The organism is Bacteroidales bacterium (assembly GCA_013141385.1).
In the GTDB taxonomy this organism is placed as follows: domain Bacteria; phylum Bacteroidota; class Bacteroidia; order Bacteroidales; family Tenuifilaceae; genus UBA8529.
Genome location: JABFRB010000026.1, coordinates 1 through 57,671, shown reverse-complemented (window position 1 = coordinate 57,671; position 57,671 = coordinate 1). Strand labels below are relative to the sequence as shown.

The window sequence follows — 57,671 nt, the reverse complement described above, 5'->3', positions numbered from 1 at the left end:
GTAGGAATAGGAACAACAAGAACCAATCAACTAGTTGATATTACTTGGAAATATAAGATTTTACAGCAAACTAAATCTAATAGTATGCCTATTACCCTAACATACTTTGGAAATTTATCTGCAAATTTAAGAGATTCAAGTTCAGGTGCATTTGGTCCAACCAACAGGTTTAAAGAGATGCATAGATTTTCATATCTACACCAACTTATTATTGCTCGAAAATTCAGCGATAAATTCTCATTCCAATTAGCCCCAACTTTCTTTTATTTTAATTCTGTTCCAACTGGGTATAAGAATATGAATTTATCTATCTCTGCTGGTGGTCGTTACAAAGTATTCGGATCGCATTCAGTTATATTTGAATATGATCAATTGATTACTAAACAAGACTCTGTTCAAGTAAATGGCAGTTATACAACCAAACAACCTTTACCAAATGTTACCCTTGGTTGGGAAATTGGAACTGCAACCCACTGTTTTCAGGTATTTGTAGCTAATTTCGACAGAATTAATGGTCAGTATGATTTGCTCTACAACACCAACGATTTCAAAAAGAGAAAATACCTTTTTGGATTTAATATTACTGTAAGGTTCTAATCATAATAATTCGAAGGAATGTATTTTAAGATATTCAGAACAACAATATTAATGGTACTGGTGAGTTTTATGCTCGCCAGTATTTCTTTTGCCTTTAAACCAAAAAAGGAAGAGTGGAGACCAGCCGACACAACAAACTTTGTTTCGAAGTTTTACAAGGAAAACGAGGGTTGTTTTAAATGTCATGGTGAAAAATTTTACGAGTACATCAATGAAGCCCAAGGAACTACAATAAGGCATAATATGTATATAGAAAGGTTTATTAATCGTGATCTTTTCTATAAATCAAACCATAAAAATTTTAAGTGCACAGATTGCCATTCAGAAGAATATATGAAGTTTCCACATGCTGGAGAACTAAGAATGGAATCAATGTACGGATGTTTAGACTGTCATGGGAATGATGAAAAATATGCTAAATATCATTTTGAGGAGATTGATGCAGAATATCAGCAAAGTACTCACTTTCAAATGGAGAAGGAGGGTTTTACTTGCTGGAAATGTCATAATCCTCATACCTACCAAATCTCAATAAGAAATACCGAAAATCTCACCAAAACAATTGCTTACGACAACAGTATTTGCTTGAATTGTCATTCTGACTTTGACCGATTTCAACTTTTATCGGACAAAAAGGAGATAAATATTATTAAAAAACATGAATGGCTACCAAATCAAACGGCACATTTTCAAAGCGTGAGATGTATAGAATGTCATTCAAAAGCGAATGATAGTATTCTTGTTAACCATTTGCTTATGCCCAAGGATAGCGCTGTTCGTAAATGCAATGAGTGCCATTCACAAAATTCAATATTGATGGCTTCGCTCTACAAGTTTAAATCGAAGGAGCAACGAAAAGATGGTTTCTTCAACGGTGTAATTTTAAACGAATCGTATGTTATAGGAGCCAATAGAAATGAGTATCTAAATAGTTTCAGTTTATTGATTCTTTTTGGCGTTATTGGCATTATTGGCGTTCACGTTTTTTTTAGAATTATTAAAGTTAATCACAAGGAAGATGAGTCATAAATTATATTTATACCCAAAGTGGATTAGGGTTTGGCATGTATTGAATGCTCTACTGTTTTTAGTTTTAATCATTACAGGGATTAGCATGCAATATACCGACAAGGAAACAAACTCCTTTATCATCGAGTTCGACTGGGCGATTGCTCTGCACAATTTTGCTGCACTGGTTATCACCATTAATTATATGATTTTCGTTATTGGAAATGTAATGACTAAAAATGGTAAGCATTATATGATTAATTGGAGAACCATTTGGAAAGATTTATTGGTGCAGTTTAAGTTTTACGCTTTCGGCATGTTTAAAGGAGAAAAACATCCATTCCCTATTACCGAAGAGAATAAATTTAATCCGCTTCAGAAATTTGCTTATGTATTTGCAATGTATGCAGGTTTTCCTGTACTAATAATAACTGGGTTAGGATTACTATTCCCTGAAATCAACATTAAAGGTCTTTTTGGGGTAAGTGGATTGTTAATGACAGATATTCTTCATATCACAGTAGGGTTTTTCTTATCAATCTTTTTGGTAATCCACCTTTATACTTGCACCTTAGGAAGTAAACCAACAACCCTTTTTAAAGGGATGATAACAGGGTATCATGAATCAGATGAACATTAAAAGAGATTAAAGTTTATCACATGGACGAAATAAACAATAACGATACAAAAAGCAATTCACGTCGAAGTTTTCTGAAGAAATTTGGAATAGGGGTGGGTATTGCTTCAGTTGCCAGTGTTGCAGGATTTTCCTTGGCAAAGGGGAATAATGGTAACTCTTATTCGGGCGACATGGTTAAACTTCTTACTCCTGATGGAAAGTTAGTTGAAGTGCCTAAAGAGGCAATTCAAGCAGTTAAACTTGATACCGATAAGATGAAGGAGGAGGCAAGAAAGGGTTTGTCAGGTAAAAAATTTGTCATGGTTATTGATTTGGCAAAATGCAAAAATGCACGAAAATGTGTTGATGCATGTCAAGAAGGTCACATGTTACCCAAAGACCATGAGTGGATTAAACTATACCTATTACAGGAGAATAGTGAAACATCGCGTTATTGGTTTCCTCGTCCTTGTTTCCATTGTGATAAACCTATGTGTGTAAGTGTTTGCCCTGTTGGCGCTACCTACAAACGACACGATGGTATTGTATTAGTCGATAATGAGCGTTGTATCGGTTGTAAATTCTGCATGACAGGTTGTCCATATTCAGCTAGAGTTTTTAACTGGAAGGATCCCGAAGTTAAAATGCCTGAGGGTCATGTATACGACCCAGAGTTAACTATTCCACCAATAGAGGGCACGGTTGGTAAATGCGTTTTCTGTGCCGATAGAGCAAGAAAAAACGAATTGCCCCGTTGCGCTACTGCTTGTCCAATGGGAGTTATTTATTTTGGAGACCTTTACGAAGATACAGTTACCAATGGCGTTGAAACTGTTCGCTTTAAAAAATTACTTGCTGATCGAGGTGGATATAGGTATCGTGAAGATTTAGGCACATTACCAAGCGTATTTTACTTACCTCCTACTCAAAGGATGTTCCCAGTTGAGAGAGGTATCGATAATCAAACAGATGAGATAAAGGAAAGATATAAAAAAGCTGGCCCTCGATAACCATTAAATCCCTTAAATGACGATGCAAACAGATAAAAACCTCCTAAAGGATTTAACACCCGAAATCGAAAAGACAAGTACCAGCTGGTATATTGTTTTTTCAGTCTTCTTCATAATTTTTGCTGTTGGTGTTTATGGACTTATCCAGCAAATCACCAAGGGTCATATCGTAACCGGTATGCGCGACAATGTTGTTTGGGGTGTGTTTATTGTGAATTTCATATTCTTTATGGGTCTTAGTTATGCTGGTGCAATTCTATCAGGAGCACTACACCTATTCCACACAGCATGGAGAAGACCTGTTATTCGACTTGCCGAGTTAATAACGGTTATTTCGCTGGTTATTGGTCCGTTCTTTATTTTTTTCTGTATTGGTCGTCTGGATCGACTTTACTACCTGTTTATTTATCCAAGAATTCAATCGCCTATTACTTGGGACGTTATTGCAATTATGACTGACCTTGTTGGGTGTTTTATATACCTCTACCTTTCTTTTATTGAAGACTTTGCAATTCTTAGGGATTATAAAGAACTTGATGTCCCAAATTGGAAAAAGAAAGTTTACAAAACCTTATCATTAGGTTTTACTGGAACACCTGCACAGAAAAAAATTATTTCGAGTGCTAAAACTATTATGGCTACCATGATTATTGCCATAGCTATTATTGTGTACTCTGTACTATCGTGGATTTTTGGCGTTACTCTTCAACCAGGTTGGCATTCCACTATTTTTGGACCCTATTTTGTTATTTCAGCAGTATTTTCTGGTACTGCAATTATGATTATTTTGATGTGGATTTTTAGAAAAATATACAACCTTGAAAAATATATTACCCTTCGTCACTTCAAGAATCTAGGAGTCCTTCTTATTGTAATTGCTGCATTTTACGGATATTTTACTTTTAGCGATTACTTAACAAAATGGTATGGTTCAATAAAAATGGATTCATTGTTAATCGATAAACTATTTAGCGATTACTCATGGTTATTCATCTTTGCGAACTATGTTGGTATTCTTTTACCTATTGTTATTATAGGTTTACCAAGGTTTAGAACCATTAGAAATATTACCATTTCTGCAGTAATTGCGCTTATAGCCCTTTGGATTAACCGATATTTAATTGTTGTTCCAACCCTCGAAACTCCTTTCCTTCCTATTCAGGATAGTAGAGAAGCTTGGAATATCTACTCTCCTACTTGGGTCGAATGGTCGTTAACCTTCGCAGGTATATCTGTATTCGGAATGCTATTTATGCTAGTATCTAAAATAGCTCCTATTATCTCAATATCTGAGATGCAAGAAATTGATGAAGAAGAACTCCTAAAGTAAACCAACATGAAACTACATCAATATAGCATTCTGCTTCTATTAATAGTATTTACCTTTATTAGTAAAGGATATACTCAAGAGACTATTAGTCCTAGCCTTCAGCTGCAATACTTCAAGAATAGTGATGAGCAACGATTACTAAAAGCAACCCTTTCGTATACTTTCAATAGAAAGGATATACCTTTAAGGAATAGAGAAATTTTATTCTTTATAGGTTCAAAAAAAGATACTCTTGGTAAGGTGAGTACAAACGATAAAGGTGTTGCAAACCTTATACTCTCGAACGATTATAAACTATCGCTTGAAAAGGATGGAACTTGGTTTTTTACATCTGAATTTTTTGCAAAGGACTCAATTGAGGCTGTTTCTGCGGAGATATCAATAAAAGATGTAAAGATTGAGATGAGCCTTGACTTGGTTGATAGCGTAAAGACAGTCACCCTTAAAGCCTATACGATCGAAAATGGTAAAAATATTCCTATAACAGGTGAACCCATTAATGTTTTTGTAACAAGAATGTTTAGCTTGCTTCCAGTAGCCGATGGTATATTTGGCGATGATGGAACGCTTAGCCTTGAATTCCCTTCAGATATCCCTGGAGATAAAGATGGAAATATAATCATTGTAGCCAAGTTTGAAGAACATGCAACATTTGGTAATGTTGAGAAAAGATATTCAAATAATTGGGGCGTAGTTTCAAACTATAAAGCTCCAACTACTCACAGAGCTTTGTGGACAAAAGGCGCACCAACATGGATGATTATTGCGCTAACAATAATGCTTACTGGTGTTTGGGGACACTATATGTATGCCATCATCTGTCTAATTAGAATTAAAAAATCGGACGATAAAGAAGAACAAAATTTACTATAAACCACAATTTGCATAATTTTTGTAACTTTTAACCTAAATAATAAAAATACGATTATGAAAACTTTAAAACAAATTTCAGCAATTTTGCTTGTGTTAGTAATCGGTATTACTTTCACTGCTTCTGCTCAAAAAGCAAAACCTTGGGAAGTTCCTGCCAAATTTAAGGCAATGAAAAACCCAGTTAAATCAGATGATGCTAGCATTAACGCAGGTAAAACTCTTTACAACAAGAATTGTGCTTCATGCCATGGTAAGACTGGTTTAGGCGATGGTCCAAAGGCAAGAGGTTTAGAGACATTTCCAGGTGATTTCTCTAAAGGTGAGTTCCAGAATCAATCCGATGCAGATCATTTTTACAAAACCAAATTTGGTCGTAGCGAGATGCCTAAATATGAAGGTAAAATCGATGATGAAGGCATTTGGCAAATGGTTAATTATATGAGAACTTTCAAAAAATAGTTAACTCTATTGCAAAACAAGAAAGAGGCTGTCTAATACTAAGGACAACCTCTTTTTTGTTTAAAAACCTTTAAACAATTATTTGATTTAAGTGTTCCTCTATATTGGATAAATATGTTTGATTAAGGAATAATACAAAAATATAAGTATCCATTGTAACCCTTAAATCATATAATAACCGGATAAAGATTATAGATAAATTGTTTTAAAAATGTTGAAATTGCAAGTTAAGTTTCAATAATTTGCATGGAATTTGTATAATACAACCTAAAAATGAATTAATTATGAAAACAGCAAAGCAAATCTTTTTAGTTAGTTTGGTGTTAGTAATAGGAATTACTTTCACTGCAAATGCACAAAAGGCAAAACCTTGGGAGGTTCCAGCCAAGTATAAAGTCATGAAGAACCCTGTTAAATCTGATGATGCAAGCATTAATGCTGGAAAAGCACTTTATAATAAAAACTGTGCTTCGTGTCATGGCAAAACTGGTTTAGGTGATGGCTCAAAGGCTAAAGGGTTAGACACATTTCCTGGTGATTTCTCAAAAGGCGAATTTGTAACTCAAACTGATGCAGATCTTTTTTTTAAAACTAAATCTGGTCGTAATGAAATGCCTAAATATGAAGGTAAAATAGAGGATGAGAGCATCTGGCAAATAATTAATTTCATGCGAACTTTCAAAAAATAGACTAATATTCCATTAACATCCTTATTTTTAGGCCGTTCATGTACGAACGGCTTTTTTATGACCTAAACTCAGAAAGCCATTTATAGATAAATTATTAAATACATTATTTGCGTTATTCATTTTGTATAAACTTAAAGGTTATTACAATCATTCTATACACATTTTCTAAATGGTTCTTTACGATGCAATACTATTTCAGATACAACATCAATTTATAAGATTCAAAGTATCCTATCCTTACCAAATATTTTATATAACGTCAGTTCGATGTATGAAACAATGTATTGACCTATATATCAGTCAATTTATTTTATTTGAATCAATGGAATTGGAAATATGGAAGATATAAACAAAAATCGAACCTCTTGTTTTGACTTCGTCGAGTTCCGCTTCGCTCCAGTTCCAATATTCCATTGTTCTAGCATTCCATTCATAAACATTGTATTTGTAAATATTTGTTTATTATATTGTTTCATACATCGAACTCATGTTATATAAGTAAGAATTCTTTTATAAAAAATAAACCCCCAAAACCGTGGTCTTGGGGGTTTATAATTATAAAATACAATATAGCTTATGGAATAGTAGCTATTGAATTAGTTAATAGAGTTCTAGCATATTTTGTATTGTGAATACCTAAACTATAATCCCTTAAGATAAGTTGGAAGTTAATAATAGCTCCCATTTGAGCATTTGTTAGTGTAAGTATTGGAAGTGTAAGATTAAAATCTTTCTGAGCTTGAGTCCAACTTGAACTTGGGTTTGGATTGCGGAACATTTTTAAGGCAGCACCATTGTTGTACATTGGACCAGTTGGGTTCGATGCAGGATCATAAATATTCAAGTAACCATCATATTTATTGGTCGTTGCGCTAGCCCAGAGGTTAACGCCTACAGTTACTGGATTTCCATCCACCATAACTAACGCCCCTTCTGATGTGTTTGGATTTCTGTTTAAAATATCAACACCACCAACATTTAATTTTGCTGCTAAACTATTTAATAACCCTGTGATTTCATCTCTAGTTGCTTTCCAGTATGCTGATGTTGTAGCTGATGAAATTGGAGCGGCTGAATGACAACCTGTTACGTTACAACCATTGAAATTTCCTTTTGCAACAAATGTATGTCCACCTGCTCTACCGGTAATCGGTGCCATATGGCAATTCTGGCAAGATGCTCCGGTTGTGTGCCACGAGTTGGTATAACCTGTACCAAACTCAACTCCACCCATACCAGCAAAAACGGCACCTGCTGTTCCATAATGAGTATGAGTTCTATAACTTGGACGAATAGTGTTTACGTTTGCAGTTGAAGTTGGTGCATTTCCATCAAAAAAGGTTATGGCTGGTGAACTAACTAAAGCACTATAGTCGATTACATTTTTATCGCCAAATGTTCTTGTAAATGGACGTGGTTGGTGGCACTTTACACATAGGTTGGAAATTCCACCATCTTGAGTTAAATTGATGGTTTTTGCACCACCCCACATGGTCATAGTAACTGGTGCTACAGTAGTTAATGGCGAAATATCAGCAATACCACCTGTATTGTGCAAACTACTATGACAGGTAGAGCAACCAATTTCACCATATGCTAAACTACTTGAAGCGGCATAATTGTTTGAATAAGTTGTAGCTGGCGCAACAATTGAAAATGTAGAAGGGGTATTGTTTGCACATACAAACTTAAATGCTTCCTGCGCATGACAAGGAGTACAACCTGTATTCCCCGATTCTTCAAAAGCAGCTTCACCATAACTATGTTTAGAGAATTCATACTGTGTAGAAATGATATCTACACTACTTGGATTGTGACAAAGTTTACAACTTTCATTAGCGTCATTGCCATCAGCTCCGTCTTTCCCATCTTTTCCCGCAGGACCCATTGGACCCTCACAGGAATATAAGGCAAAACTTGCACATATAGCCGTAAAGAATAATAGGTTTTTGAACTTTTTCATAAAATTTGGTTTAAAGTTTTGGTTTAAAGTTTTGGTTTAAAGTTTTGATTTAAAATTTTATTGCATAAAAGTATTGATAAGCAATAAGGTTTTCTATGGATATAATGAGATATTTAGTTGTAATATATATGATTTATATCATATGTGTAATTGATATTGTTGCAATAATGAAAGGGTTGAGCAATGAGTAAGTTTTAAAATGGCTTGATAATCTTCATCTTAACTTGATGACTATGTGTCTTGACCCTTGTTGGAGAAAGTAGAAGAATATAAATATGCAATACTTTAGCAGTAAGTATAATTTATATCTAAAAGTATCTTATCAAATCTTCAAAATCAGAGTTGCAAGATTTTAGTATCTAAGAATCTATTACAGAAAAACAAACCCCCTAGGTTACGTTACCTAAGGGGTTCATAATATATCTTAACCTAATTATTATGGATTTGCAGTTAGCCAATCAATTGATGATTGTAAAAGTTGCATAGCATAGTATGGATTGTGAACAGCTTTGTTGGCTGATGTAGCAACAGTATTCACGTAAGTATAATTCCATGCTGCACCTAATTCGCCATATGTCCATTCGCGACCAATTCTACTGTTGCAACCTGCTGCAGTACCTGTAGCTACTTTGTCTACAGCCCAGGTAACCAAACTATTATAGGTAAGTATATCGCTTGTTGGATTAATAGTGTTAGCATTTGCAAGGCTTAATGCATATTTGGTGGTAGTTGCAGTTGCAGTGTTTGGAAGAAGAGTTCCATAAAAATCGTGGGTTGGAACAGCACTATAAGAACCACTTGTAGATTTAAAGAATACTTTCCTAGCAACAAGCATATCTCCTAATTCAGTTAACTTGGCATTTATAGCAGCTAGAGTTGCAGTTCTTTTAGCTGCAATAGAACTTCCCCCAGTATGGCATGAAGTACAAGTTGGATCTTCCACGTTAACCTTCATAGTGTGACCACCTGTTTGTGAAGTTGCATTGTATGTATTAAAATGGCAATCGGTACATTTAGCTGTACTATGTTGCCATACTCTTGCATATGTTACACCTGTATATTCATAACCATTTTTACCAATAAGATAATCGGCTTGATTCGCACCTTCATGAATACTAAAACTTGTACCTGCTATGAATTTTACAGTAGTATTAGTAGCTAAATTTACTATTGGGAAATATGGAACATTAGTATATTTTACACCAGTAGTAACCTTATGACCACCAGCAGTAGTAGTATCTGTATAGGTATTCACTGTCTGCCCACGATATTGGTGACAGTTACCACATAAATTATTGATTCCACCATAATCTGATGCATTTACTCTTTCATACGCCATTGTGGTATAATTGAAATTGTTAAAACTGGTGTATACAGGAGCAATAGTCCTTAAAACTTGAGAAACTGTGTCGCCCGTAAAATCAAAGGCTGAATGCTTATGACATGCTGCGCAACTAAGATGTGCACCGTTATAGTCGTTAGCTGTATTAAATGTTCCTTTGGCCACAACCTCAGAAAAACCTTCTGTTGAGTGACATTTTGCACAATACTTACCAGGTCTAGCATTTCTTTCTGCTTTGTCGGACATTTCGAATTGCGATTCAATAGCCACCATTTTTGCCGTACTGTGGCATTTCAAACAAGATGAATTGGCATCTTTGCCATCTATCCCATTACCTCCATTTTCTCCTGCCGGACCCATTGGACCCTCGCAGGAATATAAGGCAAAACTTGCACATATAATTGTATAAATTAATAAGTTTTTGAACTTTTTCATAAAAATTTGGTTTAAAGTTTTGGTTCATAAAAGTATTAATAAGCAATAGGGTATTCAATAAAATCATGGTGATATATTGCTGCGCTTGATTATGATTTATATCAAAAAATAGATTGATATAAAAGGCTTAAAAAGATGACATTTATCATTTTTTTGATTTATATTTGATTATTACAATATATTTGATGCCTTTAAATAAAAAAACATGGAAAAACCTTTAATTGAAAATGACTGCCGTACATGCATGAATCGATGGGAGAATTTTAAAAACCTATCCGATGATGATCTTTTATTAATAAGCAAACACCGATATGAGGCTATTTTCAAACCGGGAGAAATTATATTTAAGAAAGGATCGCCAACATCCTCTGCCATTTTTCTTGTATCGGGTATGGCAAAGGCTTTTCTTGAAGGCTTAGACAATAAAAACATTATAATATCAATAGTCAAGCCAAGCATGATGGTTTCTGGACCAGGAACCTTTGGGGATATGCGGCATCATTTTACCTTAACCTCATTAACTGATGTTAAGGCTTGCTTCATCGATATGCAGGTTTTCAGGCAACTAGTACATACAAATAATCGCTTTGCCGAAGGATTACTTGAAGATATTAGCCAAAAATCCCTTTTGATGTACTATAAATTAATTGCTTTAACTCAAAAAAAGATGCCTGGTCGATTAGCCGATGCCCTATTATACCTATCTAATGTAATTTACGATTCGGATGAGTTTGATCTAATCCTCAACAGACAAGAACTTGGTGAGTTTACAAATATGGCAAAAGAAAGCGTTATTAGAATCCTTAAAGATCTTGAGGATGGTGCAGTGATTTCCTCAAATTGCTCTAGGGTCAAAATTTTGGATAAGACTAAATTACAGATGATATCTGATAATGGATAAGCCATTCATCCAATCTTTTTTTATTTACTATTCTAGTTAATACAAATCAATTCATCATATGAAAAAGAATTCGTTATTTCTTTTTAGCCCCTGGTTTATGGGAGTGCTATTCGTTGTATTTGCATTCTCAATGGCAACTGCAACCTTTATTGAAAACGATTTTGGAGCTGCTATTGCAGCAAAATGGGTGTATGGATCTAAGTGGTTTGAGTTGATTCTACTCCTTTTGGTTGTAAACCTTTTAGGGCAAATATTTATTAATAAACTACTTAATCAAAAAAAACTTGCCATCTTATTATTTCACCTCTCATTTATACTAATAATAATTGGTGCAGGTATTACTAGATACTTTGGATTTGATGGTTCAATTCACATAAGGGCAGGTGAATCACAGAACATTTGCAGCTCATCCGAAAAGCATATTCAATTTTCAATTTTGGACAATACGGGGAAACAAATTTTCAGAAGCGAAAAATCATTTGTAATTACCCCATCATCAGTTGATAAGTATTCAAAAGAGGTAGTGGTTGAAAACACTCCTTATAGTTTAAAATTGGTTGGGTTTATTCCTAATGCTGTTGAAGCACTTGTTGATGATGAAGGAGGCACTCCTATCGTTTCGTTAATGCTAACTTCTGGAATGATGGGTCGACAGACAATCTTCTTGAAAGAAGGTGAAATAAAAGAAATCAATGGATCCCCCGTTGGGTTTTGCAACAAGGATTCTTTAGATGCTAAAATTACCTGTGAGAAAGATAGTTTCTATATACAATCCTCATCAATTATCAGTACAAAAAACATGATGAATCAGGAAACATCAATTCATGAGATTGGAGAAAAAATTACACTAAAGCCAATGATGATTTATAATTTTAACAAGACTGGATTTGTTGTCCAAAAACTAAGTTCTAAGGGTATTATGAAACCTATTTATCATCAACCAAAACAGGGTGGTCATTCTCAAACAGTTTTGGAGTTTGAACTAAAAACTGGAGAAAAAAAATCAGATATATACTTATGGGTAGATAAGGATCCTAATGGCACGAAAGCTACGTATAGTTATAATGGTAATACAATTGATGTTGCCTATGGCCCAAAAGAAGTCGAATTACCTTTTGAAATCAAACTGAATAAATTTGTTTTAGAGAGATATCCGGGTTCAAACAGCCCTTCATCCTATAAAAGCGAAGTAACACTTATCGACAAGGAGCATAATGTTGAAAAGTCTTACTCAATTTACATGAATCATATTCTAAAATATAGAGGCTATAGGTTTTTTCAATCCTCCTATGATACTGATGAGAAAGGTACTGTTTTATCTGTAAATCATGATAAAACGGGTATGGTTGTTACGTACATTGGCTATATGCTTCTTTTTATTTTTATAATTCTTTCGATAATAAATAAAAACTCCCTACTTAAAACTATTACAATAAATGCATGGAAATCGCCTGTAAAAAAAGGTATTACAACTCTATTGGCTATTTTCTTAAGTACGACCCTATCCTATGGAATTGACGAAAAACTAGTTATAGATAAAAACGTTGCCGATAATTTCGGAAGAGTACTTGTGCAGGATCAAAAGGGAAGAACAAAACCTTTATTCACCTTAAGCAACGATATAATTAGAAAGGTTACTAAAAAGAATCAGTTTGAAGGTTATTCCTCAATGCAGGTATTTCTTGGATTTTATGCTGATTTTAATAGTTGGAAAAATGTTCCATTAATTAAGGTGTCGAATAGTGACTTGGCTAAAAACATAGGTGTTAATGGGGATTACGCAGCATTTACGGATGTTGTAGATGTCTCAAGTAATAGTTATAAACTTGCCAAACTTGTAGAAGAGGCTTACACAAAACCTGAAGGATCGAGGAACAAATTCGACAAGGAGATAATTAAACTCGATGAGAGAGTTAATATTCTTTACATGATCTACACTGGTGAGTTTCTTAAAATATTTCCCATCAAAGACAAATCAACCAAATGGGGTTCGCCAACTGAAGCAATAAAATATGCGGAGAGTAAAGAGGATTCATTATACCTTGCAAACATAATGAGTATGATTATTGAATCTGCTCAACATCCTTCATCATCAAATAACACAATCGAAACCGATAAACTTATTAGTTCAATTGTTGATTACCAGAAAAAATTTGCTGGTTACAATTTGCCATCAGAACGAAAGGTAAATCTTGAGGTGTTCTATAATAAAGCCAAAATCTTCGAAAAACTATTTCCTTTCTATGCTACAATAGGGTTAATCCTAATCTTTACGCTGATTTTTGGCATTGTTTCTGGGAAAGTTGTTGTTGATAGAATTATTAAATATTTAAGTATTCTGCTACTTCTTGGCTTTGTTGCACATACCATTGGTTTGATTCTTCGATGGTATATTTCGGGTCATGCACCTATGAGCAATGGTTATGAATCAATGCTCTTTATTTCGTGGGCAACTCTTTTGGCAGGTTTTATATTTAGCAAAAAATCGAATTTTGCGCTTTCTGCAACTGCTGTTTTATCTTCACTAACATTATTGGTTGCACATTTAAGTTTTATGGATCCTGAAATAACCAATCTGGTTCCAGTGCTGAAATCCTATTGGCTTACTCTTCATGTTTCTATTATAACAGGAAGTTATGGGTTCCTAGGTTTAGGTGCTGTACTTGGGTTACTTGTGATGATTCTTTACTCATTAAGAAATGCTAAAAATAATGAGAGAATCAATAAGACTATTGATGAATTGACTATAGTTAACTATAAAACTCTGACACTTGGACTATACTTTCTAACAATTGGAACATTCCTTGGAGCTGTTTGGGCTAATGAATCTTGGGGGCGTTATTGGGGATGGGACCCTAAGGAAACCTGGTCTTTAATAACAATGATAATATATAGCATTGTTATTCACTCCAGAATGATAAAACCTTTACGGAGCGTATACACATTCAACTTGCTTTCACTTTTCGCCTTCTCATCAGTGTTGATGACCTATTTTGGGGTAAACTACTATCTCTCAGGATTGCATTCATATGCTAGTGGTGATCCCATACCTGTGCCAACTTTTGTTTATATTACTGTTTTTGCTTTAATATCATTGTCGTTTTTTGCTTTAATAAAATACAAGCAAGGTAAAGTGGCTGACTAATAATATAATCCACATTGTTTCTATTTATAGGGTGAGGTAATTTAATTATCTCACCCTATTATTTTAATTATCAATTGAATATAATATTGTTTTTAAATATAGTGTTATTATAATAACAATGTTTATATAATAACAATATAATATATATATTTGTAGCATTAAATTGAAAAAAATAATTCAACATCTTTAATTAATTATTGAATATGAGGCTGAAAGATGTTGCAGAGATGCTAGAAGGAAATGTAGTTTATGGCTTAGAGCAAATCGAAAAAGAGGTAGAGTTTGCTTTTGCCTCCGACTTGATGAGCGATGTGCTTACCTTACAAAAGGATAATGTAATTCTGCTAACAGGTTTAGCAAATGTTCAGGCTTTACGAACCGCCGAAATGTCCGATATTAGCTGTATTGTTTTTGTTAGAAACAAAAAGGTAAATGAGGATATGCTTAAACTTGGTAAGGAAAGTGGAATCGTTTTAATAGAGTGTCCATGTTCGATGTTTAAGGCATCTGGAGTACTTTTTAATAATGGACTAAAACCTATTTTTTAACAAACTCTCACCCCAATGGTAATGCATTTCGAATATAAAATTGAAGGAGGTGATTTTACCAGAGCCGGAAATGCATCAAGTCAAGTAAAAAGAACACTTAAGCAGCTTAATGTTGACCCCAAAGTAATAAAAAGGGTTGTTGTTGCATTATATGAGGGTGAAGTTAATATTGTTGCCCATGCATATCACGGAGAAATACATATTGATATCGATACCGAAAAGATAAAAATGACCCTTATAGATAAAGGCCCTGGGATTCCAAACATTGAGCAAGCAATGGAAATGGGATTTTCCACAGCGACACCAGAGGTGAGAGAAATGGGTTTTGGAGCCGGTATGGGACTTCCAAATATCAAAAAAAACTCGGATAAATTTCGGATTGAAAGTGAAGTAGGTGTGGGCACAAAACTCTTTATAGAGGTTTATATTAATCAATAGCTGCCATTAAAATGGAAAGCAAGGTTTTTCATCATGCTCTTACAATTCGTCAAGATGTTTGCATCGGATGCTCACATTGTATGAGGGTGTGTCCAACCGAAGCGTTAAGAGTGAAAAATGGAAAAGCTGAACTTTATGAAAATAAGTGTATTGATTGTGGGGAATGTTTCAGAGTCTGCCCAACTAATGCTATAATCATTGAGCAGGACGATTTCAGCAAAATTTATAACTATAACTACAGAGTTGCACTTGTGCCATCAATTCTCACAGGTCAATTCTCTGATGAAATAACCGCAAGCGCAGTTACATCAATTCTTCTTAAACTTGGTTTTAACGAAGTTGTTGAGGTTGAAACGTCTGTTGAACTCCTTAAAGAAGAAATTAACTCCTATATTGCTAACAAAAGCCATTCTAAACCAGTAATTTCATCTTTCTGCCCTGCTATTGTTAGGCTAATACAGGTTAAATTTCCATCTCTAGTGGAGAATTTAATGCTATTAAAACCTCCTCTTGATATTACATCTCTTTATATTAAAAAGAAGTTGCAGGAGCGAGGAATTAGCGACAATGAAATTGGAATATTCTACATAACTCCTTGTGCTGCTAAAATTGCCGCTATTAAAAGTCCTGTAGGAGAAGAAAAATCGGAAGTTGCTGGGGTAATTAACATGAATCTTATATACAATAAGGTGTTAAAATCCCTTGTGCACCTGAGTGAAACGGAGAAAGGGTTATCAGGTCGAAAAGATTGTTTGACTGATAGTGGTTTAATATGGAGTTTAACAAATGGTGAAGCAAGTCAAGTTAAAGGGCGCAGCCTTGCAATCGATGGGGTGTATAATATAGTTGAGTTCCTTGAAAAATTAGAGAACGAAGAAATCTCCGATATTGATTTTCTTGAACTAAGAGCCTGCGATGAGAGCTGCGCGGGTGGAGTATTAACAACGGGTAATCGGTTCTTAACCGTTGAAAGGCTTCATAAAAGAGTTGAAGCAAATAAAGATAGAGAACTTAAGGGTTTTGGTAATCGGATTCTCGATTATAAAGATTTTCTAAAATCGAGAATACCTATTGGTGAGATTAAACCAAGATCGATGATGAAACTTGACGAGGATATGGCGAAGGCTATGAAGAAGATGGAACGCTCAAATCGTTTGATGTGTTTTCTGCCGGGCATCGATTGTGGAAGTTGTGGAGCACCTACTTGCCAAGCATTGGCAGAAGATATTGTTCAGGGTAAAGCAGCCATTTCACATTGTATTTTTCTTCAAAAAACTATGGAGCAAACTCATAAACTCCATCCCGATCATTCATTCAGAATTATGGAAAAGATATGGGGTAAGGATCGGTTCGAGAAAAATTGCAATAAAATTGATAAGTCAAAAAGGTATCATTAGTTCTATAAATACTATTTATTGTATTTAATTATTTGATAATAAAATAATTAAATCAGAGATACTGAAAACCAATAATAGTAAGAAGAAAAAATGGATATGATTACAATTTCTGGTGGTGTTATTTTAAAACAAATTGGTTCATCTATTACCTACAAACTAAAGTGTGACAAGTGTGGAAATGCTGAATCTTCTGAAAATACTATTACTATTATGAAAGGTGTAACAGAAATTTCAACGAAAAAGTGCTCTAGTTGTGGTAATAATCAAATCATTAAAATGAAACATGCTGCTGAATGATAAATAATATTAGCACAAACAAATAACAATATGAAAGTCTCAGAAATAGTTGAAGAATTAAACCTAGAGGTTTATTCGGGACAAAACGGACTTAATAGAGGAGTTCATGGAGGGTATTCTTCGGATTTATTAAGTGATGTTATGGGTCATGCCGAATTCGGTGATATATGGACAACCTTACAAACCCATAAAAATGTAATTGCTATTGCCTCTCTAAAAGAATTAGCTGCAGTTATCCTTGTAAAAGGCTATAAGCCTGAAGCAGATACAATCAAGCAGAGTAACGAGGAGGGTATTCCTATCCTTGGAACCAGCAAAGAGACCTTTGAAATAAACGGATTGCTATATAATCTTTTAAAAAAGTAATGAGATCCTTTTCAACCGATTTGCACATTCACACTGTTCTCTCTCCCTGCGGAGATTTGAGCATGAGCCCATCCAACATTGTTGAAAGGGCAGCCGCAATCGGTTTGGAATTAATAGCAATAACCGATCATAACAGTACGCTCCATGGTCCCACTGTAAGGAAAATAGCAGAAGAAAAAGGAATCATGGTGCTATATGGTGCAGAGGTTACAACAAAGGAAGATGTTCATTGTCTATGCCTTTTTGAAAATGAAAAGCAAAGAATACTAATTCAAAATTTCCTTGACGAAAATCGTCCAGAAATTAAGAATAACCCGGATCTTTTTGGCCATCAGGTATTGGTAGATGAGCAAGAGGAGATAATTGAGGAGGTTGAACCATTGCTGATTTCGGGTATTAATGCAAGCATAGATGAAATTGAGAAAATAGTTCATCAGATTGGTGGGTTATTTATACCTGCACATATAGATCGACCAAAATATAGCATAATGAGTCAACTTGGATTTATTCCAAAAGATTTAAAATATGATGCTCTTGAAATATCAAAGAATACTTCAATGGATACGATTTTTAAGAACTATTCATACATTAAAAATGCTCGTTTCATTAAATCATCTGACGCCCATACTTTAAATCAAATTGGTACATCCAAAATGTTTTTGAGAATGAATAATCTGAGTTGGAACGAGTTTAAGATGGCAATACTTGGAATTGAAGGCAGGGAGATAATTTTATCATGAAAGATTTATCATTACATATTCTGGATATAATTCAAAACTCTTTAGCCGCAAATGCTAGATTGATTGAAATATCTATTGATGAAAATGAAAGAAAAGATCTTATAGAGATTATTATTAAGGATGATGGAAAAGGAATGAGCAAAGAGTTTGTTGAGTCGGTAGTAGATCCTTATACTACCACACGTACAACTCGTAGGGTTGGTTTGGGAATTCCATTATTTAAGCAAAATGCTGAACGAACGGGTGGTTGTTTAACCATTACTTCACAGTTGGGGCACGGAACAACCATAACCGCTAAGTTTAAACCATCAAATATTGACTGCCCAGTTTTAGGCGATATCGCTGGGGTTATTGCATTAACCGTTTCAGGAAATTCATCAGTGGATTTTATCTATAATCACAAAATAAATGGTAACTTATTCATTTTTAACACTAAGGAAATCAAGGAGATACTTGGTGAGATATCTATCAATGATATTTCTGTTTTTAAATTCATAAAAGAGTTGATTCATTCAAATTTAGAAGAAAAACAAATAGAATCAATAGGTTATAAAACATAACTAAAAATCTACCTTTTAATTAACAATTGAAATAGTTTTGCAAACCGAAATATTATATTGATTCTAATAATAACATATATAGTATAAATAATATGGCAAAAATCAAATCATTGGATGATCTGCGGAAGATGAAGGAAAGCCTTCAGTCAAAGATCAACCTTAGGGAAAAAGGGGAAGACCCTGGAAGTCATGTTCAGATTAAAGTAGCAATGGCAACTTGTGGAATAGCATCAGGAGCTAAAACCGTAATGGAATTCTTGATGGAAGAACTTGAAAAAAGGGGTATAGAATCAGTTGTAACACAGACTGGTTGCATGGGTTACTGTTACGCAGAACCTACTATCGAAGTAACAATTCCGGGTAAGGATCCGGTAGTGTTTGGTTATGTTGATACTAAAAAGGCTGATGAAATCATCGAGAAATATATCAAAAATGGAGAACTCGTTGATGGTATCATCCCTATGAATTATGAGACTATCGATAAATAATAATCGAAAAAGGAGGATACCATAATGGCAAAGTATAAAATGCATTTACTCGTATGCGGAGGCACTGGTTGTAGAGCCTCAGCGAGCGATTCAATCATCGAAAAATTCAAAACAGAGATAGCTGAAAAAGGACTTGAAGCAGATGTTCAAGTTATTATGACTGGTTGTTTTGGATTTTGTGAAAAAGGACCAATTGTAAAAGTTCTTCCCGATAATACATTCTATACACAGGTAAAACCTGAGGATGTAACTGAAATTATTGCTGAGCATGTTATAAAAGGAAGGAAAGTAAATAGACTTCTGTACGTTGACCCCAAAAGCAAAGAGCATGTTAGCGATTCAAAGCATATGGGATTCTATCGTAAGCAGATTAGAATCGCATTACGTAACTGCGGTTTCATCAACCCTGAGAATATCGATGAGTATATTGCTCGAGAAGGATATCAAGCGGTTGGTAAAGTATTAGCTGAATATACCCCTGCCCAAACTATCGATATCATTAAGAAATCAGGATTACGTGGTCGTGGAGGCGGAGGTTTCCCAACTGGTTTAAAATGGGAGATTGCAAGCAAGAATAATGCTGATCAGAAGTATGTAGTTTGTAATGCTGATGAAGGCGACCCAGGAGCATTTATGGATCGTTCAGTACTTGAAGGTGATCCACATTCAGTGCTTGAAGCAATGGCGATCTGCGGTTACTGCATGGGTGCAACACAAGGAGTAATCTACATCAGAGCAGAGTACCCACTTGCTATTACCCGTTTAAAGATTGCTATTAACCAAGCCCGCGAGTATGGACTACTTGGCAAAGATATTTTGGGTTCAGGATTTGATTTTGATATCACCCTAAGATATGGTGCTGGTGCTTTCGTTTGTGGTGAAGAAACTGCGTTAATCCATTCAATGGAAGGCTTACGTGGTGAACCTACCAACAAACCACCATTCCCAGCAGAGAGCGGATATCTTGGAAAACCTACCAATGTAAATAACGTTGAGACATTTGCTAGTGTACCTGTTATCATCTTAAAAGGTGCTGAATGGTTTGCATCTATTGGAACAGAGAAATCAAAAGGAACAAAAGTTTTTGCTCTTGCTGGAAAAATCAATAACGTAGGTTTGATTGAAGTTCCAATGGGAACAACTTTACGTGAAGTCATTTTTGAGATTGGTGGTGGCATTAAGAACGGCAAGAAATTCAAAGCAGCACAGACTGGTGGGCCATCAGGAGGTTGCTTAACTGAAAAACATCTTGATACCCCCATCGACTTTGATAACCTGATTGCTGCTGGCTCAATGATGGGTTCAGGTGGTATGATTGTTATGGATGAAGACGATTGCATGGTATCTATTGCAAAGTTCTTCTTGGATTTTACTGTTGAAGAAAGTTGTGGTAAATGCTCTCCTTGTCGTATTGGTAATAAACGTCTTTACGAAATACTAGAGCGTATAACCAATGGTGAAGGTACAATGGAAGAACTTGACCGTTTACACAATCTTAGCCTTGTAATTAAGGATACAGCTCTTTGCGGTCTTGGTCAAACATCTCCAAATCCTGTACTATCAACCATGGATAACTTCTATCATGAGTATCTTGCTCACGTTAACGATAAGAAGTGCCCAGCTGGTCAATGCAAGTCGTTAATGAAGTATGTTGTAGATCCTGAAGCATGTGTTGGTTGTACGGCTTGTGCTCGTAATTGCCCTGTTAACGCAATCAGTGGAGAGCGTAAGAAACCACATCTAATCGATACCGCAGTTTGTATCAAGTGTGGTGCATGTATCGAGAAGTGTAAATTTAATGCTATCAGCATCAAATAATTAAAGGGTTAAAATGGAAAATATAAAATTAACAATAGATAATAGGCCTGTTGAAGTACCAGTAGGAACTACTGTTTATAAGGCCGCCAAAACCCTCGGAATTGATATTCCTGTACTTTGCTACATGGATCTTCATGATCTTGGGATTGAAAATAAACCAGCAGGTTGTCGTATATGCGTTGTTGAGGTTGAGGGTAGGAGGAATTTAGCTCCAAGCTGTTCTACAACTTGTGCGAATGGCATGATTGTTAAAACTCATACAACCCGAGTTATCAACGCTCGCCGTACTGTTATGGAGTTGATCTTGTCAGATCACCCAAAAGATTGCTTAACCTGCCCTAAAAGTGGTCGTTGCGAGCTTCAGGATATGGCTGTAAAATTGGGAATTCGTAATATCCCTGGTCAGGAGTACGCTGAGATGTCTACCTATAAGAAAGACTTCTCGCCATCCATAATTCGTGATGTTGATAAATGTATCATGTGTCGCCGTTGCGAAACCATGTGTAATGATTTTCAAACTGTTGGAGCACTAAGTGCAGTAAATAGAGGATTTATGTCAGTGGTTGCTCCAGCATTCGAGCAAGATTTAGAAAAATCGCCATGTACATATTGTGGTCAGTGTGTGGCTGTTTGCCCAACTGGTGCATTAACAGAGGTTGACCATACTCCAAAAGTAATTCGTGCTTTAGCTGATCCTACAAAGACTGTAATTGTTCAAACTGCTCCTGCTGTTCGTGCAGCTCTTGGTGAGGAATTTGGACTAGAACCAGGTACACGTGTAACAGGAAAGATGGTTGCAGCGCTTCGTCAACTTGGATTCGACTATATATTCGATACTGATTTTGCAGCTGACTTAACCATTATGGAAGAGGGAACTGAACTTCTTACCCGTTTAGGTAAACATCTAGCTGGTGATAAGAGTGTTAAGTTGCCAATCCTTACAAGTTGCTGCCCTGGTTGGGTAGGTTTCTTTGAGCATAATTATCCTGATATGCTTGATGTTCCTTCAACCGCTAAATCACCACAGCAGATGTTTGGTGCAATTGCAAAGACATACTTTGCTGATAAAATGGGTAAAAAACGCGAGGAATTAGTTGTGGTTTCAGTAATGCCATGCTTAGCTAAAAAATTCGAATGCCAACGCGATGAGTTTAAGGTTGATGGTAATCCAGATGTTGATTTCTCAATCTCAACCCGCGAATTAGCACATCTAATCAAAGAGTTCAATGTAAGATTTGACGAACTTGCCGATGAAGATTTCGATAACCCGCTTGGTGAATCAACAGGTGCATCAGTAATTTTTGGTGCTACAGGTGGTGTAATTGAAGCAGCTACTCGTACTGCTTACGAATTACATACCGGTAAGAAACTTGATAAGGTAGATTTCACTGAACTTCGTGGAATGGAAGGTATACGTTCTGCAACAATCGATTTTAATGGATTACCAATAAATATAGGTATTGCCCATGGATTAGGCAATGCAAGGAAACTTCTTGATGAAGTTCGTTTAGGAAAAACAAATTACCATGCAATTGAAATTATGGCCTGCCCAGGTGGATGTATTGGTGGGGGTGGTCAACCATTACACCATGGTGATTCTTCAATCCTAAAAGCACGTACCAAAGCAATATATACTGAAGATACAAGTAAAGTAATTCGTAAATCACATGAAAATCCTTTTATCATCAAACTTTACGAAGAGTTCCTTGGAAAGCCAATGAGCGAAAAGGCTCATCACCTGCTCCATACGCATTACTTCGATAAAAGCAAAAAGGATGTTTTCATTTAATTAACGGAGGATAGATAAATGTCACATATAAAAGTTGAACTAAAAAAAGAACAGATTGCAAAACTCAAGGAGATTTGCAAATCGTTCAACAACGAGGCTGGTGAACTAATTAATGTGCTTCACAAGTCACAGGAAACATTTGGTTATCTTCCTGCCGAAGTGCAAGAAATTATTGCCAAGGAGTTAAACATCTCGGTTGCTAAGGTGTATGGAGTTGTAACATTCTACTCGTTCTTCACCATGATTCCAAAAGGCAAACACCCTATCAGCATTTGTACTGGTACTGCTTGCTATGTTCGTGGAGCCGAGAAAGTGCTTGATGAATTCAAGCGAATTCTTGATGTGAAGGTTGGCGAAACAACCCCTGATGGGAAATTCTCCCTCAGCTGCTTACGTTGCGTTGGCGCTTGTGGTCTTGCCCCTGTAGTGTCAGTAGGTGAAAAAATATACGGACGTGTTTCACCTGATGGAGTTAAGGATATTCTAAAAGAATATGAATAAGGTCTATTTTCATTTTTAGGTTAAAAAAGGGCCATCTCATAAGGGATGGCTTTTTGATTTTAATAATACAACGCTTCAATTTTCAATTACATAACCTATTAACCTATTTGAGGTAATGAACTAGTTGTTTTCAGTTCCTTCTCACTTCAATCTAACTAAGAACTTATGAAATCTTTACAATGAAAAATGTATTCAACCGAATATCTTTGCTGTGAAAGCACTTTTAACTAATGCGTAATATGAGTTAAACTAAATCTGAATATCAAAAATATCCTTGAGAATTTCTTTAGATTCATCCACATATATGCCTTTTTCAATTAGTTCTTTCAAATCGTTTATTGTTTTTTGATTGATTTCTTTTCCTTGCTTAATACCTAGTTTTTTGAATAACTGATATTGTCTTTTTGCTACATTAAAATTATTTAGCCTAAGATTAGATAATGCAATAATAAACATTGCATCTAAATCCCTTTTATTCAATTCGACGGCTTTTTGAGAAAACATAATTGATTTATTGTAATTGCCAGTTTTGTAATATTCACGAGCTAAGGAACTAAATGGTAGTGAATATGTGGAATCTATATTTATTGCTTTTTTATAGTTAAAAATCGCTTGTTCGCTCTCACCTGTTGATGAAAAGCACAATCCTTTTTGGTAATATACATCACTTAATGTTGAGTCCTTTTTAAGTGCTATATCGTAGTATTTTATTGCATTAGGAAAATCTTTTTTCGACCGATAGCAATCACCCATACTAATATTTAGATTCAAATCGTTTTTGTTTATGTTTAATAGCCATTGAAAATCACTTATAGCATCATCATATTCGCCAATATAATAATATGCTTGGGCTCTTTTTGAATACAATTTTTCTATTTCATCAGGATTAGCTTTTATACAAACATCTAAATCCGAAATTGCTTCTTTATATTTGAATATTTCCATAAATATCTCACTTCTTGAAAATAATGCTGGTAACCAATTTGGGTTGAATTCAAGCGATTTATTAATATCGGATAATGCTTTATCAAATTCTTTACTTTCCTTATATGCTAATCCCCTGTTGAAGTATAGAGTACTAGAATTAGAAAATAATTCTATTGCCTTGGAAGAATAATAAATTGCACTATCGATTAGTGCTAATCGTCTATATAAAACTGAAATATTATTGTAAACTGAAATGTTAGGTTGAATTCTAATAACTTTAAGATAGTCTTTAATTGCCTCTTTATCACGATTTAATATTGTTAACGAACCAGCCCTTGCTTCAAGTGCTTCTGTATCATAGGGGTATGTAGAAATTATCTTGCTAAAATCTTGGATGGCAAATTCAACATTCCCATAATCTTTGTAAGCTAATCCTCTGAAATAATAAGCACTTGTATATAGGTCCGAATTTTTAATAACCTTACAAAAACTTTCTATGCTCTTTTTATAATTTTGTGAATAGTAAAGTATTTTGCTTTTAATATATTGAACCATGGTGAGGGTAGAATCTTTTTGGAGATATTGATCGCAAAATTCAAGGGTAAACAGGAAGTTGACTTTTGCAAGACCTAGCAAATAAAGGCGTTTAGCAAATTGGGATTCATTATGTTTTTCAAAAAAATCTTTAGTAATATAGGTGTTTTTATATCCATTATTGTCCGCCAAATTTTTTAAAAATTCATAGCCTATTTGTTTCTCCTCAACTTTTAGATTACCTTTATTTAGTTCAAGTAATAATGACCCGAACTCAATATCTTTAAAATCATCAAAATACATTCTTGATGATTTTTTGGCTTGATTTGAAACGCACTTTGCTAAACGAAAGATACCAATTTCCATTCTATTCGATTTTATATCAATAAGCCCTAGAATTCCTAAAGGTTCATAATTTGCACTATCAAGTTCAACTACTTTAAGAAAATCCATATAGGCCAAATCCAATTCATTTTCTCGAAGATATGTAAATCCACGATAGTAGTATCCTATTGTTGATGAAGCATCAACATCAATTGCAGATTTAAAATAATTTTTTGCAATAAGTAATTTATTTTCAATCAATGATATTTGACCTAAAATGATATAAGATAATTTGAATTTAGGATTGATGTCAATTGATTGTTTTAAGAACTTCTTTGATTTTGCAAAATCATTTGCTAGAAAATATGAATAGCCAATATTATAGTTAGTTGTTATGCTTTTCATATCCAATTTATAGCTTTGGTTGAAGTAGGTGAGTGCTGAATCAATTTTTCCATCTTTTAGTAAGATTGAACCTAATTCATTATTTGCTTCAATAGCTGATTTATTGGATGAAATACATTTTTTATAATAGTAGACAGTGCTATCTTTCTCATTAATAAGTGATTTGCAGATTCCAATATATAAATTAGGAGATGGTATCTTTTTAATTGCAGTATCTATCTGCTGTATTTTGGTATTGTTCAAAATTGACAAAGAACTTCTAAAATCGATAATTGCTTGGGAATACTCTTTGGATCTTATTTTTTTTAGTCCACTATTGATATAATACTGAAAATCGTAGGATGCGTTATAACTAGAATCGGTATAAAGATTTACCCTGAGTTTGTTCCAATAATCTTCCTCATTGAATTTACCTTTAGATAGAAATGAACTATCAATCTGGGCAAATAAATTATTGCTAGTTGTTAAGAAAAATAATAGAAGTAAATGTTTGATTATTTTTACAATAAAACCACTTTTAATCATAGGTGTATTTTTGAGTTATGTAAAATTGGCAATAGAGATGCTTTCTAAAAGGCACATGTTAAAGTTATTTATACAACTCCTTAAAGATTTTTTTATTTTAGAACAAAAATTTAGGGTAAGATAATGAGTAATTACTTCCTATACTTATCAACAATTTCTTTCGAAATCCTCAATCCTAGTTTTAATTCGTTCTGAACTATAGCTACTGCTTCAATTATTTTGTTCTTTTTGATGAGTTCTATAACTTTCTGTTCTAATTCATCGCTTATTTTTTCCATTTTAGTCAATAGTTTTTTACAAAATTAATTAAAATACATTTTATTCCACCTCAACCCCTTTTTGTTTAAGGATTTTGTAATTGGAACGGATACGAATTAGCCAGAAAATCCGCTCCTCCTGATAGTACTCTTTGGTGTTTGGGATTTTACGCTTTAGCGAATTGTAGAAATAGAAAAATGCGGAGAGTGATCGGTTTCCATTGGTATCCTTTGTGAGGTAGTAAAATGGGAAGAGGCTTTTTTCTACTTTCCCATTTACATTTGAATTGGCGTAGAGGAGATACAGTAACCGAAAATCATGATCACCATTGTTGTATTTATCCCAAGTGGTTACCTTCCAAAGTATGCTGTTCGATCTCTTTATACCCAATTGATTTCGATGAACGAACAACTCCCATAATATGCGATAGGTTTCATTCTCCTTGCTTACGCTGTGGTAGAAGAATGGTTGAATGGTGAAATAGCTGAAGGTCGGACTCTTTTTACTCCAAACCAAAGGGGCAAACCTAAAATATTTATAATTGATACTTTTTTCTCGCTCAACAATAGGCCATAGGATGCTTAAGTTTGAGGAATTAGATGCGCTACTGTGTCTAACAAGCAGGAGAAGTACATCGAACTGTTTATGATTTGCGGTATCGCTATAGCTTGTGAAAAGGGGAAATAATATTCTACGATGTTTTGCTTTGCTATCGAATTTCCAGAAAAGAGGTGTAACCATAAGGTGACTTTTTCCATTGATGTTCTGACCTATTGAGAAAATTGGAGCAAAAGTAAATGAGTGTGAGTGTGAGTTCGAACTCCTAAAACTCCAGACTAAGGGGAATACTACTTTTGTTGCTCGGTGTTGATTACTGAATGAAAGGTAAATAGGGAAAAGTATATCAGTCTTTATTTTCTTGTTTCCAACCTCTTTTTGGCTACTCCACCATATCGGCAAAAAGGTATTAGTATAGCTCTTTGGTTTTTTTATGTGCCAGAATAAAGGGGTAATAACAGCATAACGTTTCGAATTATCGTTGTTGTGACCGATAGAAAAGAGAGGAGCAATTGTTAGTGAGCGATGGAGGGAATTATTAAAACTCCATACTATTGGAAATAGCACATGGTTATTTTGGTTGAGTCCTCTATTTGACCAGTATATTGGGAAAATTACGTTCCACCTAACCGCAGATTCACCATCTCCATACTGTGATTTCCAGAATATTGGAATAAGAGAGGCTGAATATCCATCGGGATTTCTGAAATACCAGAAAAGTGGTGTTATAGCAAGATGTTTAACATTTTCATCGGTGCTTTGTCCATATGAGAAAATCGGTACAAAGGTGAAGGATCGATAATTAAGATTTTTTAAACTCCAGATAATTGGAAATAGAATCTTTTTGCTGGTTAAGCGATCCCATTTTGCATAGTAAATTGGGACTAGAAGTTGAAAGTGGCGGTTATATTGACCATCATTTATACTCCTATTCCACCAGATTGGAAATAGCGTATTGAATGTTCGTTTCTGATTTTTAAAATGCCAAAATAGTGGCGTTATAGCCAGATAATTTTTCGAACTATCAATAGATTGTCCATGCGAGAATATTGGGAAAAACGTGAATGATTGGTTCGATTTGTTTTGTAATTTCCAAACCAAAGGCAATAAACCCTGATGCTTTCTCTCAGTATCCTTGTATTTCCAGTAAAGTAGTACTACACGTGACGAATTTCTGAGTTCACCGTTATTCGTTCTGTCGTTTTGCCACCAAAGAGGAAATAGAAGTTTGCCTTTGCCTTGTTCAGTCTGGAAACTCCAGTATAGTGGGGTAATAGCTAGATATGAGTTTTTACCATCAGTAGACTGTCCTCTAGAAATAAAAGGGGCAAATGTAAAAGTGTGATATTCGGTATTTTTAAAGTTCCACACTATAGGAAATAGTATATTTCTTTGGATCGATGGTTCTTTCCGTTCCCAGTAAAGGGGAAAAACAATGTTGGTTGTTTGGGTAATATCTTCATAAAACCTTTTTCTTTTCCACCAAATGGGAAAAAGTGTATTGCTAATAATGTCTGGCGATTTATAATGCCAAAACAACGGCGTAGCTATAACATGCCCTGATGTTTTATCAGGTGATTGCCCTACTGAAAATAGGGGGATAAATGAGAAAGATTGATAGTAAGGAGTGGTTTTGCTCCATATGAATGGCAGAAGTATTTGACTCCTTTCGTTATTATTTTGTTGAGCCCAGTAAATAGGAAAGACAACCAATGATGAGTAATTCTCAAATTTAGTTTTCCATGTGCTACTCCATACAAGAGGGAACAGGGTTGTGCTTTCACCCTCAAAGCGTTTAACATGCCAGAAAAAAGGGGTTACCATTAAATGGTGTCGTTCCCTATCCGAATTATAGCCGTATGAAACTAACGGGACTATAGTAAGCGATTTATACCTAACATTATTCAAACTCCAAACAATAGGAAATACAATCTTGTTGTTTGTGTTTCTATCTTTGTGTGACCAGTAAACAGGGAATACTAGATTACTTATAGTTGAATCTTTTCCATTTAATATTTTCCTATTCCAATAAATTGGGAAAAACAGATTACTAGTTCTTTTTGGCGATTGAAGATGCCAGAAAAGAGGGGTTATAACACTATACTGTTTTTTATTACGTAGGTTATTGCCATAGGAGTAAATGGGGAAAAGTGTATGCGATTTTCTTATAGGACTTTTAAATTGCCAGTAAGCAGGAAAAACTATTAGGTACGATTTTTTTGTTACCTGATTATTTTGATACCATAAAAAGAGTAACAGATTATTCTGCATAACCAGCCCATCGGGCGATTTTTTGAACTCTAGTAGATTGATTCGTGGAGCAAGTTCAAGAAAAGTAAATGTTTTGGTTTTTTCATCGTTATTCTTTGAGATGTGGATTAGTGAGGGATAGTATGTTGATATAATCCGAAGATTCTCCTCATTTATGCTACTATCCCTCCAAAATAGGGGTATAAAGTGAATTCTTCTTTCGCCATTTTTAAAGTTACTATAGCTTCGATAAATTGGAAATAGCAGCTGTTTATCCTTTTCGTAATCGGAGATTGTGCGTTTAAAAATTGGCCACAGATTGATGTTCATATCCCTGGTAATCCCAAAATCGAACGACATACTTTTTTTTGTTGTATCGATTTGGGAAAGGCTTATTAAGGGGATTAATAGAAGGGAGAATAGAACTACTGCTCTCTTAGAAAATAGGTAGCGTTTTTTTACAATCCTCAAAATATGTTTTATTCCAGACAAGGTTTCTGAGTGTTAAACCAACACCTAAATTTACGAATATTTAAGTTTTACTAATAGTAATAATCAGGTATAGTTTTAAAAATATCGATTTAATGGATCTCTTAAAAAGGAGTCTGCTGAGTTTTCTTATTTCCTTAAACCTATCTGAAACCTCTATTTATAAAACGATTCCAATCACCTTTACCTCCATTGAATGTGTTAACATCTACCCAACCCTTTATTCCGTCAAGTTTTCCTCGATGGGCATATTGCCAGAATGTCCAGATTCTATCAATTGGAGGTTCTTCATCTAATGAGCAAATCCAGAGAGGGTTTTTGTTGAAATTATCTTTGATATACTTATTATACTCGTGCTCGTTGGTGTATATAATCACTTTTCGGGATGATCTTACTTCCACATAGTTTATAAAATCCCTAATCTCCTTTATAACTAATTTTGGATTATTTCTATTTGTATAGTTTCCAGATTCTTCAACATCAAGAATAGGGGCAAAATCAAGATTATAGATTTTTACTCTATTCAAATAATTTCTTGCTTGATCTGCGCCATCACGATTGAATTTAAAGAAATGGTAGGCACCAACTCTAACCTTTATCTTTTTTGCACCTTTTATATTATCCAGAAAACAAGGATCTAACCGTGTTTTTCCTTCTGTGGCTTTAATAAAAGCAAAATCAATATTCTGATTCTTTAATTTATCCCAATTAATACGACCGTTATGCTTCGATATATCAATACCAAATATGGGGTATTTGAATTTATTGATTTTGAAAGTCTCGGGCTCAAAAAAAACTTTATAGACAATTATTCCAACAAATATTGAGAAAACAAGAACAACTACATAGAATTTCTTTTTTGGTTTTCTCATGGGCAAAGTAGGTTAAATATTGTGTTAAATCCTTGTATGAGGATATATATAAACCCTCATCAGTTCTTGATTTTTGCTTTGCGAATTTATGAAAACTTTTAGCTAAAAAAGAATATCGGGGGGCATTAGTAATTCTCAAGGCTAAAGGGTAAACAGGGTGAAGTATTTATAAGGATATTAGAGGAGTGATGCTAACCCCTAAATGGTGCATAGATTTTCCCTTTTACGTTTTTTCTATTATATCGATTGGAAGCTATAGAAGCCGTTTTCAAAATTTTTACTTAGAACGAATGTGCTTAAAATAAGAAACTGCCTCAGACATTGTAGTCATTGAGGCAGTTTCCAAAACAATAAATGTCTTATATAATTTAAGCTTATACTAGCTTAACATTTACAGCATTTAATCCTTTTTTTCCTTCTTGAAGATCGAAAGTTACTTCGTCATTTTCTCTAATCTCATTGATTAAGCCAGATACATGTACAAAGTACTCTTTTTCTGATGCTTCGTCTTTAATAAATCCAAAACCTTTTGAATCATTAAAAAATTTCACTGTTCCTTTACTCATTATTTTTAAAATTATTATGGTGCAATGTACGTACTATTATTTAGATATTAACTTTATTTTCAATAAATTAATTTTTCTGGTGCAATATTTTAATTTTTAAAGTCATTTTGGAGGAATAATTCATTAATAATTACACAAAAAGGTCAATCGTATTTAGTTATTATTTAAGGTGATTGAAATTTTAAAATCACGAAAATATAATATGCTAATAATATGATTGTCAGTATTTATGTGTGGGTTGTATCCATTTTTCAATTGTTAATTTTTCTTTGTTTTTCTGTCAAATGGAATTATTCCTGCCATCTCTCCAATGATGTTCACCAAATCGGTTCCAGCAGGGATTACAATTTTGGTATTATTTTCAAGCGATGCTTCAAGAGCTTCCAATTTACGCAGCAATTGAGCGTTACCAATAAAATACTTATCGGCTGCTTCATTAACAAGTTTAATTGCTTCCGCTTCTCCCTCTGCATGTAATATTTTAGATTGCTTGTATCCTTCTGCCTCTTTAATTTTAGCTCGTTTTACGCCATCAGCAACAGTTTCTGCTGCTGTGGCGGAATCTATTGCCGCTATCTTTTCGTTTTCTGCCTTTACCACTTTATTCATGGTTTCTTGTACATCTTTTGGCGGATCAATTTCTTTCAACTCTGTGCGCACAATCTCAATACCCCAATTTTGAGTTTCGATGTGAAGTGTTTTATAGAGCTCGGCATTAATTTTGCCTCGCTCGCTATTAGCCGATTTAAGTGTAAGTGTACCTATAATATTACGGAGCGTTGTGCGTGCAAGGTTAACAATCTGCCATTTGTAATTATTTACGTGGTAAATTGATCCTTTAACGCTTTCTTCATCAGATTTAACTCTAAAATAAACCTGAGCATCTACACTTGCATTCAGATTATCGTTGGTAATTATTTCCTGAGGTTGTGCATCTACCATCTGTTCGGTTACATTAACCATGTAAAGTTTGTCGATAACCGGGATAATCCAATGAAACCCAGGAAGAGCGAATTTATAGTACTTCCCAAGCCTCTCGATAAGACCTCTCTCGGTTGGTCGAACAATTCTAATTCCTAGTAAGAATATAAGTACAATTGGTAGAATAATAAAAATGTAGTTCATGCTATTTGTTTTTTAATAAACAATGATTTTCAAATGGTTATTACGGATTATTTCAATTACTCATTATGTCCTAGAACCTTTCACTGATTAATAACAGATTTTGAATCAAAAGGTGCTTGTTTTGTTTTTACCATCTCGTTTGGCGGCTTTTGCAGCCCTTTTTTCTTTCAGATTTTTAGTGGGTGCTTTTTTACTAGATTTCTCTTTGCCTTCTTTTTCTTTTGACATTTTATTTTGTTTTAATTAACGTAATAAATTCAGTTTGTTTTAAAGAAAAATGATAACCATTAGCTGAAAAAATGGTTTTATATTATTCCCCCCATTGATCTTAAATAGGAGTGGGGCAGAATTTATTTATTCATATCCACTTTTTATTGTGGTTGAAATCATCTTAAAGCATTCGTTTGCTTTTAGAGAATTTGTTGAGTGTGCTGGTATTATAATTGACTGCCCAGTTTCAAGTAAGTTAGATTTACCATCAATAATGATTTCGGCTTTGCCATCAATAATTTGAATAAACGTATCGAATGGAGAAATTTTTTCTTTAACCTCTTTATCAGTATTAAAAGACAATAGGGATATATTTCCCGCCGGCTTTTTCATTATTATTCTACAAACAACAGAATTAGGTTCATACCCAATTAGGTTGATATTTGTAAAAGTTTTTGATTTTTCTACTTCGGCATTATCCAAATTTCTTGACCGATATTCAGGATTATTATGAGGACACATATTGTTTATGTAACATATTTGTTTTGAAACCATTAAAGTTCTTGAAATATGCGCTTCATTTCTGGTTCAGGTATTCCGAGTTTATCGCTGACTCTTAGTATCATTTCAAACTTTCTTCCCGCTTCAAAAAGCAAATCTTTATCGGTTAAACTTTTGAATTGATTAAGGAGTTTTTCTTTTTGTTCGCTCCACTTTTGGTCGTTACGTGAGGGTCTTAAATATTTATCCATTAATCAATTAATTAAGTGAGTAGTTTGAAATTCAAAAGTAAATCATCACTTGAGCATAATTGTTACATAACTTTGTAAATAAGTTACATCATTCCCACATTTTTATTATTGCAAAAAGGTATAAGGGGAATTTAAAAAATGATTACAAACCGAATAAATTTGCTCTCTTAATATTTTTGAAATCTTTCAGATTAAAACCATTTTCGTTATCATTAGTAATCTTTCGAGAGTTATAGTAATAAAGATTACCTTCAGTATCAAATATCATTTCGAAGCATTTTCCTGTTCCAGTATTTTGAGTAGGGCCTACGTGGAAATTAAACATTGTATTTGAAGGGTTTGTGGCTAAGTCAGCCTCAATTTTAGTAGAATTAGAAAGTATTACAAAATAGGGGTAAACTGACTTGATTTTCTCAATTGAATTGACATCTGCTGCCATCATTTTTTCGTCCATGAGCAAAAGAGTGTACTGAAAACATGGTGAACCGTTATAGTATTTTAACCCTCTAAGAGAAATTAAGAAGCGTTTTGTCTCAAGAGTTTTTACATGTTTTTGCATGAATTTGACAATAGAGGGTATTACATATCCGAAGTTATTTGTATTGTCATTTGTATAGGATATGGGAATACAGCATAGTTCAGGCATATTGGTAATGTTTTTTGACGTATCTCCTAGAACAAGGCTTATGAAATTATAGCTTACCCCGCCAGGATCTTTATCGAAAATATTTTTCATGAGCACCAGAAATGAGTACTTTGAATCAAATCGACGTTTTTCAAACTCCTGTTGATCGATAAATTCAAATTCAGTAGATTTCCAGTATTTATTAACAGCATCTTGTATGAACAGATTGTAAGGATTTATGCCACTTTCGAGTACAACACAAGTTTTGGAGTTAATAAACATTCCTATTTGCTGTTTTGATGCTAGTTTGGGGTTTGCCAAGACGCTCAATCCAAATATACTAAGGATAAGAACTAATATGTATTTCTTCAACAGCATGCCAACTATAATTCCATTTACAGTAAGGGCTAATATAATTTTATTCATTGTTTTTATTTTTGAGTAAGGTAAAATATAATCGCAACATGAATGCTGAAGAATATATGTTTTACCATATACGATTTCTATAATGTGAGTTTATACAATTCTTAGAAGATATATCTTATTGAGATAGCTCCACCATCACCCCAGAAACCGGAATAGCCAGTAATATTAAAAGCGGGTTTCCAGTCGAGACCAATGTTTAAAGGAATTTCCCTGAAATTGTATTCTAAACCCAGAATTCCATCTAAACCTATAATGGTATAGTTTGTTCCTGGTGTTCCCCATTTTGTATTATCTCCATTCCAAAAGCCAATATGACCTCCAAAGCCAAAATACCAATTTAAACGTTCTGTTTTGAATGCTTGGTTATGAATTTCATAAAGACCAGTAAATTGGAATCCTCTCCATCTGCTGTCAAGAATTCCTTCTAGGGCTGCTTTTGTCCCAATGAAATGTTTAACAGTTAGGCCATTGAAGTATCCACCTCTTACCCCTATTCCTGTTTTGTAATCCTGTGCATAGCCGGGTGAAATCAAACATAATGCAATTAAAAATGTGAAAATTAGTTTTTTCATCGGTGTAGTTTTTGTGTACTTCTTACTCGTATAGCTTTTCAGTTTCGCTCTGTTTTTTTAAGTGGGTTCTAATCTCCACCCAATAAATTTTTTGTTATGTAAATGTACTAGGGTTATAATGTATTGTAGTTACACAATTCATTAACTGATTTATATGATTCACACATTTCGGTTCACACACTGATGCAAGGGAAATTGTCATTTTAAATGATAAACAACGGCTTGTGCAATTGCAGGTGAGGAATCTTTAATTTTTGTTGGCACTAGTCGATATTCACTTTATACCTTTTGATCTAAGAAATACAAAATATACCACCTTTTATCAGTTAATTTAAATCTACATTTTGGATAAAATCCTGAATTTTCAATCCAGAGTTTTTGAGTAAATGGTTTATTAGTTTTTTTGAAATATACCTTAAATTGTTTTTTATCAACGTCGTAAATTTTTATCTTCATAAATTTCCAATTTTTTTTATTCCATTTTATCTCTCCATTTCCGTCAGCAGATATTCCATTGAGTGGAAATTTTATTCTTGACATTTGAAGTGTGCTATCTGCATGAAATCTCTTATAAAACTTATTAAAACCTTCATTGGAAGCGCTTGATGAAGCATTGTTATTAGAGTCTGTATTTACTGATTTACAATTTACAATTAATAATGAGGCTAAAATGGATAGCATCATTAGATATAGAAGTTTAATCGTTATTCTCATACACTTATGATTTTTGATTGTATTAAATTGAAAAATAATGCCAGTATAATAAGTAAAGAGGTTGTCTAAAAACTGATTTAGACAACCTCTTTTGAATTTTATATTCCTTTAGTTTACTGTGGAATATTAACCGTATTCATTTGAAGGGTTACTGCTGTTTGAGCAAGCATCCTGCCGTTTATAGTGGCACCAGTCTGCATGTTAATACCAGTCTGTCCTAAAATGTTTCCTTCAAAATGGCTAGTAGTACCGAAGGTTACAGCACCTGCTGTTACCCAGAAAATGTTCTTTGCTTGTACACCACCACTTAAGGTAACTCTAACAGCAGAACTCATAATCATGGTTCCAGCAACCTGGAATATAAAAACATCGTTAGGTCCACCCGAAATAGTAACATCCGTTGGGATGATCAGCGCACTAGTCCATTTGTAAAGGCCAGGGGTAAGGGTTAAACCACCAATATTCCCAGCACCTAAATTCAAGAAGTTAGGGTTAATACGTCCGGCAGCATCAGTGTAGGCGGCTTGCATATCAAGCACTGCGATACCTAATCTGGTTGCATTAGTTACCCTGCAAGGCAGTGGCCCGGCAGCATCAACTGTGTATATATTACCTACCACTTCGGCACAAGTTACCAGTACAGCAGCACCAGTGATTGGACTTGAACCAACATCCCCAGTAATCGATGATTTATATACGTTAGTGATTCCTGATTTTGAAAGAATCGCAAAATCGCCTGCAACGCCTAGATATACTCCACCCAATGCACTTTGTTGTGGCTCATAAGCAATTGTCTTTTCTCCGGAAGACATCTTGGAGGATAAATTGGTATCCATACCTTTTTCACATCCAGTCATTAGTCCAACCAATAGCATGGCTACGATTGGGTACATTTTGTTCTGTTTCATTTTAGTTTTTTTTATATGTGTAATTCAATAGTACAAAGATGCGAACCTTAGCGGGAGCGAGTATTACACAATATTGTATATAAGTTATGTAGTTCACATATTGTAGAATCATCAATTAAAAATTAAAAAAAGAGGTGATCCCGTGAGATCACCTCTTTTGAATTATGTTTTTTTGGTGTATTATGGTTTTGTTATAGCATTACCGTCAAGAGCGACAGCCGTTTGTGCTAATGCTCTACCATTCAAAGTTGCGCCAGTTTGGAAAGTAATACCTGTCATCGACAATATAACACCTTCAAAGTGAGAGGTTGTTCCAAAGGTTGCCTGACCAGCTACCTGCCAAAAAATGTTTTTAGCTTGAGCACCACCGATAAGGGTAACATTCACTGCGTTACTCATCAAAAGATCGCCTGAAATCTGGAAGATCCATACATCGTTTGCGCCACCTGAAATGGTAACATCAGAAGGTAAAGTAACGGTATTCGTCCATTTATAAAGACCTGCTGTTAGCGTTTTTCCACCAATATTACCTGTGCTCAACTCCAAGAAATCTGGATTTGAACGACCAGCTGCATCGTTGTAAGCTGTAATCATGTTGTTAACTGCAGTGGTTAAGTTAATAGGAGTAGGATCTGCCATATCGGCTGCAAATATACTACCAGTTACCTGTGCAGATATTGCATAACCTGTTGCATCTGTTAAGGATAAACCTGTGATATATGATGTAGCGGCTGGGCTAAGTCCTAAGTCTCCTGTAATAGCTGAAGTTGAGATGTTGGTGATTGCTGTTTTTGCAAGAATCACGTAATTACCTGCAGATCCAAGTTCTACCACTGCTAAATTTGAAATGGTACTATTTGTTGTAAAACTCAATACGGTGTTGATTGCAAGTGCATTCCCAGCCAAATCTTTTGCACCAGTAGTTATTGTAGCAGTATAAATGCTGCTTGCTGCTAAGGCGTTTGTAGGAGTAAATGTTGCAGTGATTCCAGAGTAAACTATCGAACCTGAAATAGCATTTGTGCCTTGATATAAGGTAAATGTATTGGAGTTAATAGTCAAAGGCTCCATTGTTTCACTGAAAGTTATTGCAATCACTTTGTTGCGTTCAACATTAGTGGCGTTGTCAAGAGGACTTGTCAAAGTTACTGTAGGTAAAGTGATATCCGAATTTGCAATTGTTGTAAAACTCAATACAGTGTTGACTGCAAGCGCATTACCTGCTAAGTCTTTTGCACCAGTAGTTATTGTAGCTGTATATGTAGTTCCAGCTACTAAGGTATTTGTAGGAGTAAATGTTGCAGTAGTTCCAGAATAAGATACCAAACCTGAAATAGCATTTGTACCTTGGTTTAAGGTAAATGTATTGGAGTTAATTGTCAAAGGATCCATTGCCTCACTAAAAGTTATTGCAATAGCCTTATTAAGTGCTACACCTGTAGCGTTGTTAAGTGGCTCTGTCAAGGTCACTGTGGGTAAAGTTATATCCAAGATTGCACCTGTAGTAAATGTCCAGACATAGTTTTTCTCAATGTAATTTCCCGCGATGTCTTTAGCCCCAGTAGTAATAGTAGCAGTATAGATTGTATTTGATACTAGATTCTCTGATGGGGTAAAAGTTGTTGTTTTACCTGTATATTCTACTACTCCTGATACAGTCTCAGTTCCATGCTGTAAAGTAAAGTTTGCTAATGTCATAGTAGATGGATTCATAGCTACACTAAAGTTAGCTGAAACCATACTATTAATAGAAATACTTGTGGCTTGGTTTACAGGAACTGTAGAAGTCACAGTAGGATTTACACCGGGATTTTCATCCTCTTTTTTACAGCCGGAAAAGAAAACAACCAATAGCATTGCTACGATTGGTAGTACATTTTTTAGTTTCATTTTAGTTTATTTATTAATGAATTATTATAATGCAAAGGTGAGCATCATGGTAGGAGTATGTGTTACATAACTTTGACAATAAGTTATGAAATTCACACATGTTCTTTTTGTGATATTGATTTATATAGAATAAAAAATGCGCAGCTAATAAGCAGCGCTCTTCTATTATCTTGCACATGTTTACTGTTTAGTTATGGTATGGTAATTCCTATCAACTTTTACATTTATTCAATCGTCAATAAGTGTTCATAATAGGAGCGAAATCTCACAAGCCTTATATAGACCAACTCAATTCCTTCCCCATTTTTTTGTAATGGAAAATGGTTGTTATGATTTTTTTCAAGTTTAAGAAATCGGTTTGGCTTTTCACTAAGTAATCAAAAGCTCTATGATGTATACAGTTAATAGCTACATCAATTTTATTCTGAGAGGATAGCATTACAACGGAAATATCTGGATTGAAAGAATTTATTTTATCCAGTGTTTTTAATCCGTTCATGGCGTTTTTATCAATACTATCAAGATAATAATCTAAAATGATTACATCTGGGTTGTGTGTTAGATTTGCCATACAAAGTTCACCAGTTGCAAATGTTTTAATGGTAAAATTAGTATGCGTGAGAAAATCAATTTCTAATAATTTTAAAAATAGAGCATCATCATCAACCAGGAAAAGTTGAATTTTATTATTGTTTTTCATGAGTTATAAAATGAGGCTTCCTTTACCAGTTCAACAATACTTCTTAACAATAATTGTTTGTCAATGGGCTTAGGTATGTAATCATTCATTCCAGAAGCTTTGCATATTGCTAAATCCACAGAGATTACATCAGCAGTTAATGCGATAATGGGAATTTTAGAATTCATTGTTGTACGAATGTATTCTGTCGCTTCAAACCCATTCATTACTGGCATCTGTATATCCATCAAAATAATATCGTAAGATTTGCATTGTAACATTTCAATGGCCAGTTTTCCGTTAGCGGCCATATCGCATTCAAACCCGAAACCATACAAAAGCGTTTTCATCAGTAATTGATTGACTGCAACGTCTTCAACCACCAATATTTTTATGTCTTTAATTTCCATATCCATTTTTTTTACTTGCTTCTACATCTTCTAGAGTGATTGTTTTCTGAATACTCATTATGAAGTTATATGCAGAGTCCTCATTAACTTTAGTTTTTAAATTAATACTTATTACTGATTGTTTAGCAATGACAAGTACAAATCCTCTCTCCTAATACAATCTTAAAGAACCGCTAGATGCCTGTATAAGTATTCAAAATCATTTCGCGGTATTCCAATTTCTGTATCCGTAACCGAAAATTAAATAGTTATTTTCTCTTTATTTTCACTCAGTAAAAAGACGCTAACTGCAGTTTTACATTTTGTTATAAACTTTTCTGCATTACTCGTAAGATTATGAAAGAGTCAGTACAAACGAACTGGGGTCACCAATTAAGAGTTAAGCAGATACTTATTGTTTTACAATCGTATTACCTGCCATAGTAATTCCACCTATTCTTGCTAATGCTCTGCCATCAAGTGTTGCTCCGGTATTGAAGGTGATGGATTGCATTGCCATAACCGTTCCTTTAAACACCGATGTAGTTCCAAACGTTGCGGAGCTTCCAACCTGCCAAAATATATTGGAAGCTAGCGCACCACCGCTTAGGAAAACTTTGCGACCCGATGTGGTGGTAAGGCTCGACGCAATTTGTATAATGAAAACAGCATCTGCATTTCCCATTGCATCAAAAGTGAGATCGCCAGATGATATTGCAAGCGATGAGGTTGACTTATATAGACCAGGAGTAAGGGTTAGCCCACCAATATTACCCGACAGTGTTACTATATCGGTACATGTTCGTCCTGCTGCATCGTTGTAAGCAGCCGTTAAATCAAGTTTCGCCTGAGTGGCTATTGCATCATTGATATGTAAAGTTCCATTTAAAATTCCTGGAGGGAATCCGCCTACCGATGTGCCTGGACTTAGACCAATATCACCAGTTATTACTGTAGCGCCAGTGTTAGTGACTGCTGAACCAGAAAGGATTGCTATGTTGGAAGCATCAGCAAGAGGAATGGCTGTCTGCACAGTGGTTTGCACTGGAATTTCAATTTGATTTGCAGGATTAGTTTCATCCTTTTCACATCCTGTAGTTAAAACAACAGATACCATCGCAAGGGCTGTTAATAGTTTTATCGTTTTCATTTTTTTAATTTTAAGCTGCGAACGAATTCTCACAGCATTACAAAGGTGATAACTAATTAAAAATGAAGTGTTACACAACTTTGTAAATGAGTTATATAATTCACACATGTTCTTTATGTAAATAGGGTTATATTAAAATGGAAGAGCATTGCTCGATTAGCAATGCTCTTCTTTCATGCACTAAAATACTAAACCTTTATTATCTAAAACCTTAATGGTTCTTGTTCTATTACATCCTATCCATATACCAACTTAATTCCTTCTCCATTTTTTTGTAACGGAAAATGGTAGTTATAATTTTTTGCAAGCGCACGAAAGCCGTTTCACTTTTTACTACGTAATCAAAAGCTCTATGGTGCATACAGTTTATTGCTACATCAATTTTATCCTGCGAGGATAGCATTACAACAGGAATATCAGGATTGTAAGATTTTATTTTATCCAATGTTTCCAATCCATTCATGGCATTTTTATCAATACTATCAAGGAAATAATCTAGAATGATTACATCAGGGTTGTGTTTTAAACTCGCCATACAAAGTTCACCTGTAGCAAATGTTTCAATCGCAAAGTCTGCATGCTCAAGAAAATCAATTTCTAATGATTTTAAAAATAAAGCATCATCATCAACCAGGAAAAGCTTTATTTTATTTTCGTTTTTCATGACCTATTACTTTTAATTCTGTTATACTCTTCTTCTAATTCGCTACATGCTTGATTGCATATATTTTCAAGCTGCATTACCATCTCGAAAACTCCCTGATTATCAATTAGGTTAACTTTTGTCTCTTGTTGTGTGATAGAAAATTCCTGAACCTTTTTTGCCATGTTTTCAAAATCTGTGCTAATTCCCATAATTGAAAAAGAGGGAATCATCTTATGAACTGCGGCGTGCAACGAATTCATATCTTCATCAAGCCATCCTTGTTTCATCGCCTTTACTAACGGTGGGGTTTGTTCCAAATAAAGCGAAATCATTTCCATCATCAATTCAGGATTAGCTTTTGTACGTTTGACTAGATAATCCAAATTGATGCATTTCGATTTTTTAATTTCAATATTTACATCTCCTTCAGATCCATTATATTTTACTTGAGATGGCTTCTTAACCAGTCCAACTATTTTGCTGTATAATAGTCTTTCGTCAACCGGTTTTGCTATGTAATCGTTCATACCCACTGCTTTACATTTTGCTAAATCCACAGTTGTTACATCGGCAGTTAATGCAATGATTGGAATTTTTGAATTCATATTATTGCGAATGTATTCAGTCGCTTCAAAACCATTCATTATAGGCATCTGCAAATCCATCAAAATAATATCGTACGATTTAGCTTGTAACTTCTCGATGGCTATTTTCCCATTGTCGGCAATATCACGTTCAAATCCAAAATCGTCCAACAATGTTTTCATTAATAATTGGTTGAGGGCAATGTCTTCAACGACTAATACTTTTATGTTTTTAATTTCAGTATTCAACTCTTCTATTCCTGCTTCTAATTCTGCATTAGCATCGGTTTTTAGAAAGTTAAGCACAAAACTAAAAGTAGAGCCCTCGTCAATTTTGCTTTTTACGGTTATTTTACCACCCTGCGGTTCAACCAGCTGTTTAACAATGGCAAGTCCTAATCCAGTTCCCCCGTACAACCTTGAGGTGTTACTAGAGGCCTGCTGAAAGTTTTCAAAAATATTCCCTATTTTATTTTCTGCTATTCCTATTCCAGTATCTTTAACAGCAAATTCAATGGTTGCTTTCTTTTTATCTTCCTTCAGCAAATGGACACTTACCGTAATCTTACCTTTTGTTGTAAACTTTACAGCATTACTCACAAGGTTTAATATTATTTGGTGTAAACGTACAGGGTCACCAACCAATACTTCTGGAATATTGCTATCATATTCTTTAACCAGTTCTAAATTCTTTTCCTGAATTTTTGTTTCAAATAAGTGCAGCATTGCTGATATGGATAACGCCATTTTGAATGGGGTCTGCTCAAATGTCATTTTTCCTGAGTCGACTTTTGCCAAATCTAGGATATCGTTGATGAGTACGATTAATGCATCGCCACTCAATTTTATTGCTTGTAAATACTCTTTCTGCTTTGCAGTCAAATCTGTTTTTAGTAACACCTTTGTAAATCCGATAATCGCATTCATTGGAGTGCGAATTTCATGACTCATATTTGAAAGGAACTGTTGTTTTGCTTTAACCGCATCTTCCGCTATTTGTGTGGCACTTTCAGCTTTGCTCTTTGCTTCTTCAGCAATTACTGTTGTCAACTCAGCAAACACTTTTGATTCTACCAATTCGGTTGCAACTCTTTTTTGGTCAGTAACATCCCTAGCTACAATTACCACTCCCAGCACATTACCACCATCATCTTTATAAACGGATCCATTAAATAGCACATCAGTCAGCTTGTTATCCTTATGGCGAAGTGTAAGGGGAGAATCAGCAACCGATCCTTTTGCGAAGACTTCCTGATAGACTTCACGCGCCTTTTGTGGTTCGGTGAAATAATCGAAGAAATCAGTGCCAGTAAGTTCTTCTCGTGTAATCCCCGTAATGCTAGCTAGCGCTTCATTCATATCGGTGATTTTACCTTTGGTATTGATAGTAACTAATGGATCTAGACTTGCCTCGATAAGGCTACGTGCATAGTTAGCAATCCTTAATTCTGCCGCTCGTTTTTCCTTTTCAACGTTTTGGAAAGCAAGCTCTTTGTTGGCAATGATTAACTCTGCCGCTCGTTTTTCCTTCTCATTGTTTTGAAAAGCAAGCTCTTTATTTGCAATGATTAACTCTTGTGCCCGTTTTTCCTTCTCATCATTTTGAAAAGCAAGTTCTTTATTGGCAATGCTTAACTCTTGTGCCCGTTTCTCTTTCTCATCGTTTTGAAATGCAAGCTCTTTGTTCGCAATGATTAACTCTGCGGCTCGTTTTTCCTTTTCATCGTTTTGAAATGCAAGTTCTTTGTTCGCTATAATTAACTCAGCGGCTCGTTTTTCTTTTTCATTGTTCTGAAAAGCAAGCTCTTTATTGGCAATTATCAGCTCAGCGGCTCGTTTTTCTTTTTCATCATTCTGAAAAGCAAGCTCTTTGTTGGCAATGCTTAACTCTTGAGCCCGTTTTTCCTTCTCATCGTTTTGAAATGCAAGCTCTTTATTGGCAATGCTTAACTCTTGAGCCCGTTTTTCCTTCTCATCGTTTTGAAAAGCAAGCTCTTTGTTGGCAATGCTTAACTCTTGAGCTCGTTTTTCCTTCTCATCGTTTTGAAAGGCAAGTTCTTTGTTGGCAACTCGTAACTCAATGGCCCATTTTTGCTCAGCAATATCTCTAGCCACAACAACTGCACCCAGCACATTACCACTATCATCTTTATAAACCGATCCATTGAATAGTACATCAGTCAGTTTACCCTTTTTATGGCGAAGGGTAAGTGGTAAATTGGCTATCGATCCATTTGCGAATACTTCCTGATATACTTCACGTGCCTTTTGTGGTTCAGTGAAATAATCGAAGAAATCGGTACCGGTGAGTCCTTTACGAGTCATACCCGTAATGTTAGCCAATGCCTGATTCATATCCGTGATTTTTCCTTCGGGGCTAATGGTAACCAACGGATCCAAACTGGCTTCTATTAAGCTGCTTGCGTATTGGGACTCATGTGTTTTCGTTCTTTCCATCTTTTTGTTTTATAACACCGTAGGAAAAATTGTTTTATTTGATTTAAGCGCTCTATTCATGTTTGACTTCGGGCACATTTCCAATATCTTCAATCGGACTTCGCCTTTTGTCTTTTAATTGTTTGAAGTGAGAGGGTGAGAGCCCAGTTGCTTTTTTAAATTGATTGGATAAATGCGCAACGCTACTGTAATTCATCTTCTCAGCGATTTCTGTAATGTTTAATTCATCGTAAATGATAAATTCTTTTATCCGTTCAATTTTATGTGAAATAACGAATTGCTCAATTGTAGTTCCCTGTACTTCTGAAAACAGATTTGCCAGATAAGTATAATCGTGATTTAGTTTCTCGCTTAAATAATCGGAAAAATTTATTTTGATAATTTCATCTGTATGATGAACCATTTCAACAACTACATTTTTAATTTTCTCAATCAAAATAGCTCTCTTGTCGTCCATTAATTCTAGCCCAGAACTGTGTAAAGCAATTTTCAGTAACTCTCGCTGTTCTAAAGATATGGTTTCCATAATTTCAACTTCGCCTAAATCAACAACGATGAAGTGCAGTCCAAGCTTTTTTAGTTCTTCCTTTACCGCCATTTTACAGCGATTGCTCACCATGTATTTGATATAGATCTTCAAAATAGATTGTCTTTTTTAAAAGATTTCGATTATTTACCTCTAATAATCCTGAGTAAAATGGCAATTATTGCAATTACTAGAAGAATATGAATAATGCTACCTACATTGTAACCAATAAATCCGATAGCCCATGCAATAATCAGGAATAGGGCGATGATGTAAAGTAGATTTCCCATAATAGTGAGTATTTAAAATTTTAGAATTAAGAGGTTATATAGCAGTAACAAAGATAGTCCTTGCTATTTTGCATACCGTTACACTATTTAGGGAATAAGTTACATTATTCACACATTCCCCAATGTGCTACGTCTTTTTTGTTTAAGATTTTTGAAGTGCGATGGGGTAAGCCCAGTTATTTTCTTGAATTGATTAGATAAATGGGCTACACTGCTGTAATGCAGTTTATAAGCAATTTCGGTAAGATTGAGTTCATCGTAAACCAGAAGTTCTTTTACCTTTTCAATTTTATGTGCTAGGTAGAATTGTTCAATTGTAGTTCCCTTAACTTCGGAAAACAGATTTGCAAGGTAAGTATAGTTGTAATTTAGTTTTTCGCTTAGATAATCGGAAAGGTTAATTTTGATTTGATCATCTGAATAGTGAACCAATTCAATGATAATCGTTTTTATTTTCTCAACAATTATACTCTTTTTATCATCCATCAGCTCTAACCCAGTTTTTTTTAGAGCTAACCCCAACTGTTTAAACTGATCGGATGAAATATCTTCGATAATTTCTACTTCACCCAATTCAACAGAGGTGTAATGCAATCCAAGTTTTTCCAGTTCGGATTTCACAACCATCTTGCATCGGATGCAAACCATATTTTGAATGTATATTTTCAATCAATTCTATTTTCTAGTCACTAAACTCTTAGGAGATAAATGTACAACAATTTATTGATGGATTTTAGTCTGATTATTAAGTAATTTAGTCGAAATTAGCTGTAACTTTATATGGTTATTGTTTTACCTAGTTTGTTGAGGCGTGGTTTTAATTGAAACGAAAATGATGTAATAACAAAACAATTTATTAATTCTACTGACGGTGGATCATCGATTAAGCCATTTGATTTTGCTATTAAACGAGAAACTGAGGCTTTTTCTTAGTATCAGTTTTGGTATCTTTTTATTTATTCTTTTTTTTCAGCCTTTTACTTTAGATAGGTTCGACTTTAACAATCGGTTGCTCTTTGTTGCTGGATTTGGTGGAATTGTCTTTTTCTTTATGTCTTTAATACAGGTTATATTACCATGGCTAATTTATAAGAACAACCAAAATGAAAATGAAACAGTTTTTCCTTCTTACCTGAGTAGTTTTATTATTTTGGCTTTAAATTCTGTTGCTTTCACTTTCTATTTAAGGTATGTAGGGTTTGTTAATATATCATTTTATATTGTTGCTAAAGTTGTTTTGGTTTGTCTTGCACCTCCTGTAGCTTTAAGATTATATGATGTAAATAAGGAGCTGAGGCAATTAAATGAGTCACTTATTATAGAAAAAAAGATTATTCAAAAACAAATAGAGAAACAACAAGAGGATGATTTGAACAAATCCATAGAGTTTACTTCAGAAAATAGTACTGAAAATTTCGTACTTCCTATTGTGGAGATTGTTTGTATTAAATCTGCCGACAATTATGTTGAAATTGTATACAAGAAGGATGATAGTTTTAAGAAAAGGCTTATTCGAAATACTTTAAAGAACATCGATCTTCAAATAAAACACTACTCAAATTTTGTTCGTTGTCACAGGATCTGTATTGTAAACAAGTATTACATTGAAAGACTCAATCATAGCTATAGTAAATATTGGTTAACAATTAGAGGATTCCAAGAGCAAATCCCAGTTTCGCGCCAGTATATTCTTAAACTTAAAGAAACTTTATAGCCTTTTAAGGGTGGATACTACCTGCCCATACTTTTTGCCATTTACCACAATAATATTTGGTTTACCACAGAATGAGGTAGATTAATCCCTTCCTTTTGCAATAGGTTTAATATCGAAATAAATTTGGGCAACTATCTTAACTCTATTGCAATGAATATTCTGTTAGTGTACCCTAAATACCCCGATACATACTGGAGTTTTAAACATGCTTTAAAATTTGTGTCGAAAAAAGCAGTGAATGTACCCTTAGGTATACTTACAGTCGCTGCATTACTACCCAGTGAATGGAATAAGAGGCTAGTAGACCTAAATGTTTCCAAACTATCAGATAAGGATATTATTTGGGCTGATTTTGTTTTTATCAGCGCAATGTCAATCCAAATAGATTCTGTGAAACAAATTATTGAGCAGTGCAAGCGACTTAATACTAAAATAGTGGCAGGGGGCCCTCTTTTTACAGAGGAATTTGAAAAATTTAACGGAGTAGATTATTTAGTTCTAAATGAGGCAGAAGTAACTTTCCCCCTTTTTATTGAAGACCTTAAAAATGGTCAGCCGCAAAAAATCTATCAATCAGGTATATTTGCAGATATTACTAAATCACCAATCCCCGATTATTCGTTGATTAAGCTCAATAAATACGCTGGGGTAACAATACAATATTCAAGAGGTTGTCCCTTCGATTGCGAGTTTTGTGATATAACAGCTCTGTTTGGACATAAGGTACGTACAAAAAACTCAACACAAATTTTATCGGAGTTAGACCAGCTATTGCGAATTGGATGGCGGGGAAGCGTGTTCTTTGTGGATGATAATTTTATTGGGAATAAACAGAAGCTAAAGAACGATTTGCTACCTGTCATTATCCACTGGATGAAATTAAATAATTACCCGTTTATCTTCACAACGGAAGCTTCTATTAACCTTGCTGATGATAAGGATTTGATGGATATGATGGTTAAGGCTGGTTTTGCTCAAGTGTTTGTGGGTATTGAATCTCCCGATGAGAACTGCTTAATGGAGTGTAATAAAATTCAAAATAATAATCGCGATCTGCTAAGTAGTGTAAATTTAATTCAACAGTATGGTATGGAGGTAACAGCCGGTTTTATTGTTGGATTTGATAACGACTCTACGAGCATTTTTCAGCGACAAATTGATTTTATTCAAAAAAGTGGAATTATTACCGCAATGGTGGGATTGTTAAATGCACCTCGATTATCAAAACTATATAAACGATTGAAAAAGGAGGGGAGGATAGTTGATAGTTTTACAGGCGATAATACAGATTATTCTATGAATTTTATTCCTGTAATGGACAAAAAAGTGCTGCTAGAAGGTTATCAAAAAATTATTAATAATATTTATTCTAGTAAATCCTACTACGAAAGAATATTAAGGTTTTTGAAACATTATAACCCTCCATTCAAAGAGCAACGTACAATATCGTTTAATCAATTTATTGCACTAATAAAATCAGTTATTTACATTGGGATATTGAAGAGACATAGAAGATACTACTGGCAACTTGTGTTTTGGACCCTTTTCAATAAACCAAAAATATTCCCATTGGCAGTTACCTACTGTATTTACGGTTATCATTTCAAAAAGGTATTCAGGAATATTAATTGAATGTCTTGATTTTTTACATCAGACGAAGTCCCTTCTTTTTGACAATGCCATCCATAGAGTTCTGAGTTTTTTAAAAGATCGGAACTCTTTTCACAAAACTATGCTATTATCCCTGTCCAAAGCTGGTATATTCCAAATGCTGCAAAGGCAACGCACGATATGGCAAGCGATATTTTGGTTACCCGAGGGCCAAACCGCTTTGCGGCTGCAAAAAGTATTACCATACCTGATGTGCCTATTATTTGTGTTCCGTAGAATCCAACTAGCAGAACAATTCCATGATTTGAACTTTGCTTCCAAGCGCTCATTAGCTGAGGGCCTAGAATTAGGCTCCAACCTATATAAGGTGCTGGGTTAAGAGTATTTATTAGCACTGCTTTAAAAAAACCTCTTTGATTGGTTGAACTATTCTCACCATTCAAATTATAGTTTCGCCACGATTTGTAAGCACTGTAAGCCATGTAAAGCAGTAGGACTCCACCCGCACATTGTAGAATGGTAAGGAAGCTTGCAGGAACTTTGGTGAGAATGAAAAGTACTAGCACAACTGGAGGTATATCGCTCAGTAGCGGAACAAAAACCAATGGTAGGGTTTTACGCCACCCATTAAGTATGCTTTGCGAGAAAAGTAATGCCTGAAAAGGGCCAGGTTGCACCGTGCAAGCAAACCCAAACCCAATAGCGAATATTAAATAGTTCAACATAACAGATTATTGACTTCCTCCTTTTGAAACCCCAAATTTAATCAGAAAATGAACTTTTGAATAGTTTTCATTAATTCAGTTTCCTATTCATCGGTAATGTTTTGATTATGTATCTATAATCTAGTAGAATAATTTTTTTTTGACCTTATTTAGCTATTGAAATAGACTGGTTTGAATGAACTTATAACCCTCTAACCTGTTTTGTATATTCATAACCATAATATCAATTACTATGAAAAACATAATTAAGTCACAAAGCAAACTAGTAGTTGCAGCCATTTTACTATTCGCTTTGTTAAGCGCAACTAATAGCTGCAAAAAGTCATCCGATTCACCCGGTGCAAATGAGGTTTATATCGAGAACATGGCTTTTAATCCAAGCACCATAACTGTGGCTGCCAATACCACCATAACCTGGACAAACAAAGATGGGGTTCCCCATACAGTAACCAGCTCAACTGACTTATTCAATAGTGGTACAATAGCCAATAATGGAGTTTATAGCCATACCTTTACAACAGCAGGAGCCTATTCATACAGTTGTACAATACATCCAGATATGGTTGGTTCAGTAGTTGTAAATGCAACCCAAACAGGCGGCACGGGATACTAAAAAAGGTAAATTAAATTTTTACTAATAGATGAATACTAAACCTAGAGAACCGAACCTTTTAAAAGTTCGGTTCTCTTATCATATTTTGACGTCATTGCGAACGTTCTTTGCGAAGCAATCCAGAGAGATTACTTCGCCTCAAAGAGCGAGGCTTACAATGACGGGTTTGGCATTATACGCTTAACTTATCACTAGTAAATCCTAGATTCCCGAACTTTCAAAAAGTTTGGAAATCCTATCAGAATTTATTTTACTAATAATCAAGTTGGACTGTTACGTTAACCTCAATATTTGTATTAGGATTCCCATTTGTATCGGTATCAAAATATTCATTTAATAAATTTTCAAATACTGAACAATCAGTAGCATCAAATTTGCATCTCATTAAATCATATTTGTCCCCAACTAAAATACACCCTTGAAGTGTGCCAGAAGTACCAGATGTGATTTCGTAATTTCCGCAATGAATTTGTATCCCTTCCCGTTGAATCTCCTTCATCTTAAAATTATCATTTGGATCATAAACCCTGCCTGAAATTACATTAAATTGAATTCTCCATCCCCTTTTAGTGCCTTTATACATTGGCTCTGCTACGTATGTACCCACAGGAATTGAGCTGACGTTATTTTGATTATTGTTAAATCGTAATTCTAAAGTTTTGCAGTAATAATTACCATTAACCCATAATTCGCCGAGAGTACATTTATCCCTTTTTTCTTTGCGCTTTACTAACATTTGTATGGCAGGAGGTTTAACAGACCAGTTGTAAGCGAGACCAGATGTAAAATTAACATTCTTTGTTGCTGCAACGGAGCCATCGGAATATTTAGCCACTAAAGCATGATTCCCGATAGATACTTCCGTATAATTACCGTCAACTTGTATTCCATCCACAAAAAGGGTAAGCGTTTGGTTATTAAATTTGTTTATCATTGTTACCGATTGTCCATTAGCAACAGGATTAAGTAATACTAATGAATAGAAAAAAATAGAGAATAGGGTTGTTTTCATTTTCTTGAAATGTGTCAGGATAATTTATATCAATACCTTTAAAATTATTATCTAAATGGCTTACATGAATCCTTTGAGGTTCATTTAGGCTATTGATAATAAGACTGCCCGTTTTTCAAATAATATACTACTAAGACGAGCAGCCTTTAATATCAGTTATTATTTCTTTTTCTTTTTAGGCGGTTGATTAGCTGTGGATGAACCAGATTCTGTTGTATTTACAGTATTCCCAGATGATGTAGTGGTAGATGTGCTTACTGATACATCGTTCCCTGATGAAGTATTTGTTGATGTAACTACCGAAGGTGGGCTTACTGGAGGTATTGTGCCAGGGCTAATGGTAACAGTAGCATCAATTCCCTGACCTGTAACTTGAGTGTTACTATCAAATGATCCTGTATTATTTATAACATTGTTTAAGCCACTTAGGGTATCTTTTTTACTTACAGCAGTAGTGCTCTTAACAGTTTTGCTATTTGTCACCCTCCTTCTATTTTGTGCGAATGCAGATGTTCCCAAAAAAAGAAAAACTGCAAATAGCAGAATAGTAATTCTGCTTGCGTTCATGAATTTTGCTTTCATTTCGTTTAAGTATTAGTTTATTGTTCTACACTTATTATGTGCTATTTCTAAAGTTAATTTTGGTCATTGCGTTTCTCCCTTTAACCATAAACCATTGCACGAATATCTTTTATATACTTTATACTCAAAGTTAACATATTTTAAAAACTATTATAGGACTTAGTATATTATATATGCCCTTAACTATTACATGCATGTATTACTTTAGGTGTTTCTGTGTTAATCTCTAATATATAGTATGAATCTATACGAGGTTTAGGAATCTTTTTAAACCTAGATTAAAAGGTTCAGATAAACCCCAACCTTGAAAAGGGGCAATAACAGAGTTGTATAGCGGGTTTCGTTTTCTTTTTAAAAGAGAGAGTAGGGAGGTAAGTTTGGTGCAAACCCCCTTGTATTCCCTCTTAAAAAAGGGGGAAATCCAACCCACAAAGGTCTATAGCATATCATAAACATCGAACTTATTATTGATAAAAGGAATTAAAGTTCACTGAACATTCCATTCTTGAGCAATTTTTGTGAAGGCGCATCCCCTCTTTTTTTTAAGGAGGGGTAGGAGAGGTTTGCTGGAAATGACTTCGATTATGTCCGTTTTTAGTAAGTTGCTTGGAAGGGTAGTATAAGGAAAAAAAGTTTAAACCCAGAGTTCCGAACTTTCAAAAAGTTCGGAACTCATACCTTGGCTACAGATTAATCAGATCGTTAATCTCGCTAAAGTGAAGTTCCATGTGCCTTAAATAGTCAATAACCATTGTTTTTAGAGAGATATTTTTTTCGGGCGAAGCTGCCCAAGCATTATATAACTTACTTGCATTGATATTTTCGATAACATGAATCAAATGGTAATTTGAATACTTCAAAAGTTGCACAATACCATTCCAATCCTCCTCCTGATAGTTTTGAATGGCAATCCACCTATCGTTATTACCATTCGAGGCGTAGTTGGGATAGTTTAAAGGGTTTTTCTGATATTGCAGATGTATAATCCTGTGTGTATTGTTTGATGCAGAATCAATCATATGCCCAGCAATCTGCTTAATAGTTCTATTCTGAGAATTTCGTCTTTGGGTTACAATATCACCCTTTAAGGCTAATAGCTTTGGTTCCCACTCATCTATTAACGATTGAATTCCCCTAACGATAGGTACAAACTCTGTAATCATACTGTTAAATTTTGAGCGTTCCAAACTTTTTAAAAGTTCGGAACGCTAGTGTTTATAATTGCGGTGTAAATTTAAAACTATTCAGCACAGTGTAAAAAAAATCACTAGTATTATCGCATTTTGCGATAGTGGGTGTTTTTGATTTTGTGATAGTGGCTATCTACTTTGCCTTATTCCAAAAATCGATATCCAACAAATAATTTCCATCCGCCTGTTTGCGCCAAACGTTGATATACTTTACGGTTACATTGTACAGGGTATCCTTGTACATTATTTTAGATGATGCCAAGCCCGTTTCGTAGATAACCTCCTTATCACCATCGATAGTTAAAACGTTAGTATTCATCTCCAAAGTTTTGGAGGTTTTAAAATCCTCTGCCCAAAACGCTTTGATATTATCCCTGCCATGAACAAAGCTTGAGCCATTAGGGCTTAGCTTAGCAGAATCGGCATACATCATGGCTACTTTCTCAGCATCTCCCGATTTAAAGCATTCGCCAAGGGCTATATTTCTACTTTCTACAATCTTTCTCATCTCTGCTTTTGAAATTCCTTGCTCGGGTTTATTGCATGAGTAAAACACAATCAGCAGCGATGCTATTAGAGAAAACATAATAGTTTTCATATAGTTAGCGGTTTTAGTTGATTTCTTTTTTATGTTAACTGCAATATTAAGATAATAACATTGATAGCCAATGTTTCCGGGACAAGAAATATTGAAAGGGTTACCATTTTGACCTGTTAAATGAATTAATTCATACGATAAGAAATAGATAAAATGCTCCAATCGATTAATTTAATGCCGCTAAATACAGTAAATATCAATAAAAACAAGAAATAATATTTGTTGAGCAAATAATATTGTAAAATGTACTAAATCAAAATATTTTATTGTAAATTGCCTTTGCTAAAACAGATGATTGTATTTATAAATATATTTCAGCATAAAGTAGACACAAAGCCTGAGTGTCTTTAAAAGATCGGGTTAACTAATTGAACATAAAATTTAATTGTTATGAAAGAATTAAATGAACTAAAAGGGGTAAAATTACTTACCAAGAGTGAACAAAAACAAATTGTTGGCGGTTTGGCTTGTGAAACTGGAACCAATTGGTGTCCAGATGGATCTTATTGCTGCTTAAGATTGGGGCGGTGTAAACCAGATGGACAGAGTTGTTAAATATTTATTGAGAATAAAAATTTATCAGAGAGAATGTCTAAGAGATTAGTTTAACTATTTTAACATAAAATTTAATTATCATGAAAGAATTAAAAGAACTAAAAGGAGTAAAATTACTTACTAAAAAAGAACAAAAATCAGTAGTTGGTGGACTTGGCTGCATTGGTAGTACTTGCCCTCCTGGCTCATTCTGTTGTACAAAAAAGACACAGGAATTTTATGGAGTTTGTCGTCAATATGGACAAAGTTGTTTCTAACAAAAGTATTAGATTCATTAAATTCAAAACAGCCAGAACTTTAAGCTCTGGCTGTTTCGTGTAATTATTATTTTAATGTCAGTTCAAAAGTAACTACATTGAAAAGTTGAGAATTTAAGGTATTACACATTGTTGATTTTGCATTTATGCAAAACAAACCTCTGTGTTCTCTGTGCTTCTCAATATCAATAAACATCATTATGGTAAATTTACATATTATTAAAACGACCATTTTGATAGATCTAGAACTTAAAACCTCCGTGTTAAACTTATATCGAGTTCAAGTTATTTTAGTAGGTTTATCTACTGAATTTTAGGCAAAAGTATTGAGTTGAATAAGAATTTATAATCACCTGGAATTGAAGCCCTGAATATTGGGCTAAAGCCCATTAGTACAAGCTGTGATTTTCCTTTCTTTAACCAAATTATTCCCGACTTGTTGTACAATAGTTTTTCCCCTTCAAGGTAACCGCTAAGGAGGGTGTTGTCCTCCTCAAAAAAACCAATCACCCTCCTATCCATATCAAAGGTTGGGATTGAGGTTGTGAATGCTGGGTTGCCCCTATAAAAAATTCCTATCTTACTTGGTATTCCCCATGTAATAGGATGATTTTGCAATACATCCATTTTTACCAGCGAACCGGGACATTGCAAACCTTTTTTCTCTAATTTGTCACCTTCATTCCTGAATGGGAGACGAAACTCTTCAGTTGAGGTTTTATCCTTTATAGTCAAAGCTCCTTCGAATAGAGTGGTTGATTCTCCCCACGAGATAATAGTTCCCCCTGAGTTAATAAAATTCATTAGGCTTTCAAACCCTTTTGGTCCCATGCCCTTGGCGTATTCTGGGGGTATGTTGCTGATAAAATAATCTTCGTTTCTTTTTACCTTTCCATCCTTTAGTATTGATGCATCCTCATCGGGAAAAATAATGATATCAAAGCTCTTTGAGAGTTCCGTTTTTTCAAAATCTTTTGGGCGTAGAACGGTAAATTTAATGGAGTAGGTATCAAGGATAAATCTTGTCCAACCGGCATCAATAGCTTGCATGTACGATTCAACTAGTGCAATTCTGGGTAGAGTAATTGGGATAAGCTCAACAACTGGTGTTTTGTTGGTAAAGATGATAGGGAATGTAGATGTTTTAAGCAACTCGGCAAGTTTATCTTGTTTCTTGATAATAAAACTACCGGCAGGAATTGGAGTTCCATCCAAATCAAAATCGTTTGTACATCTATCAACCTTAATTCCGCTGTTTAGCGCATCAAAGGCTAGCTTATATGATTTATTGCTGGTTGATGTTAGTATTGCATATTCAAAGGCATCCTGATAATTCCCTAAACCATAAATTCCATCAATCTTACTGAGCTGTTTTTCAAAATCGATGTTTCGAATATCAATTTGTTTAGATATAAGACCTTTGTGGAGGGGGAGAGACCAACTTGTGATATCGTATGGTTCCATTAGCTCGCCACCTGGAGTGAAATGTCGTTCGGGGTATTTTTGCGTTTCCATAACTTCCTTTATGAAAGCCCTAAAGGGCTGGGCAAGGGGAACAACTATATCGCCCTTTTTATGGTTCATGCCATTCATTGTAAAGTCGGCATCTAGCTTCGATACCTCAATGCCATGCTCTTTTAGCAGATTTACCAGTTCAACCAATTCACTTTTATCAGCCTGATTTTCAGGAACTATGTAGTAGAATGGTGCTTGTGTTTGTCCCTTTTTTACCTCCTTTTTACATAAATCGTTCTGAAGTGCAAGTATTCGCTCCTTGTAAAGCGATGCAGTATTTAGTATCGAGGAGGTTGATTCTATTTCATACTGAACAATATCGCTCAAACGCCACCATCCACCAGTCCAAGGGGCAGGCATGTTTATGCTTATCTTATACTCCGCTAATCCTTTTCCATTTACATTTAGTTCGGTAGGTTCAACAAATACGGGCTTGGCAAGCTGAGCACTAGCCGATTCGGTTAGAAGTGATATCACGTTTTTCCACACACTAGTTTCGGTAGAACCGGGCCAGTAGTTATCGAATAAGCTATGCTGACAAATACCGGTTAGCCCCTTTGCGGTCATATCGCTAATCATATTCTGACCAAAAATTCCAATCCAATTCCAAAGTTTCGGATCAACATTTTCGGCAATGGGATCGGTGTTGGGTGGTACAAAATAGCGTGGACCAGTGGACCACATCTGGTGCTTTTCAACCATTACCTGAGGAAACCATGTTGAACTGGTAATAGTTGATATTGCCTTGGTGTCGGTTTGCGATAGAACAATAAAATCACGGTTATTATCGTGCCCAACGTATTTATGGTAAACACCGGGAAATGATGTTGATTCGTATTTTGTTCCCTTGTACTTATTGTAGTGCTCAACCACCATATCCATTCCATCGGGGTTATGGCAGGGAACCATCATGTAAACAACATCATTCAGTATTTTAAGTTTGCTGGGCTCTGTTGATGTTACCCAATCGTAAGCAATTAAGGGTGCCGATTGCGATGGACCAACTTCGGCGGAATGCATTGTTAGCGATGCAAGCACAAAAACCTTTCCCTCGCTAATCAGGCTCGTCTTTTCCGATTCAATAAGATTAAAATCAAGAGCAAGTTTTTTATTGATATCCTTTAACCTATCGAGGTTACGAATATTCTGCTCCGATGATATAAATGCTATATACATTGGCTTCCCCAATGGAGTTGTTCCAATTTCAACCATTCGTAGCCTATCGGATTGATTATCGAGAGTTTTTAGGTAATCGATTAGCTTTTCGTAGCTGAAAAGCATCCTATCGGCACCGGGTTTAAAACCAAAGAAATCATCGGGCTTTGTTATCGATTGCGCAAAAATGCTAGTTACCAGTAATGATAATAGAAGCATTAAGGTTGACTTTCTCATCTCCTTTGGGGTTGGTAGTTGGATTAAAGGTAGTAAATTTAGTTGTTTGATTTAGAATTGATGGGAAAGTTTAAGGAGGAAATTAAAATGTTACTACTCACCACGGAGACACGGAGATCACAGAGTTTTTTTTCAATAATTGTTTCAACAGTCACAGAAAAATAACCTTGAAACAATTTGGCAAACTGGTTTATGGCTTATGATACCAATATGTTTTTTTGAATAATCATCTCTGTGCTTCTCTATTTTCGCTGTGTTTCCGTGGTTTTTGTTTTTATTTCGTCTATTGCTGAATAGTTACATTAAAATCATTTTTGTTCGATGAGATTTTGAATGGTGTATGTTTTGGAATGTTTATTAAGAGTTTTGCAAAACAGGTTTTTGAAGGGAATGTGGGGGATTAAATTTAGGCGGGTTTAAAATCCTAATAGTGGTAGAATTTGTGTTTAGGTACTCATGGGTTTGTTTATTATTCAACTCCCTTTGGGGTTGTGATTGATTGTTTTTATTCCACGAGTTTCACTCGTGGCTATTCATATTTAAGCCTTTCAGGCTTTTAAAAACTCTCTGCAATCGTATTTCCAAATTTGTTAAGCCGTAAAGTTGACTAGACAAATTCAAATATACAAAAATAGTAGGTTTCATTAATGTAATCCCGAAGGGATTGAAATTGAATAGCCCCAGAAAGACTTTCTATTGTTCCCGATATTTATCGTCACTTGTTGCCAAAAGCCTTAACTCCACAACTAGGCATAAATATCAATATATTTTAATCCTGATTAATAGCTTATTGGCTTTGGTTATTGGAAAAAGAAATTTGAGGTGTTTATTTAAATACTATTATTAGATTTGCATTCTAACCATAGAACGCATGAAGTTTACAGGGGAAAACATAATAGAATTTTCAGGCAGGTTTAAAGACGACTTTTCGTGCTTGGAGTAC

At 34.7% G+C, this 57,671-nt stretch carries 55 protein-coding genes (1 of these 55 running past the window's edge); 26 read left to right on the top strand and 29 right to left on the bottom strand.

Annotated features, from left to right (window positions below):
* The 8 genes from HOO91_15700 to HOO91_15665 form a co-directional block, all read left to right on the top strand.
* Positions 1-597 carry the 3' portion of a hypothetical protein gene (locus HOO91_15700; GenBank protein NOU19000.1) on the top strand. Its footprint begins 282 nt before the window's first position, so 597 of the gene's 879 nt are visible here — the last part of the coding sequence; its start codon lies beyond the left edge, outside the window; it ends in the stop codon at positions 595-597.
* A gap of 18 nt (positions 598-615) precedes the next feature.
* Entirely contained in the window at positions 616-1,626 is a 1,011-nt protein-coding gene (locus HOO91_15695; GenBank protein ID NOU18999.1) for a hypothetical protein, read from the top strand.
* The gene (locus HOO91_15690) at positions 1,616-2,245 is read left to right on the top strand and encodes a cytochrome B (GenBank protein NOU18998.1); all 630 of its coding nucleotides are present in this window, start codon (positions 1,616-1,618) and stop codon (positions 2,243-2,245) included. Before HOO91_15695 ends, HOO91_15690 begins: the two co-directional genes overlap by 11 nt.
* A 20-nt stretch (positions 2,246-2,265) precedes the next feature.
* The gene (locus HOO91_15685; protein ID NOU18997.1) at positions 2,266-3,234 is read left to right on the top strand and encodes a 4Fe-4S dicluster domain-containing protein; all 969 of its coding nucleotides are present in this window, start codon (positions 2,266-2,268) and stop codon (positions 3,232-3,234) included.
* 22 nt (positions 3,235-3,256) lie between these two features.
* The gene (nrfD, locus tag HOO91_15680) at positions 3,257-4,564 is read left to right on the top strand and encodes a polysulfide reductase NrfD (GenBank protein ID NOU18996.1); all 1,308 of its coding nucleotides are present in this window, start codon (positions 3,257-3,259) and stop codon (positions 4,562-4,564) included.
* 6 nt (positions 4,565-4,570) lie between these two features.
* Entirely contained in the window at positions 4,571-5,437 is an 867-nt protein-coding gene (locus HOO91_15675) for a hypothetical protein (GenBank protein NOU18995.1), read from the top strand.
* Between the two features lie 54 nt (positions 5,438-5,491).
* On the top strand, positions 5,492-5,896 hold the full coding sequence (locus HOO91_15670) for a cytochrome c (protein ID NOU18994.1): 405 nt from the start codon (positions 5,492-5,494) through the stop codon (positions 5,894-5,896).
* Between the two features lie 284 nt (positions 5,897-6,180).
* Complete coding sequence (locus HOO91_15665) at positions 6,181-6,585, top strand: c-type cytochrome (GenBank protein NOU18993.1); 405 nt, start codon at positions 6,181-6,183, stop codon at positions 6,583-6,585.
* 574 nt (positions 6,586-7,159) lie between these two features.
* Here HOO91_15665 and HOO91_15660 read toward each other — a convergent pair.
* Together HOO91_15660 and HOO91_15655 are read right to left on the bottom strand one after the other, a co-directional pair.
* A complete protein-coding gene (locus tag HOO91_15660; GenBank protein ID NOU18992.1) occupies positions 7,160-8,548 on the bottom strand; it encodes a hypothetical protein in 1,389 nt (462 codons plus the stop codon).
* 436 nt (positions 8,549-8,984) lie between these two features.
* Entirely contained in the window at positions 8,985-10,325 is a 1,341-nt protein-coding gene (locus HOO91_15655; protein NOU18991.1) for a hypothetical protein, read from the bottom strand.
* A gap of 205 nt (positions 10,326-10,530) precedes the next feature.
* Between HOO91_15655 and HOO91_15650 the strand changes: the two genes are divergently transcribed.
* The 13 genes from HOO91_15650 (at position 10,531) to HOO91_15590 (ending at position 23,313) form a co-directional block, all read left to right on the top strand.
* Positions 10,531-11,226, top strand: a complete 696-nt coding sequence (locus tag HOO91_15650) for a Crp/Fnr family transcriptional regulator (protein NOU18990.1) — start codon at positions 10,531-10,533, stop codon at positions 11,224-11,226.
* Positions 11,227-11,284: 58 nt separating this feature from the next.
* Positions 11,285-14,371: a c-type cytochrome biogenesis protein CcsB gene (gene ccsB / locus HOO91_15645; GenBank protein ID NOU18989.1), complete on the top strand. Its 3,087-nt coding sequence runs from the start codon at positions 11,285-11,287 to the stop codon at positions 14,369-14,371.
* Positions 14,372-14,574: 203 nt separating this feature from the next.
* Positions 14,575-14,919, top strand: coding sequence for a hypothetical protein (locus tag HOO91_15640; protein ID NOU18988.1), 345 nt, complete (start codon positions 14,575-14,577; stop codon positions 14,917-14,919).
* A 21-nt stretch (positions 14,920-14,940) separates the two neighbouring features.
* The gene (locus HOO91_15635; protein ID NOU18987.1) at positions 14,941-15,357 is read left to right on the top strand and encodes an anti-sigma regulatory factor; all 417 of its coding nucleotides are present in this window, start codon (positions 14,941-14,943) and stop codon (positions 15,355-15,357) included.
* Between the two features lie 11 nt (positions 15,358-15,368).
* Complete coding sequence (locus HOO91_15630; protein NOU18986.1) at positions 15,369-16,754, top strand: 4Fe-4S binding protein; 1,386 nt, start codon at positions 15,369-15,371, stop codon at positions 16,752-16,754.
* Positions 16,755-16,844: 90 nt separating this feature from the next.
* Positions 16,845-17,051: a hypothetical protein gene (locus HOO91_15625; GenBank protein ID NOU18985.1), complete on the top strand. Its 207-nt coding sequence runs from the start codon at positions 16,845-16,847 to the stop codon at positions 17,049-17,051.
* Positions 17,052-17,081: 30 nt separating this feature from the next.
* On the top strand, positions 17,082-17,417 hold the full coding sequence (locus tag HOO91_15620) for a serine kinase (protein ID NOU18984.1): 336 nt from the start codon (positions 17,082-17,084) through the stop codon (positions 17,415-17,417).
* The gene (locus HOO91_15615; protein ID NOU18983.1) at positions 17,417-18,157 is read left to right on the top strand and encodes a PHP domain-containing protein; all 741 of its coding nucleotides are present in this window, start codon (positions 17,417-17,419) and stop codon (positions 18,155-18,157) included. The genes HOO91_15620 and HOO91_15615 overlap by 1 nt, the downstream gene beginning before the upstream one ends.
* Positions 18,154-18,717: an ATP-binding protein gene (locus HOO91_15610; protein ID NOU18982.1), complete on the top strand. Its 564-nt coding sequence runs from the start codon at positions 18,154-18,156 to the stop codon at positions 18,715-18,717. Before HOO91_15615 ends, HOO91_15610 begins: the two co-directional genes overlap by 4 nt.
* A gap of 92 nt (positions 18,718-18,809) precedes the next feature.
* Entirely contained in the window at positions 18,810-19,205 is a 396-nt protein-coding gene (locus HOO91_15605; GenBank protein NOU18981.1) for a (2Fe-2S) ferredoxin domain-containing protein, read from the top strand.
* 24 nt (positions 19,206-19,229) lie between these two features.
* The gene (locus HOO91_15600; GenBank protein NOU18980.1) at positions 19,230-21,023 is read left to right on the top strand and encodes an NADH-quinone oxidoreductase subunit NuoF; all 1,794 of its coding nucleotides are present in this window, start codon (positions 19,230-19,232) and stop codon (positions 21,021-21,023) included.
* 13 nt (positions 21,024-21,036) lie between these two features.
* Complete coding sequence (locus HOO91_15595; protein ID NOU18979.1) at positions 21,037-22,812, top strand: 4Fe-4S dicluster domain-containing protein; 1,776 nt, start codon at positions 21,037-21,039, stop codon at positions 22,810-22,812.
* Positions 22,813-22,830: 18 nt separating this feature from the next.
* A complete protein-coding gene (locus HOO91_15590; GenBank protein ID NOU18978.1) occupies positions 22,831-23,313 on the top strand; it encodes an NAD(P)H-dependent oxidoreductase subunit E in 483 nt (160 codons plus the stop codon).
* 249 nt (positions 23,314-23,562) lie between these two features.
* On the opposite strand, the gene HOO91_15585 is transcribed toward HOO91_15590, so the two are convergent.
* From HOO91_15585 to HOO91_15485, 21 genes are all read right to left on the bottom strand, one after another.
* Complete coding sequence (locus tag HOO91_15585; protein ID NOU18977.1) at positions 23,563-26,028, bottom strand: tetratricopeptide repeat protein; 2,466 nt, start codon at positions 26,026-26,028, stop codon at positions 23,563-23,565.
* 131 nt (positions 26,029-26,159) lie between these two features.
* Complete coding sequence (locus HOO91_15580; protein ID NOU18976.1) at positions 26,160-26,306, bottom strand: hypothetical protein; 147 nt, start codon at positions 26,304-26,306, stop codon at positions 26,160-26,162.
* Between the two features lie 40 nt (positions 26,307-26,346).
* Positions 26,347-29,586, bottom strand: a complete 3,240-nt coding sequence (locus tag HOO91_15575) for a hypothetical protein (GenBank protein ID NOU18975.1) — start codon at positions 29,584-29,586, stop codon at positions 26,347-26,349.
* A gap of 140 nt (positions 29,587-29,726) precedes the next feature.
* Complete coding sequence (locus HOO91_15570) at positions 29,727-30,455, bottom strand: lysozyme (GenBank protein NOU18974.1); 729 nt, start codon at positions 30,453-30,455, stop codon at positions 29,727-29,729.
* 374 nt (positions 30,456-30,829) lie between these two features.
* A complete protein-coding gene (locus HOO91_15565; GenBank protein ID NOU18973.1) occupies positions 30,830-31,021 on the bottom strand; it encodes a cold shock domain-containing protein in 192 nt (63 codons plus the stop codon).
* Positions 31,022-31,279: 258 nt separating this feature from the next.
* A complete protein-coding gene (locus tag HOO91_15560; GenBank protein ID NOU18972.1) occupies positions 31,280-32,146 on the bottom strand; it encodes an SPFH/Band 7/PHB domain protein in 867 nt (288 codons plus the stop codon).
* 354 nt (positions 32,147-32,500) lie between these two features.
* A complete protein-coding gene (locus HOO91_15555; GenBank protein ID NOU18971.1) occupies positions 32,501-32,839 on the bottom strand; it encodes a cupin domain-containing protein in 339 nt (112 codons plus the stop codon).
* Between the two features lie 71 nt (positions 32,840-32,910).
* The gene (locus tag HOO91_15550) at positions 32,911-33,108 is read right to left on the bottom strand and encodes a general stress protein CsbD (GenBank protein NOU18970.1); all 198 of its coding nucleotides are present in this window, start codon (positions 33,106-33,108) and stop codon (positions 32,911-32,913) included.
* A gap of 142 nt (positions 33,109-33,250) precedes the next feature.
* Positions 33,251-34,159: a hypothetical protein gene (locus HOO91_15545; protein ID NOU18969.1), complete on the bottom strand. Its 909-nt coding sequence runs from the start codon at positions 34,157-34,159 to the stop codon at positions 33,251-33,253.
* 101 nt (positions 34,160-34,260) lie between these two features.
* Positions 34,261-34,731 (bottom strand): hypothetical protein, encoded by a 471-nt coding sequence (locus tag HOO91_15540; protein ID NOU18968.1) that lies wholly within the window; start codon positions 34,729-34,731, stop codon positions 34,261-34,263.
* 279 nt (positions 34,732-35,010) lie between these two features.
* Positions 35,011-35,445 (bottom strand): hypothetical protein, encoded by a 435-nt coding sequence (locus HOO91_15535; protein ID NOU18967.1) that lies wholly within the window; start codon positions 35,443-35,445, stop codon positions 35,011-35,013.
* A gap of 113 nt (positions 35,446-35,558) precedes the next feature.
* Positions 35,559-36,353 carry a DUF3494 domain-containing protein gene (locus HOO91_15530; GenBank protein NOU18966.1) on the bottom strand — a complete coding sequence of 265 codons (795 nt, stop codon included), beginning with the start codon at positions 36,351-36,353 and terminating at the stop codon, positions 35,559-35,561.
* Between the two features lie 180 nt (positions 36,354-36,533).
* Positions 36,534-38,243 carry a DUF3494 domain-containing protein gene (locus tag HOO91_15525; protein ID NOU18965.1) on the bottom strand — a complete coding sequence of 570 codons (1,710 nt, stop codon included), beginning with the start codon at positions 38,241-38,243 and terminating at the stop codon, positions 36,534-36,536.
* A gap of 274 nt (positions 38,244-38,517) precedes the next feature.
* Positions 38,518-38,943 (bottom strand): response regulator, encoded by a 426-nt coding sequence (locus HOO91_15520; protein NOU18964.1) that lies wholly within the window; start codon positions 38,941-38,943, stop codon positions 38,518-38,520.
* Positions 38,940-39,332 (bottom strand): response regulator, encoded by a 393-nt coding sequence (locus HOO91_15515; protein ID NOU18963.1) that lies wholly within the window; start codon positions 39,330-39,332, stop codon positions 38,940-38,942. Before HOO91_15515 ends, HOO91_15520 begins: the two co-directional genes overlap by 4 nt.
* 391 nt (positions 39,333-39,723) lie before the next feature.
* A complete protein-coding gene (locus HOO91_15510; protein ID NOU18962.1) occupies positions 39,724-40,569 on the bottom strand; it encodes a DUF3494 domain-containing protein in 846 nt (281 codons plus the stop codon).
* Between the two features lie 121 nt (positions 40,570-40,690).
* Entirely contained in the window at positions 40,691-41,125 is a 435-nt protein-coding gene (locus tag HOO91_15505; protein NOU18961.1) for a response regulator, read from the bottom strand.
* Entirely contained in the window at positions 41,122-43,635 is a 2,514-nt protein-coding gene (locus tag HOO91_15500; GenBank protein NOU18960.1) for a response regulator, read from the bottom strand. The genes HOO91_15505 and HOO91_15500 overlap by 4 nt, the downstream gene beginning before the upstream one ends.
* A gap of 565 nt (positions 43,636-44,200) precedes the next feature.
* Positions 44,201-44,767 carry a helix-turn-helix transcriptional regulator gene (locus tag HOO91_15495; protein ID NOU18959.1) on the bottom strand — a complete coding sequence of 189 codons (567 nt, stop codon included), beginning with the start codon at positions 44,765-44,767 and terminating at the stop codon, positions 44,201-44,203.
* 50 nt (positions 44,768-44,817) lie between these two features.
* The gene (locus HOO91_15490; protein ID NOU18958.1) at positions 44,818-44,964 is read right to left on the bottom strand and encodes a lmo0937 family membrane protein; all 147 of its coding nucleotides are present in this window, start codon (positions 44,962-44,964) and stop codon (positions 44,818-44,820) included.
* 108 nt (positions 44,965-45,072) lie between these two features.
* Positions 45,073-45,633 (bottom strand): helix-turn-helix transcriptional regulator, encoded by a 561-nt coding sequence (locus HOO91_15485; GenBank protein ID NOU18957.1) that lies wholly within the window; start codon positions 45,631-45,633, stop codon positions 45,073-45,075.
* Between the two features lie 202 nt (positions 45,634-45,835).
* Between HOO91_15485 and HOO91_15480 the strand changes: the two genes are divergently transcribed.
* Both HOO91_15480 and HOO91_15475 read left to right on the top strand, forming a co-directional pair.
* The gene (locus HOO91_15480) at positions 45,836-46,678 is read left to right on the top strand and encodes a LytTR family transcriptional regulator (GenBank protein NOU18956.1); all 843 of its coding nucleotides are present in this window, start codon (positions 45,836-45,838) and stop codon (positions 46,676-46,678) included.
* Positions 46,679-46,828: 150 nt separating this feature from the next.
* Positions 46,829-48,310: a DUF4070 domain-containing protein gene (locus tag HOO91_15475; protein ID NOU18955.1), complete on the top strand. Its 1,482-nt coding sequence runs from the start codon at positions 46,829-46,831 to the stop codon at positions 48,308-48,310.
* A gap of 98 nt (positions 48,311-48,408) precedes the next feature.
* Here HOO91_15475 and HOO91_15470 read toward each other — a convergent pair whose 3' ends face one another.
* Entirely contained in the window at positions 48,409-49,014 is a 606-nt protein-coding gene (locus HOO91_15470) for a LysE family transporter (GenBank protein NOU18954.1), read from the bottom strand.
* Positions 49,015-49,246: 232 nt separating this feature from the next.
* Here HOO91_15470 and HOO91_15465 point away from each other — a divergent pair, with 232 nt between their 5' ends.
* A complete protein-coding gene (locus HOO91_15465) occupies positions 49,247-49,627 on the top strand; it encodes a cupredoxin family copper-binding protein (protein NOU18953.1) in 381 nt (126 codons plus the stop codon).
* 253 nt (positions 49,628-49,880) lie between these two features.
* On the opposite strand, the gene HOO91_15460 is transcribed toward HOO91_15465, so the two are convergent.
* From HOO91_15460 to HOO91_15445, 4 genes are all read right to left on the bottom strand, one after another.
* Positions 49,881-50,639 (bottom strand): hypothetical protein, encoded by a 759-nt coding sequence (locus tag HOO91_15460; GenBank protein NOU18952.1) that lies wholly within the window; start codon positions 50,637-50,639, stop codon positions 49,881-49,883.
* 159 nt (positions 50,640-50,798) lie between these two features.
* Positions 50,799-51,221 carry a hypothetical protein gene (locus HOO91_15455; protein ID NOU18951.1) on the bottom strand — a complete coding sequence of 141 codons (423 nt, stop codon included), beginning with the start codon at positions 51,219-51,221 and terminating at the stop codon, positions 50,799-50,801.
* A 683-nt stretch (positions 51,222-51,904) separates the two neighbouring features.
* Positions 51,905-52,384, bottom strand: coding sequence for a DinB family protein (locus HOO91_15450; GenBank protein NOU18950.1), 480 nt, complete (start codon positions 52,382-52,384; stop codon positions 51,905-51,907).
* 160 nt (positions 52,385-52,544) lie between these two features.
* Positions 52,545-53,009 (bottom strand): SnoaL-like domain-containing protein, encoded by a 465-nt coding sequence (locus HOO91_15445; GenBank protein ID NOU18949.1) that lies wholly within the window; start codon positions 53,007-53,009, stop codon positions 52,545-52,547.
* 390 nt (positions 53,010-53,399) lie between these two features.
* On the opposite strand from HOO91_15445, the gene HOO91_15440 reads away from it, so the two are divergent.
* Both HOO91_15440 and HOO91_15435 read left to right on the top strand, forming a co-directional pair.
* Positions 53,400-53,564, top strand: a complete 165-nt coding sequence (locus HOO91_15440) for a hypothetical protein (protein NOU18948.1) — start codon at positions 53,400-53,402, stop codon at positions 53,562-53,564.
* An 80-nt stretch (positions 53,565-53,644) separates the two neighbouring features.
* On the top strand, positions 53,645-53,821 hold the full coding sequence (locus HOO91_15435; GenBank protein ID NOU18947.1) for a hypothetical protein: 177 nt from the start codon (positions 53,645-53,647) through the stop codon (positions 53,819-53,821).
* A 303-nt stretch (positions 53,822-54,124) separates the two neighbouring features.
* Here HOO91_15435 and HOO91_15430 read toward each other — a convergent pair whose 3' ends face one another.
* Positions 54,125-56,728, bottom strand: coding sequence for a hypothetical protein (locus tag HOO91_15430; protein NOU18946.1), 2,604 nt, complete (start codon positions 56,726-56,728; stop codon positions 54,125-54,127).
* Positions 56,729-57,671 lie beyond the last annotated feature (943 nt).

Coding starts and splice junctions, on each gene's coding strand:
- ccsB (NOU18989.1), top strand. CDS start 11,285: ATGAAAAAGAATTCGTTATTTCTTTTTAGCCCCTGGTTTATGGGAGTG.
- HOO91_15430 (NOU18946.1), bottom strand. CDS start 56,728: ATGAGAAAGTCAACCTTAATGCTTCTATTATCATTACTGGTAACTAGC.
- HOO91_15445 (NOU18949.1), bottom strand. CDS start 53,009: ATGAAAACTATTATGTTTTCTCTAATAGCATCGCTGCTGATTGTGTTT.
- HOO91_15580 (NOU18976.1), bottom strand. CDS start 26,306: ATGGAAAAAATAAGCGATGAATTAGAACAGAAAGTTATAGAACTCATC.
- HOO91_15595 (NOU18979.1), top strand. CDS start 21,037: ATGGAAAATATAAAATTAACAATAGATAATAGGCCTGTTGAAGTACCA.
- HOO91_15530 (NOU18966.1), bottom strand. CDS start 36,353: ATGAAACAGAACAAAATGTACCCAATCGTAGCCATGCTATTGGTTGGA.
- nrfD (NOU18996.1), top strand. CDS start 3,257: ATGCAAACAGATAAAAACCTCCTAAAGGATTTAACACCCGAAATCGAA.
- HOO91_15655 (NOU18991.1), bottom strand. CDS start 10,325: ATGAAAAAGTTCAAAAACTTATTAATTTATACAATTATATGTGCAAGT.
- HOO91_15560 (NOU18972.1), bottom strand. CDS start 32,146: ATGAACTACATTTTTATTATTCTACCAATTGTACTTATATTCTTACTA.
- HOO91_15490 (NOU18958.1), bottom strand. CDS start 44,964: ATGGGAAATCTACTTTACATCATCGCCCTATTCCTGATTATTGCATGG.
- HOO91_15520 (NOU18964.1), bottom strand. CDS start 38,943: ATGAAAAACAATAATAAAATTCAACTTTTCCTGGTTGATGATGATGCT.
- HOO91_15565 (NOU18973.1), bottom strand. CDS start 31,021: ATGAGTAAAGGAACAGTGAAATTTTTTAATGATTCAAAAGGTTTTGGA.
- HOO91_15570 (NOU18974.1), bottom strand. CDS start 30,455: ATGAGAAAACCAAAAAAGAAATTCTATGTAGTTGTTCTTGTTTTCTCA.
- HOO91_15460 (NOU18952.1), bottom strand. CDS start 50,639: ATGAAAACAACCCTATTCTCTATTTTTTTCTATTCATTAGTATTACTT.
- HOO91_15675 (NOU18995.1), top strand. CDS start 4,571: ATGAAACTACATCAATATAGCATTCTGCTTCTATTAATAGTATTTACC.
- HOO91_15535 (NOU18967.1), bottom strand. CDS start 35,445: ATGAGAATAACGATTAAACTTCTATATCTAATGATGCTATCCATTTTA.
- HOO91_15505 (NOU18961.1), bottom strand. CDS start 41,125: ATGAAAAACGAAAATAAAATAAAGCTTTTCCTGGTTGATGATGATGCT.
- HOO91_15590 (NOU18978.1), top strand. CDS start 22,831: ATGTCACATATAAAAGTTGAACTAAAAAAAGAACAGATTGCAAAACTC.
- HOO91_15690 (NOU18998.1), top strand. CDS start 1,616: ATGAGTCATAAATTATATTTATACCCAAAGTGGATTAGGGTTTGGCAT.
- HOO91_15640 (NOU18988.1), top strand. CDS start 14,575: ATGAGGCTGAAAGATGTTGCAGAGATGCTAGAAGGAAATGTAGTTTAT.
- HOO91_15620 (NOU18984.1), top strand. CDS start 17,082: ATGAAAGTCTCAGAAATAGTTGAAGAATTAAACCTAGAGGTTTATTCG.
- HOO91_15450 (NOU18950.1), bottom strand. CDS start 52,384: ATGATTACAGAGTTTGTACCTATCGTTAGGGGAATTCAATCGTTAATA.
- HOO91_15605 (NOU18981.1), top strand. CDS start 18,810: ATGGCAAAAATCAAATCATTGGATGATCTGCGGAAGATGAAGGAAAGC.
- HOO91_15545 (NOU18969.1), bottom strand. CDS start 34,159: ATGAATAAAATTATATTAGCCCTTACTGTAAATGGAATTATAGTTGGC.
- HOO91_15585 (NOU18977.1), bottom strand. CDS start 26,028: ATGATTAAAAGTGGTTTTATTGTAAAAATAATCAAACATTTACTTCTA.
- HOO91_15665 (NOU18993.1), top strand. CDS start 6,181: ATGAAAACAGCAAAGCAAATCTTTTTAGTTAGTTTGGTGTTAGTAATA.
- HOO91_15685 (NOU18997.1), top strand. CDS start 2,266: ATGGACGAAATAAACAATAACGATACAAAAAGCAATTCACGTCGAAGT.
- HOO91_15550 (NOU18970.1), bottom strand. CDS start 33,108: ATGGATAAATATTTAAGACCCTCACGTAACGACCAAAAGTGGAGCGAA.
- HOO91_15440 (NOU18948.1), top strand. CDS start 53,400: ATGAAAGAATTAAATGAACTAAAAGGGGTAAAATTACTTACCAAGAGT.
- HOO91_15475 (NOU18955.1), top strand. CDS start 46,829: ATGAATATTCTGTTAGTGTACCCTAAATACCCCGATACATACTGGAGT.
- HOO91_15615 (NOU18983.1), top strand. CDS start 17,417: ATGAGATCCTTTTCAACCGATTTGCACATTCACACTGTTCTCTCTCCC.
- HOO91_15650 (NOU18990.1), top strand. CDS start 10,531: ATGGAAAAACCTTTAATTGAAAATGACTGCCGTACATGCATGAATCGA.
- HOO91_15455 (NOU18951.1), bottom strand. CDS start 51,221: ATGAAAGCAAAATTCATGAACGCAAGCAGAATTACTATTCTGCTATTT.
- HOO91_15495 (NOU18959.1), bottom strand. CDS start 44,767: ATGGTGAGCAATCGCTGTAAAATGGCGGTAAAGGAAGAACTAAAAAAG.
- HOO91_15630 (NOU18986.1), top strand. CDS start 15,369: ATGGAAAGCAAGGTTTTTCATCATGCTCTTACAATTCGTCAAGATGTT.
- HOO91_15670 (NOU18994.1), top strand. CDS start 5,492: ATGAAAACTTTAAAACAAATTTCAGCAATTTTGCTTGTGTTAGTAATC.
- HOO91_15465 (NOU18953.1), top strand. CDS start 49,247: ATGAAAAACATAATTAAGTCACAAAGCAAACTAGTAGTTGCAGCCATT.
- HOO91_15695 (NOU18999.1), top strand. CDS start 616: ATGTATTTTAAGATATTCAGAACAACAATATTAATGGTACTGGTGAGT.
- HOO91_15470 (NOU18954.1), bottom strand. CDS start 49,014: ATGTTGAACTATTTAATATTCGCTATTGGGTTTGGGTTTGCTTGCACG.
- HOO91_15510 (NOU18962.1), bottom strand. CDS start 40,569: ATGTGTGAATTATATAACTCATTTACAAAGTTGTGTAACACTTCATTT.
- HOO91_15515 (NOU18963.1), bottom strand. CDS start 39,332: ATGGAAATTAAAGACATAAAAATATTGGTGGTTGAAGACGTTGCAGTC.
- HOO91_15435 (NOU18947.1), top strand. CDS start 53,645: ATGAAAGAATTAAAAGAACTAAAAGGAGTAAAATTACTTACTAAAAAA.
- HOO91_15610 (NOU18982.1), top strand. CDS start 18,154: ATGAAAGATTTATCATTACATATTCTGGATATAATTCAAAACTCTTTA.
- HOO91_15625 (NOU18985.1), top strand. CDS start 16,845: ATGGATATGATTACAATTTCTGGTGGTGTTATTTTAAAACAAATTGGT.
- HOO91_15635 (NOU18987.1), top strand. CDS start 14,941: ATGCATTTCGAATATAAAATTGAAGGAGGTGATTTTACCAGAGCCGGA.
- HOO91_15600 (NOU18980.1), top strand. CDS start 19,230: ATGGCAAAGTATAAAATGCATTTACTCGTATGCGGAGGCACTGGTTGT.
- HOO91_15660 (NOU18992.1), bottom strand. CDS start 8,548: ATGAAAAAGTTCAAAAACCTATTATTCTTTACGGCTATATGTGCAAGT.
- HOO91_15540 (NOU18968.1), bottom strand. CDS start 34,731: ATGAAAAAACTAATTTTCACATTTTTAATTGCATTATGTTTGATTTCA.
- HOO91_15525 (NOU18965.1), bottom strand. CDS start 38,243: ATGAAACTAAAAAATGTACTACCAATCGTAGCAATGCTATTGGTTGTT.